The organism is Polaromonas sp. YR568 (assembly GCF_943371715.1).
GTDB lineage: Bacteria > Pseudomonadota > Gammaproteobacteria > Burkholderiales > Burkholderiaceae_C > Polaromonas.
This window is the reverse complement of record NZ_CALRVW010000022.1, coordinates 1-55749: the sequence shown is the minus strand read 5'-3', so window position 1 is coordinate 55749 and position 55749 is coordinate 1. Positions and strand designations below refer to the sequence as shown.

Here is a 55749-nt window from a genome sequence, read left to right as displayed (position 1 = left end):
GCCTGGGTCGAGGCGGTGGTGGTGCTGCCGCTGGTGCTGCCGCCCACCGTGCTTGGTTATTACCTGCTGGTGTCGCTGGGCGGCGGCTCGCCCATCGGACAGTGGGCGCGGCAGTGGTTCGGCGTCGAACTGACCTTCAACTTCCTCGGCCTGCTGATCGCCTCGCTCGTGTTCAACATTCCCTTCATGGTGCAGCCGGTGCAGCGCGCCTTCGAAGCCGTGCCGCGCAACCTGGCCGAAGCCGCCGCCGTCAGCGGCCTGGGCGGCTGGCAGACCTTTCGCCTGGTGGAGCTGCCGCTGGTCTGGCCCGGCGTGTTGTCGGCCATGGTGCTGACCTTTGTGCACACGCTGGGCGAGTTCGGCGTGGTGCTGATGGTGGGCGGCAGCATTCCGGGTGAAACCCGCACCATCGCGATTGCCATCTACGACCAGGTGCAGGGCTTCAACCTCGCGGCGGCCAACCAGATGTCGCTGGCCTTGCTGCTGCTGTCGCTGCTGGCGGTCGGTTTTTCCTTTGTCGTATCGGCCCGGCTGGTGCGTCGTCCATGAGTGCACCGGCAAGCAGGGCGCTGGTGGTCGAGGTGGAGCAGGCCCAGCCCATGGCCCTGTCAGCGCAGTTTCGCTGCGCGCCGGGCGAGATGCTGGCCCTGGTGGGGCCGTCGGGTGCGGGAAAAACATCGATGCTGCGCATCATGGCCGGACTCATGCGCCCGGCGCACGGGCGCGTGCTGGTGGGCGAGCAGGTCTGGTGCGACACCGCCGGCGGCGTGTTTGTGCCGCCGCAACAACGCCACGTCGGCCTGGTGTTCCAGAACTACGCGCTGATGCCGCATCTGAGCGCCCTGGACAACGTGGCCCTGGCGCTGCTGCACCTGCCGCGCGAGCAACGCCGCGAGCGTGCGCGACACTGGCTCGACCATGTGCGCCTGACGCCCGGCCAGCAGGCGCGCCGGCCCGCGCACCTGTCGGGCGGCGAGCAGCAGCGGGTGGCGGTGGCGCGGGCGCTGGCACGCGAGCCGGCGCTGCTGCTGCTGGACGAACCTTTTTCTGCGGTGGACCAGATGAGCCGCCATGGCCTGTACGCCCTGCTGGCGGAACTGCGGCGCGAGCTCGACATCCCCATCGTGCTGGTCACGCACGACCTCAACGAGGCGCGCCTGCTGTGCGACCAGCTGGTGGTGATCGACGCCGGGCGCGTGCTGCAGCAAGGCGCGCCGGCCAGCATCCACCGCGCGCCGCGCAACGCGCGGGTGGCCGACCTGGTGGGTATCCAGAACCGTTTTCATGGCGTGTGGCTGGGGCCGGACGACACATCGGGCGACACATCGGGCGATAGGGGCTGGGGCCTGCTGCGCTGGACCGACGGCACGCCGGGCGGCTCCAAGGATGACGGGCGCAGCACCGTGCTGCGCGTGCGCGACAAGGGCCGCCTGGAGCCGGGCCAGGCCGTGAGCTGGGTGATCCATGGCGAAGGCATTCACCTGCTCGACGCCCCCTCACAGGCGCCCGGTGACTTCTGCGCCACCGTCGCCGAGTTGCGTCACCTCGGGGAAATCACCCTGGTGACGCTGCTGCTGGAACGGACCCCCGGCGCCTTGCTGCGGCTCACCTTGTCTGGACCGCAAGCGGTGCCACTCGCGCCCGGACAACGCGCCTGTGTACGGCTCGACCTGGCGCTGGTGCATGTGATGCCGGTGCGCAACGCCGGGTAAGCGCAATCACGAGGCTGCTACGCTTCGCGTCTGGCAGACAACTGAAAGGACGCCATGTCCCCCGCTGAACTTGAAAGCTATCTGCACGCACACATTCCGCTGTCCCGGGCCATGCAGGTCAGCGTGGTGCAGGCCGCGCCGGAAGCGGTGGTGCTCAGTGCGCCGCTGGCGCCAAACATCAACCACCGCGAGACGGTGTTCGGCGGCAGTGCGTCGGCCGTCGCCATCCTGGCCGCGTGGTCGCTGCTGCACACGCGCCTGAGCGCCGAGGGCCTGGCCAGCCGGCTGGTGATCCAGCGCAACACCATGTCGTACGAGCAGCCCATCGCGGGCAGCTTCACCGCAACGGCCGCTGCGCCGGACGCTGAGGCCTGGCAGCAGTTCCTGCGCATGTTCCGGCGCAAGGGCAAGGCGCGCATCACGGTGGTGTCGGTGCTGCATTTTGCGGGCGAGGTGGCGGGGCGCCTCGAGGGCGAGTTTGTGGCGCTGGGGATGGATCAGTCGGCCTGAGCTGTTGAGTTGCCCCATGCGCGCCGACATGCCCTACCAATTGCTCGCCGACATCGTGCTCACGCTGCATGTCGCCGTCGTGGCGTTTGTGGTCGGTGGCCTGGTGCTGGTGCTGGCCGGCAACCTGCGGGGCTGGCGCTGGGTCAATGCCCTCTGGTTCCGGCTGGCGCACCTGGCGGCGATCGTGATCGTGGTGGCCGAAACCTGGCTGGGCCTGTTGTGCCCGCTGACCACGCTGGAGATGTGGTTGCGTGCCCGGGCCGGTGTGGCGGGTTATGGCGGTGGGTTCATTGAACACTGGTTGCAGCGGGTGCTCTATTACGACGCGCCGTGGTGGGTGTTTGCCGTCGGCTACTCGCTGTTCGGCCTGCTGGTGGTGGCGGCGTGGGTTCGCTTTCCACCGGAAAGCCGCCGACACAAGTAGCATCAGCTCTTCTTTTGATAGCTGCCGGCGCTTGCTGGATAAGGGTTCAGGCCGATTTTGGCGTATCACCGAAGGGCCGCCGCCCGTGGCAAGCCGCGCCTTACTTCGTGGACCCGAACACCTTCACCCAGTAGATGCCCGCGCTGCTGCTGTTGTTCACCGCAAAGGCGCTGCCCATCTCGGTGTAGTCCGGCGACATCACATTGGCGCAATGCTCGGGGCTGCTCAGCCAGTCCTGCATGGCGGCTTCGGCCTGGGTGTGGCCGGCGGCGATGTTTTCGCCAATGCGGCGCCAGCGGTAGCCGCTGCTGCTGGCGCGGTCTTCCACATGGCTGCCATCGCGGCCGACGTGGTCGAAGTAATTGTGGCGGGCCATGTCGGCGGCGTGGGCCGCGGCGGTGGCCTGCAATGTGGCGTTCAAACGTACCGGTCGCGTTGCGGCGAAAGACTCGGTGCCGCAGCGGCGTGGCTTGGCGCGGGCCTCGTTGACCAAGGCCAGCACACGCGACTGAACGTCATTGGCCTGCGCCGCACCGGGCGGCAAGAAGGGCGCGGCCACCACAATCCAGGTTTGGGCCGCATGCTGGTGAAAGCCGGCTTCGGTCAAATCGGCCTGGGTGAGCAGGCTGCATGAGGTGCCCAGGCTGGCCCGCGTCAGCAGGGTGGCGCCCGCACCGCGCAGGATGATCTGCGCGCCGCTCACCGCACGGTAGCGGGCGGCTTTCATTGCCTCGTCCAGCCTGTCACCGCTGGCCAGGCGGGCGGCGGCGGCCGACAGGGCGGCGTTCTCGCGCAGGGGGGCTGCCTTGCCGGGCTGCCCTTCGCAGCCTTGTTGCCGCACAGCGTTGATGTCGCGCAGCAGGCCCGGGTGACTGGCAAGGTCCGCCTGGGCGTGCACCTGCCCGCTGGCGGCCAGCAGGGCCAGCGCCCAGGCCGATGCGGCGCGATGCCATGTTGGATGTGTTTTAACCAGGGTGCGGACAGAGTTCATCGGCCCATGGTAGCGGGTTAGCCTTGCCCAGCGCAGCGCAGGGTTGCTTCAGGACGGCAGCGCCCCGTGTTTGTGGGCCGTGTCTGTGTCCGCCGGTGGTGGTGGCGAAAGCCTGCATGGATCGCAAGTGAGCCAGTTGCCGTTCAGTGCGCCCGGTCCCCGGGGAGATGGTCGGCCACCAGCTCGACCAGGCTGACGATGCGTGTGGACCACTGGTCAACCTCTGCGCCTTCCATGAAGTTGAGGCGGCAGCTGGCGCAGGACACCACCACCGCGTCGGCGCCGGTGGCTTCGATCTGCTGGCGCTTGATCTCCCAGGCCTTGTGCCGCAGGGGCGCGGCGCGGTTGATCAGGAAGGCGCCGGCACCGCCGCCGCAGCACCAGTTGAGTTCTGCCGTGGGCGAAGTCTCTCTGAACTCCACCCCCAGGGCCGCGATGGCCGCGCGCGGCTCGTCGATCACGCCGCCGTGCCGTGCCAGCTTGCAGGCATCGTGGTAAGTGACGACCTGGCCGGTGTCGCCGGAGCGCACCTCCAGCCGTCCGCTCCCGATTTCGCGGCCGACGAATTCCGAGGCGGCCAGCACCTCGAAGGGAAGTGGTTCGCCGCCGGGCAACCGGGCTTCCCAGCGCAGGGCCGGATAGGCGTGGCCGCACTCGGGCAGGATGACAGTGTGCGCGCCTATGGCCAGCGCCTCGTCGATCAGGCGCTGGCTGGCGGCTTTTTGCAAGGCTTCGTTGCCCGACAGCAGGCCGAAGTTGGCCGCCTCGAAGCCGGCGCTGCGCAGCGTCCAGCGCAGTCCCAGGTGGTTGAGGATGCGCGCGGTGGCTGCCAGCGCGTCCTGGTACAGCAGCACGTCGATGACCGTCGTGACCAGCATCACGTCGGCGGCGGGTTCGTCCAGGGGAATGGGGATGCCTTGTGCACGCAGGGCCTCGACTGTCTTGAGCAACTCAGCGGGGCCGACGCCGAACACCGTGCCGCGCCCGGCCTGCTCCTGCGCCACCGCCATCAGCTCCAGCGGAACCAGGCCGGCTTCGGACAAGGCTTCGCGCATGACGTTGACGCCGCGTGCGATGTTGATGCCCATGGGGCAGACCATGCTGCAGCGGCCGCATTCGGTGCACGAGTCGTACACCAGCTCCTGCCATTCCTGCAGGTCGGCGACGGTGATGTCGGGCTTGAACAGGCGATGCAGGGGCGCAAACGCCGAGGTCTCGCGCATGTGCACGCGCCGCAGCAGGTCGAGCTTGCGGGTCGGCGTGTACTTCGGGTCCTGGGTGCTCTGGTAGAAGTGGCAGGCCTCGGAGCAGTAACCGCAGTTGACGCAGGACTCCAGGTCCATGGCCAGCGCTCGGTCGGTCTTGCGGTGCATCACGGCCTTGGCCCGCGACAGCCGGGCGGCGTCGGTGAGGGGTTCCGGCTGCGCCATCTCGCCCAGGTGGCGGATCGCCTCCTGGAATTGTTTGAAAACGGCCATGTCGATCATGTGCGTACTCCGCGGCGGCCGAGAAAGCGGGCCAGTTGCATGCGGTTGGGCAGCACCAGAAAGGCGTGCATCAGTTTGCCGAAGGGAAACCACACCAGCAGCAGCTCCAGGCTCAGCAGGTGCACGGCCAGCGGGCCGCGGTACAGCGGGCTGGCGTGCGCCAGCAGGGCCGACGAGGGTTCACCCACGACGGCCATACCGGTGACCAGCGGCAGCATGGTCAGCGCCCAGGTCAGCATGTCGTCGGCGCGGGATATTTTCTTGAGCACGAGATCGGTGAGCCGGAACAGCAGGGCGATCAGCAGCGACACGATGGTGGCCGCCGCGGCGACGTACATCACCATGTCGGGCAGCGCCGGCCAGCCCAGGCCGGTCAGGCGGCGAATGAAGGCGATGTGCGGCGCGTAACCGAAGAAGACCAGGGCCAGGCCAATGTGAAAGACGTAGGGGTTGACCGTCACCAGCGTGGCGCTGGGATGAAAGCCGCGGTGTGGCGCCATGCGGAACAGGCTGGCCTTGAGTGCGTCGGTGGTGCCGAAGGCCTCGCGCGCCGGTGCCTGCCGGCCGGCGGGCGCCGGCAGGCGCCACAGCGAAACAAGCCGCCATGCCACGCCGGCGACAAAAACCGCGATGGCGATCGCGAGCAGGGGGCCGCGCGCCCAGTCGAGCAAGTCCATGGTCTGCTGCCTTTTGTTGTGGTGTTGGCTGTGAAAGCATTCAGGCTAGTCCCCTGGCTGCCGCACTGGCTTGATGCAGGTCAAGGGCGTGGCACGCGCCCGGATCAGGTTTGCCATGCTATTGAATCAATAGTTGCTGGCGCATAGCCTGATTAGGCTAGAGCCCGTTTTTGGTCTGGAAATGACTCGGCGACTGGCCCATGGCGGCCTTGAACATGGCAGAAAACGCGCTGTCGCTGGCGTAGCCGCTGGCGGCGGCCACCTGGCTGACGGACTGGCCGCGTGCCAGCAGGGGCAGGGCGTGGGCCAGCACGGCCTGCTGGCGCCACTGCCGGTAGCTCAGGCCCAGCTCATCGCGAAACAGCCGCGCCACCGTGCGTTCGCTGGCGCCTGTGTCCGCGGCCCACTCGGCAAGCGTGGCGCGTTCGGACGGCGCACGCAGCACCGCCTCGCACAGCGCGCGCAGACGCTTGTCACCGGTTTGCGCATTCGGCAGGGGAACGCCCAACGCCTGGGTGTCGGCGTGCAGGAGTTCGTCCAGCACCAGGTCGGTCAGCAACTGCTCGCGGGTCTGGCTCAGCGGGCCGGCGTCGAGTGCATGGATGGTTTCGCGCAGCAGCGGCGACACCACCATCACGCGGCAAGCGTTCCAGTTCCCCGGTGTCACGCTCGCATCGATGTAGAGCGTGCGGAATTCAGCGGCTTCCAGCACGGTGATGTGGTGCTGTGCACCCGGCGCAATCCAGACCGCGCGGGAGGGCGGCACGATGTAGGTGATTTCGTCGGCCTTGCCGCTGCTCTGTTCGGCCGTGACCTGCACGATGCCGCTGGCACAGTAAGCCAGCTGCGCCCAGGCATGGGCATGCGGCTCGAAGTGCGAGTCCACCGGCATGGAGCGCGCCCGCACGCGCACCGGGCGCCCGCGGCTGGGCGTGAAGGGGTCGGTGTCGCCGACCGGCATGAAGTGAAGACGCGGCTTGCGGGTCATGGGCTCAATGGGGGTCGGCGTGTTTTGTCTGAAATTCGCTGAAGGATGGCTTTTTGTCGCATTTCAGAAGCCGGCGCCAATACTACGATGGCGCCATGAATACATCAAGCACCCTCCCGGGCCCCGGCGTGGTTCCCCTGCGCAGCGATGCCAGCGTCATTGGCCTGGTCGGGCTGGCACACCTGATCAGCCATTTCAGCCAGCTGCTGCTGGCGCCGCTGTTTCCCTGGCTCAAGGACGAGTTCAGCGTCAGTTATGCCGAGCTCGGCTTCCTGATGACGATCTTTTTTGTCGTCTCGTGCGCGGTGCAGGCGCTGTCCGGGTTCTGGGTGGACCGCTTCGGCCCGCGGCCGATTCTGTTTGCGGGCCTGAGCCTGCTGGGCATTGCTGCCTTCGGTTATTCAATCAGCACCAGCTACTGGATGATGGCCGGCTTCGCAGTGCTGGCCGGTGTCGGCAACGGCGTGTTTCACCCGGTGGACTACACCCTGCTCAACCGCAAGGTCAGCGCACCGCGCCTGGGCCATGCCTACAGCGTGCACGGCATCACGGGCAGCCTGGGCTGGGCGCTGGCGCCGGCGCTGGTGGTGTCGCTGACGTTTGCGTACTCGTGGCGGGTGGCGCTGGCGGCGGCCGGCGTGCTGGCTTTTGCCGTGCTGGCCGTGCTGGTGCTGCACCGCGACAAGCTGACGATCAGGATCGCCCCGCCGGTCCAGGGCGCGCCGGCGGCCGACAGCTCGCTGGGCTTCCTGAAAATTCCGGCGGTGTGGATGTGTTTCGCCTTTTTCTTCTGGTACGCCATCGTGCTCAGCGTGGTGCAGGCCTTCGCGCCCGAAGCCGCGCGGCAGCTGCACAACGTTCCGCTGGGCCTGGTGGCCATGTGCCTGACGATTTACATGGTCTGCAGCGCGGGCGGCATGGTGCTGGGCGGTTTCCTCGCGTCGGACCCGGCGCGCTGCGAGCGCATCGTGGGCGCCGGCTTCGGGCTGGCGGCGGTGGTGGCGTTGTTGCTGGCCCTGGGCAGTTTTCCGGCGTGGATGGTGCCGGTGCTGTTTGGCGCGATGGGCTTTGCCTCGGGCATCGCCGGGCCGTCGCGCGACCTGCTCGTCAAACGCTCGACCCCCGACAACGCCTCGGGCCGCGTCTATGGCGTGGTCTACGCAGGCCTGGACATCGGACAGGCCGTCTCGCCGCTGATCTTCGGCGTGATGATGGACCACGGGCAGTTCCGCGGCGTGTTGCTGGGCCTGGCGTTGATGCAGGGCGTGCTGATTGCCAGCGCCTTCAATGTACGGCGGGTGCGGCGCACGGCGCTGGCGCCCGGGGCCTTTGCCGGCTAACGCGTCGTCGGCACCGGTACCGGTACCGATGCCGGTTGCAATGGCTTGAGGCCCTTGCGTGCGAGTACGTCAAACACCCGATCCGGCCGGTCGCTGACGATGCCGTCCACACCCAGATCCAGCATGCCGGCGATGTCGGAAGGTTCGTTGACTGTCCAGGCCAGCACCTGGAGTCCCAGTTCCTGCGCCTCTTTCACCTTCGCGGCGCTGAGGTCGCGGTGAAACGCCGACCAGCTGTGGCCACCTGCTGCCTTGATCATTCTGGGGACCGACCCATGGTCCCGGTAACGCAGGCCGGCGGTCCAGGCTGACGGTTCTGCCTGGCCTTCGCCGATGTTGTCAAAGTTGCGTTGCTGCATGCTGAGGTACACGGTGGGAATGTCGGGTGCCTCCTGCTGCACGGTTTTCAGGGTGCGCCAGTCGAAGGAGAGGATGGAGGTGCGTGATGCCAGCTTCGCGTCCCGAACCGCGGCCACCACGGCGCGCGCAAATACCTCGGGGCTGGACGTGAGCTCGGGCGCCAGAGGCGACACCTTGGTTTCGATCGCAAAACGCACCTGCTCGTTGCCCGACTTTTTCACCATGTCAAACAGGTCGGACAGGCGCGGAATCCGCGCGCCATCGACAGGTTGCTGTTCGGGATAAAGCCTGGCGTACGCCGTGCCCGGCTTGATCCGGCCCACGTCGTAGCGGCCCAGTTCCTCATAGCTGAGGCTGGAAATCGCCGGTCCGCGCGCCGCGAGGAAGTTGCCGTCCGGGCCGCGTGTGATGTCCGGGTTCAGCGTCGGGTCATGGCTGATCACCAGCACGTCGTCGCGCGTGATCGCGATGTCCAGCTCCAGCGTACTCACGCCCAGGCTGAGCGCCAGCGCAAAGGACGCGAGGGTGTTTTCCGGCGCCAGGGCGCGGGCGCCGCGGTGGCCCTGCACGTCGATGGCGCGCTGCGCGGGCTGGGCGAGCGCAGCGGCCGGCAGGCACAGGCCGGCCAGCAGCGCCAGCAGGACGGACCAGGTTCGGGTGGACTGGCGGTGTGAAAAACGAGGGGCGCTCATGTTGTCTCCTGGAGCAGGTCGGGGTCGGGCAGTTGCAGCGCGGTTTCAGAGGCTGTTCGGACCTTACCACTGACGAAACGGCCGGCTCAGAAAGGGCGAGCCCGCCAAGCCGAAACGCCAGGGCTGGTCCACGGCTTTGGAAATGCCTATGCGCGGACCGCTGACCACCTTGACCTTAGTCGGCGCGGGCAGCAACTCGAACGGAGGTGCATTGATGGCCAGTGCGTTGTGCGCACGCGTGATGCCCAGTGCCTGACCCACGCGGCCCGGTCCGGCGCAAAGCAGCCGCAGGTCGTCCAGCCCGCGCCGCGCCCGCATGGTGGCCAGCCCGGCCACGGGTTCGATGGCGCGTATCAGCACGCCCGCGCCGTGGCCTTCTTCGCGGCAGACGATGTTCAGGCACCAGTGGATGCCGTAGGAGCGGTACACATAGGCATGGCCGGGCGGGCCGAACATGGCGGCGTTGCGCGCGGTGGGCCCGGCAAAGCTGTGCGAGGCCGGGTCGTCGCGGTCGTAGGCTTCGGTCTCGACGATGATCCCGCCCACACCCTCCACCAGCAGGGTAGCGCCTATCAACCGGCGCGCGACCGACGGCGAGGAGGCCATGAAATCGATGGCGGGGCTGCCCATGCCTTCCTCAGTCCGCGGGCGCCGCGGCAGCGGCCACCGGCAAGCGCCGCTTCTCGCTGACCAGCACGTACAGGCCAGAGGCGATCAGCAGCGCGATGCCGAACCAGGCCAGCGCGTTCGGCACCTCGCCCCACACGCCGTAACCCAGCACCAGCGCAAACAGCAGGCCGCTGTAGCGAAAGGGCGCGACCAGCGTCATCTCGCCGTGGCGCATGCTGCTGATGATGAAGTAGTAGCCGCCGGTCAGGAACACGCTGGCAAGCGCCAGCAGCCCGAACTCGAAGACGCCGAAGGGCCGCCAGCCCTGTAGCAGCGAAGCCACGCCGGACACCACGGTGACCGCCACCGCGGTGGCCAGCGTGATCAGGATGGACGGGACGCCAGCGTGGATGCGCCGTGTCATCAGGTCGCGCGCGGCATGGAACAGCGTGCCGAGCAGGCAGACCAGCGCCCAGCTGTTGAACCCCTGGGCGCGCGGCTGGATCACCAGCAGCACGCCGAGGAAACCGGCGCCGACGGCCAGCCAGCGCGCGCCGCGCACGCGCTCGGCCATGAAGAACGCGGCAAACATCGTCATGAACAGCGGCGCCGCCAGGTTGATGGCGGTGGCGTTGGCGATGGGCAGGTGAAACAGTGAGCCGAGGTAGAGCATGGTGGCGGTCGCATCGACCAGCGCGCGGCCCGCGACCCAGCCGCGTGTGGTCTCGCGCAGGCGGGTCGTGGCGCCCAGCGCGTGGGCGACGGCCAGCACCAGCAGCACCGACATGGCACCCCGGATGAAGATCAGCTGCGCGCTGGGCATGCTCTGGCTGGCGAACTTGACGAGCGCATCGTTGGTGACGAAGCAGCCCATGGCGCCGACCATGCAGACAATGCCGCGGCGGTTGGCGGCGGCGGACGCGCTCAGTGTCATGGCGGGGTGGTCAATTCAAAAAAGTCCAGCCTGTTGCCGCGCCCAGCAGCAGGCAGAGCAGGGGAATGTAAAAGACCAGCGCGCGGCCCGTGACGGAGGATGGTTGCCCGCAAAGCAGAAGCAGTCCCAGCGTGAACAGCGCGGTCGGCTCTGGTGCCATGCCGAAGACCTCGGCCTGGGCCCACGGCCGGCCAAGGGCCAGACCCAGCAGCGGGTAGACCAGGCCGGCGGCGGCGAACAGTCCGCCCAGGCCGCGCGCGGCAACGCCCGGCTGCGGGACAGGTTGGCCGGGTCGCAGCGCCATGCCGGCCAGCAGCAGCGCCTGCACCGCAAAGGCCAGCGCCACATACTTCGCGGCCCAGTTGATGGTGGCATAACGCTCCCAGAGGAAAGCCCAACCCACCCACAACCAGGCGGCCGAGAGTGCCAGAGCGATCCTGCGAAAGGCGAGTGCGCTGCGGATGGCGCCGAGCCCGAGCGCGGCGAGGCCGCCCGCCAGCAACGGCAGCTGCAAGGGCCAGAAGTCGCGGTTGTAGAGCTCGACCAGGCGCCAGTAGGTCCTGGGCGAAAACATCAGGAAGTCCGACAGCGTGTAGGTCGACCACTCGGGCATGGCAGGCGTCGATGCTTAAAGCTTCGCCACGTGCTCGGCCATGCGCTGGCGCAGGGCGGCATCCGGCAGGCGGCCGTACGCCGCACCCATGTTCTCGCGCAGGTGGGCGGGGTTGCTGGTGGCGGGAATCGCGCAGGTGACGGCGGGGTGCGACACGATGAACTTCAATGCAAGCTGCGCCCAGCTGGTGCAGTCGATCTCGCCGGCCCAGGCCGGCAGCGGGTGGCGCTGCAACTGGCGCAGCAGCGCGCCTTCGCGAAACGGTCGGTTCACCAGCACCGCGATGCCGCGCTCGCGCGCCAGCGGCAGCAGGCGCTGCTCGGCCTCGCGGTCCAGCAGGTTGTAGCTGAGCTGGATGAAGTCGAGGCGCTGGCTGCGCATGATGGCCTCGAACTCGGCATGGCGCCGGCCTTCCGAGGTGGTGATGCCGACATAACGCAGTTGCCCGGCAGCTTTCATGGCCTGCAGCAACGGCAACTGCTTTTCCCAGGCCAGCAGGTTGTGCACCTGCAGCAGGTCGAAACGCGGGACCTGCCAGAATTTGCGTGAGGCCTCGATCTGGGCCGCGCCGTCCGAGGAGGTCCAGACCTTCTCCGCTGAAAACACTTTGGATTGCGCCTGCAGTTTTTGCAGCGACTCGCCGATCACGCCCTGCGACGAGCCGTACATGGGCGAGGAATCGATCAGCTTGCCACCGGCCGCGAAGAACTGCCGCATGACCTCGGTGCACTGGTCACGCGCGGCACGGTCGTTGCCGACATTGAAAGTGATCCAGCTGCCGAGCCCGACCACCGGGATCTGTTCGCCGGAAGAGGGGATGGGTTTGGTCAGGGGCTGAGGCCGGGCAGGATTTTGTGCCAGCGCGCCTGTCGCAACCAGGGCGGGGACAAATTGCAGAAGGTTGCGGCGTCGCATAGGCTTTACCGTATCACAGGGATGCCGCGTGGCGAGACGATCAGGCACAAACCCTCAATGGCCACCAGGCTTCAGACCGCGCTGCGATGCCTGGCGATGCAGGTGTCCAGCACCTCGGCCGAGTCGCGCTGCCACCAGTTGCCGGACGAAAAAATCTCGACCTCGCTGTAGCCGGCGAAGCCCTGGTCCTCCATCCATCCGCGGATTTTCGGAATATCGATCACGCCGTCGCCCATCATGCCGCGGTCTTCGAGCAGGTGGGTGGTCGGCGTCAGCCAGTCGCAGACGTGGAAAGCCAGCAGCCGGTCCTTGCCGGCGCGCTGGATCTGCGCTTCCAGCTTGGGGTCCCACCAGACGTGGTACACATCGACCGCCACCCCCAGCACCCCGCTACGCGACGGATCCAGCGCGTCGCAGACATCGAGGGCCTGCTCCAGGGTGTTGATGCAGGCGCGGTCGGCAGCGTACATCGGGTGCAGCGGCTCGATCGCCAGCGGCATCTTGCTGGCCTTGGCGTATTCCAGCAGCTCGGCGATGCCGTCGCTGACCTGGTGGCGCGACCGCGCAAGGTCCTTGTGGGCGGCCTGGCCGGTCAGCGCGCCGGGCAGGGCGCCGACCACCAGCATCAGGCAGGTCGCGTTCAGTTCACAGGCTTCGTCCACCGCGCGGCGGTTGTCGTCGTGCGCCGCCTTCCGGCCGGCCGCATCCACGGCGGGGAACATGCCGCCGCGGCAGTAACCCGACAGCTGGAGCCCATGGGTTTTGACAAGTTTCGAGATAGCCGGCAGGCCGGCAGCCGCCACCTGGTCGCGCCACGGCGAGATCGCCGTGATGCCGCGCTGTGCGCAGGCTTCGATGATGTCGGTCAGCGACTGTTCGACGCCGCGGCTTTTGCGGATGGTCGCGGTGTTGATGGAGAGCCAGCGGTGGTCCTGGGAAAAATCGCGCATGGACATCAATCCTCGACGCCATGCAGCGCCAGCAGCGTTTTCATGCGTTGCGTCGCCAGCTCGGGTTTCTCCAGCAGGTTGGCCGCATCGGCCAGCCGGAACAGTTCGGCAAAGTGCTGCAGTGAACGCGTGCTCTGCTGGCCGCCGACCATGGTGAAGTGGCTCTGATGACCATTGAGCCAGGCCATGAAGACCACGCCGGTTTTGTAAAAGCGCGTGGGCGCGGCAAAGATGTGGCGCGACAGCGGCACCGTGGGGCCGAGGATGGCGTGGAATTTTTCCACGTTGCCTTGTGCGAGTTCGCCGAGGGCGGCGCTGGCGGCCGGTGCAATCGCGTCGAAGATGCCCAGCAACGCATCACTCTGCCCATGAAAGCGTTCGCCGCCGAAACCGTCACCGGCGATCAGCTCGGCGTAGTTGAAGTCGTCGCCGGTGTACATGCGCACGCCGGCGGGCAGGCGCCGGCGCATGGCGATTTCCTTGTCCTTGTCTAGCAGCGAGATCTTGATGCCGTCGACCTTGTCCGGGTGCGCGGCGATGATGCCGAGCGCGGTGTCCATGGCCTGCTCAACATCGCTGCTGCCCCAGTAGCCGGCCAGCGCCGGGTCGAACATCTCGCCCAGCCAGTGCAGCACCACCGGCTGTTTCGCCTGGCTCAGGATACGGTCGTAGACGCGTTCGTAGTCGGCCGGCGACTTCGCCACGCGGGCCAGCGCGCGGCTGGCCATGACGATGAGTTTGCCGCCCAGCTTTTCAATCGCCGCCATCTGTTCTTCGTAGCCGGCAATCACCGCGTCCACGGTCTTCACGTTCTCCAGCACCAGGTGGTCGGTGCCGCAACCGGACGCGACCAGCGCGCCCGGCACGTCTTTGGCAGCTTCCAGCGAACGGCGGATCAGTTCGAGCGAGGTGGGCCAGTCCAGGCCCATGCCGCGCTGCGCGGTGTCCATGGCTTCGGCCACGCCCAGGCCCAGCGACCACAGGTGGCGGCGGTAGGCGATGGTCGCATCCCAATCCACCGCGCAGTTGATCCACGGATCGACCACGGCCAGCGGGTCGGCCACCACGTGAGCGGCCGAGTAGGCGATGCGGTTGAAGGCCACGCCTGCGGTGGGCTTCACCGGTGTGCTGCCTTGCAGCGTGTAGGGCAACAGGCCGCCCGCGGCAACCGGCAGGGTCAGGGTCAAAGCCATGAAAATTACCTCTTTAGATACAAAATATGCTTCCAGCCCTTATCTGACAGGCGCAAGCAGCTATCAAACCTGTAGCGTCGGAACGTCCACCCAGCGACGCTCTTTCCAGCTTTCGAGCGCGGCCTCGACCAGCTGCACGCCCTTGGCGCCTTCAGGTAGCGTCCATTTGTAGGGCTCGTTTTCCACCACGTGGCGGATGAAGTGTTCCCACTGGATCTTGAAGCCGTTGTCGTAGACCTGCGAGTCCGGAATCTCCTGCCACTGGTCCATGAAGCTCATGGTCTGCTTTTCGTCGGGGTTCCAGACCGGGCGCGGCGTGGCCACACGCGACTGGGCGCGGCAGGACGACAGGCCGGCGACGGCCGAGCCGTGTGTGCCGTCAACGTGGAAGGTGACTAGGTCATCGCGGCGCACGCGGGTGGCCCAGGACATGTTCATCTGCGCAATCACCGGCTCGCCGTTGTGGCCTATCAGTTCGGCCGTGGCGTAGGCCGCGTCGTCGGCGGTGGCCTGGTAGGGCTTGCCGTCTTCATCCCAGCGCTGGGGAATATGGGTTGCGCCTATGCAGGAGACCGACTTGACCTCGCCGAACAGGTTGTCCAGCACATAGCGCCAGTGGCACATCATGTCCAGGATCATGCCGCCGCCGTCTTCCTTGCGGTAGTTCCAGCTCGGGCGCTGGATGGGCTGCAGGTCGCCCTCGAACACCCAGTAGCCGAACTCCAGGCGCACCGACAGCATCTTGCCGAAGAAGCCGGCGCGGCGCAGCATGTCGAGCTTGCGCAGGCCGGGCAGGAAGAGCTTGTCCTGCACCGCGCCGTGTTTCAGGCCCGACTTCTCGGCCAGGCGGGCGATCTCGACGGCCTCGTTGAGGTTGGTGGCAATCGGTTTTTCGCAGTAGACATGTTTGCCGGCGCGGATCGCCTTGGCCAGCAGGGTGGGACGCATCTGTGTGGTGCCGGCGTCGAAGAAGATGCTGTCGTCCTTGTTCTTAAGCGCCTCGTCGAGGTCGGTGCCCCAGCGTTCGATGTTCCAGGTTTTGGCCAGGGCTTCGATTTTTTCAGCATTGCGGCCAATCAGGATGGGGTCCGGCATGACCTTGTCGCCGTTGGAGAGCAGCACGCCGCCCTGCTTGCGGATTGCGACGATGGAGCGGATCAGATGCTGGTTCATGCCCATGCGTCCGGTGACGCCGTGCATGATGATTCCTAGTCGTTGGGTGGCCATGAGGTTCCTTTGGAAAGCGGGTGGGAAATGCGGCGGCCGCACCGGGCCGGTCTGACAGGAGCCTTGGTGCCCCTGCTGACCCGCACCGGCGCGCACGGTCGCGGGGATTACTGGGGGGTCAGGCCGGCGGCCTTGACCAGCACGGCGTTGCTCTTGATTTCATCGCGGAGGTAGGCGTCGAACTGCTCGGGCTTCATGGTCCAGGCTTCGGCGCCCAGCGTGGCAAAACGTTCCTTGACTTCCGGCGTGGCCAGCGCTTTCACCACTTCGTCGTGCAGGCGGTTGACGATGTCGCGCGGTGTCTTGGCCGGGGCCATCATGCCGATCCAGAAGTTGAACTCGGAACCGGGCACGCCGGCTTCGGCGGTGGTTGGCACCTGGGGCAGGGCGCTGGCGCGTTTGGGCGAGCCGACGGCGAGGGCCACCAGCTGGCCGCTCCTGATCTGGCCGATCACCGGCGCGATCGGCGAGAAGTAGTAATCCACCCGGCCGGACATGACTTCGGTCACGGCTTCTCCTGAGCCTTTGAACGGGATGTTGGTGGCTTCGATCTTGGCAGCGAGCTTGAATTTTTCGGCGTTCAGGTGCGTCGCGCTGCCCTGGCCGGCGGAAGCGAAGTTCATGCTGCCGGGCTTGGCACGCGCGGCGGCCAGCAGTTCCTGCAGTGTCTTGATGTTTTTGGAGGGCGATATGACCAGCACGTTGGGGGTGCTGGAAATCGGCGTCACACCGGCGAAGTCGCCCAGCGTGTCAAAGGGCAGCTTGGCGAAGGTGGAGGGGCTGACCGTGTGCGAGGACGAGTGGACCATGATGGTGTAGCCGTCCGGTGCCGCTGTGGCCACGGCCTGCTGGCCGATGGTGCCGCTGGCGCCGCCGCGGTTATCGATCACCAGGGTCTGCCCCATGCTCTGGCTCATCTTGTCGGCGATGGCGCGGGCAATGATATCGGTGGTGCTGCCGGCGGCAAAGGGCACGATCACACGGATCGGCTTGTTCGGGTAGGCGCCCTGGGCACTGGCTGCCAGCGGCGAAAGCGCGGCCAGCACGGTGAGGGAAGTCAGCGAAGCCAGGGCGGCGCGGCGTGCAAAGGTCATGGTTGTCTCCTGAAGGGCATTTGGAAGAAACGGAAGTCCGGCAACACAAGCAGGCCGGAGTTTACGCTTAATTCACCATTAAGTGAATTAAGAATTGTAAAAACAACGCCCGCCACGCGTCAATGCAGCGCCGCTTCAGTTTCTAAGGACATACCCTAGGATCACCTCGCACATGTGCGAGAGGCGTTCGTGGCGCGCCTTGGGCGTCATCAGGTCGCGCCCGAAAATCGCCGAAAGCGTGTGGTTGTTGGAGAGGTAGAAATACGCCATGCCGGCAATCGACACGTAGAGCTGCACCGGGTCGATGCCGCCGCGAAACAGGCCTTCGGCGCGCCCGCGCTCCAGGATTTCGGCGAGCGTCTCGATCAGCGGCGAGTTGGTTTCCCGCGCCCGGCTGGACATTGCCAGGTGCCGGCCCTGGTGCAGGTTTTCACTATTGAGCAGTGTCAGAAATTCCGGGTGCTCGAGGTAATACTCCCAGGTGAATTCGGTCAGCCGGCGGATCGCCTGGGCCGGCGGCATGTCACGCAGATGCAGCCGGGTTTCCGCCTCGCGGATGTGGGCATAGGCCTGCTCGAGCACCGCCAGGAACAGCTCGTCCTTGCTCTTGAAGTAGTAGTAGATCAGGCGCTTGTTGACGTCGGCGCGTTCGGCGATGCGGTCCACCCGCGCACCGCCCAGGCCGTGCTGCGCAAACTCGTCGCGGGCGGCCAGCAGGATGGCCTGCTGCGATCGGTCGGCATCGCGCGAGCGCGGTTCTGCGGGTTTGGCGGTTTTGCTTTTGGGGCTTGGCATGGCGGGTAATTTAACTGTTTGGTGAATTAGTGCAAGATCCAGAGTGGATGAGGGCATTGACTGACAGCGTTGCGCCAAGCGTACCTCCATAATGAAGCAGGGATCGGCCATCCGCGCCGATGCCGACATGCAAGGAGATGCTCATGACGAATTCGGACACCCCCAAAGACGGTGACTTCACACACTGGGTTGACGAGAAGGCCGAGGCGCTGAAATTCACGCTGGGCGAAAAATTCCCCGTGCCCCCGACCGAGCTGCATTCACCTTCCGTGCATGTGGAGACCGGCCGGCAGAAGCTGGAAGAAGTGCTGCTCGAGCACGAGCAGCCGACGCCGGAGTTCCTCGAAGAATTGCGGGCGCTGGAGGAAGCACCGCCGCTGAGCGAGGAAGAGCTGGCCCGGCAGGCACTCGAAGCCGGCGGTGCCGACGGCGACAACACCACTCCCGAATAAAGCGCCCCGCTGCTGCACGGAAGCGAGCGACACGCAGTGAGCGAGCGTGGGGCCTCTTTTTCAAGCAGGGGCCGCGGGTCCGGCTTCGCCGGCCCGCAGGCGCAGCGGCCCCCTCGGGGGGCAGGGAGCTACACGAAGTGAGCGAGCGTGGGGGCTCTATTCCGGCGGCACAATATCCGCATGACACAACAACTTGCCGGCCATCTTCTTGTTCAATGCCTTGTGGCCCAGGGCGTTACCCATGCCTTCGGCGTCCCGGGTGAAAGTTACCTCGCGGTGCTCGACGGCTTTCATGCCTGTCGCGAGCAGATCAGCTTCATCACCAACCGGCAGGAGGGCGGTGCCGCTTTCATGGCCGAAGCCCACGGCAAGCTGACCGGGCGGCCCGGCATCTGCTTCGTGACGCGCGGTCCCGGCGCCACCAACGCCTCCATCGGTGTGCACACCGCCTTCCAGGATTCCACGCCGATGATCCTGTTTGTCGGCGACGTGGCCAGTGACACGCGTGATCGCGAAGCCTTCCAGGAGCTCGACTACAGCAGCTTCTTCGGACCGTCCACCAAGGGCATGGCCAAACGTGTGGAGCGCATCGACGACGCGCGCCGCATCCCCGAGTACGTGGCGCGCGCCTTTGCGACCGCGATGAACGGGCGGCCCGGCCCGGTGGTGCTGGTGCTGCCCGAGGACATGCTGACCCACATGGTGGACGCCCAGCCGCTGCCGCGTGTCGAGGCGGTCGAAGCCTGGAGCGACCCCGGCTCGCTGCGCAAGCTGCGCGAACTGCTGCTGCAGTCGCAGCGACCGCTGGTGATTGCCGGCGGCGGCGGCTGGACGCCGCAGGCCGCGCAGGCGCTGCAGCGTTTTGCCGAGAACTGGTCGCTGCCGGTCGGCAATGCCTTCCGCTTCCAGGACACCTTCGACAACCATCACCCGCTGTATGCCGGCGACGTCGGCATCGGCCTGAACCCCAAACTCGCCGCGCGTATCAAACAGGCCGACCTGATCCTGGCCATCGGTCCGCGCCTGGGTGAGATGACCACCGGCGGCTACACGCTGATCGAGGCGCCGCGGCCGAAGCAGAAGCTGGTGCACATCCATGCCAGCGCCGAGGAGCTCAACCGCGTGTTCCAGGCCGACCTCGCCATCAACGCCACCATGAACGCGGCGGCACGCTCGCTGGAGGTGTTGACCGCGCCTGTGTCCGTACCCTGGCAGGCCTGGGCCGAGTCCGCCAACGCGGATTACCTGACCAACATCGACCCGTCCAACGGCGGCGTGGTGCTGCCCGGCGGCATCGACATGCCGGCCATCGTCGCCACGCTGAAGAAACTGCTGCCGGAAGACGCCGTGCTGACCAACGGCGCCGGCAATTTTGCCAGCTGGGTGCACCGCTTCTTCCCGCACCACGGTCTCGTCAAGGGCCTGAAAACGCAGCTCGCACCGACCGTGGGCGCCATGGGGTACGGCGTACCAGCCGGCATCGCCGCCAACATCGTGTCGGGCCGCACCGCCTTCACCATCGCCGGTGACGGCGACTTCCTGATGAACGGCCAGGAGCTGGCCACGGCGGTGCAGCACGGCGCCAAAAGCATCATCGTGCTGCTCAACAACGGCATGTACGGCACCATCCGCATGCACCAGGAGCGCGAGTACCCGCAGCATGTGAGCGGCTCGCAGCTGCAGAACCCCGACTTCTGCGCACTGGCGCGCGCCTACGGCTACAGCGCCACACGCATCACGCGCACCGACGAGTTCGAAGCCGCGCTGCGCCAGGCGCTGCAGGGCAAGGAAGGCGCGCTGATCGAGATCATGCTGGACCCCGAGGTCATCAGCACGCGCGGCACCTTGAGCGGAATCACCAGCGCGGCGCTACAGAAAAAGTAGCAGGATGCGAAGGATCCATAGGGGCTGGGGCCGCTTTTCATTCTGAAACAGGCATAAAAAAAGGGCCACTTGCGTGGCCCTTTCTACGGGGTCCTGTCCCGCGCGAACGCGGGGCAAGCCCTTGGCGTCGAGTTACTTGACGTGCTTGCCGATCAGGCCAGCCATCTCGAACATCGACACTTGCGCCTTGCCGAAAACGGCACGCAATTTTTCGTCGGCGTTGACCATGCGCTTGTTGATCTTGTCCTGCAGACCCTTGGCCTTGATGTAGACCCAGAGCTTGCGCACGATCTCGGTGCGGGGCAGCGCAGCAGCGCCAACCACAGCCGACAAGGCGGGGCTCAGTGTCAGTGGCTTCATGAACGCTGCGTTGGGCGTACGCTTTTTGGCGGGCGCTTTTTTCGCAGGTGCTTTTTTCGCCACTACTTTTTTTGCAGGAGCTTTCTTCGCCACTACTTTTTTGGCCGGGGCCGCTTTTTTGGCAGCGACTTTCTTGGCCGGAGCTGCTTTTTTCGCAGCTACTTTCTTTGCCGGTGCAGCTTTTTTTGCGGCTGCTTTTTTTGCCGGTGCTTTTTTTGCAGTTGCCATGATTGATTTTCCTTCTAGAAGTTGATAAATCACCAATGCAGATAACTACTCTTCACTGGCAAGGGGGATGCTACTGGAGAAAACAGCGGTTTCATAGGGAAAACGCAATTTTTTTGGGTCTGGATGTTGCAGATTTACTTCGACAGGATCGAAATCACTGCACCCGGGGCGATGCAGCGAGCGCGCAATGCCGCGCTGCGGCATGGCTCACAGGCGGCAATGCAGGCAGCAAAGACTGCGCTGCCGACAGCGGGACGTGCTCACCCAGCACCGGAGGAAGCCGGCTTAACACCGCGCCAGCACACAGCATTTGCGTCATAACGTCTCTGGCTGCAAGGTATGCTTGCTGCAGTTTTCCTTCCGCATTCGCCGGCACCCGCACCCTGAAAGGACACCGCCCATGACCAGCCCCTCGACCACTGCGCCCTTTGCCACCTGCGATTTGTGCGACGCTCATAAAAACGACAGCTCGGGGCGATTTCGCGTCCTGCCCCCGGTGTTCCGGCCGTTCGGCGGTGTTTCCCGCTTCTGCGGGCCGGTCGTCACCCTCAAGTGTTTTGAAGACAATTCGCTGGTCAAGGCCGCGGTCGATGGCAGCGGTCTGGTGGAAACACCCGCCGGCCGCGTGCCCGCCGTGCTGGTGGTTGACGGCGGCGCCTCGCTGCGCCGCGCGCTGCTGGGTGGCAACCTCGGGGCCGCCGCGGCCCGCAATGGCTGGGCTGGCGTGGTGATCGACGGCTGTGTGCGCGATGTGGCCGAGCTCGCGCAGTGCCAGGTCGGCATACGCGCACTCGCCGCCATGCCGCTGCCCACGGAAAAACGCAACGAGGGCCAGCGCGGTTTGGCGGTGCAGATCCAGGGCGTGTGGGTGTATCCCGGCGACTGGCTGTATGCCGACGAAGACGGCATCGTCGTGATGCCGGCGCCGCTGCAGGCCTGATCAACCGGATTTTCAGCCCGGCAGTTTCAGGCCCAGTCGGCTGAAATGCGCCGCGCCGTCGGTCGTGACCTGCACCACGCGCGAGTGTTTCTTGCGCGTGATCCAGCCCTGCTGCGTGAAGTGGCCGGCCAGCGCCGCACCGAGCGCGCCACCCAGGTGGTCCCGCCGTTCCGACCAGTCCAGACAGGTGCAGGCGAACTGCCGGCGCCTGCTGCGCAGTTCGGGCAGGTCCAGGCCGAGGGCTTGCAGGGCCTTTTCGCCGCTTGCCGTCACCAGCAGCTGGCGGGCATCACCGGGGTCGCCTGCCAGCCAGCGCTTGCGCAGCAGCAGCGCCAGCAGGCCGGTGCCCAGGCTGCCGGCGAGGTGGTCGTAGCAGAAGCGGGCATGGCGTATCGGCTCATTCACCGCCGGAGACTTCTCGCCTTTGCGTTTTGGCGCCACGCGCATCAGCGACTCGACCAGCTGCGCCACCTCGGCGGAGGCAAAGCGGAAATACTTGTGGCGGCCCTGCGCGGTGGCGGCCAGCAGGCCGTCATCGAGCAGGCGCTGCAGGTGGGTGGTGGCCGTGCCCGGCGCGATGCCCGCACCCAGCGCGAGCTCCTTGGCCGTCAGCGCGCGGCCTTCCATCAGCAACACCAGCATGCGGATGCGGCTGGCGTCGCCGATGGTGGCGGCGAGGCGGGTGATGTCGGGTTCCACGGGCATGGTTCGATGATAGCCAAACTGTTGGCGCTGGACAAAGGGCGCGCCGCTGGGGACACTGGGTCCATGTCTTCTCCCCGTGATGTCCCTCTTGATGGCCCCCGCGATGCCGTGGAGGCGGTGACCCACCCCGATCCTTTTCCCTTCTACCGCCGCCTGCGCGAGGAGCGCCCGCTGTTTTTCGACACGCATCTCGGCCTCTGGGTAGCCAGCAGCCATGCCGCCGTCAGTGAGGCGCTGGTCCATCCGGCCCTGCGTGTGCGCCCGCCGGCCGAGCCGGTGCCGCGGGCGCTGCAGGGCCGGGCCACCGGCGAGGTTTTCGCGCAGCTGGTGCGCATGACGGACGGTGCCTTCCATGCCGCTCACAAGCCAGAGGTGGAGCAGGCCGTGCGACGCTGGACACTGGCCGACGTGGCTTGCGCCGCCAAAGACGCGGCGCGCGACCTGCGGCCGCGCCTGCCCGCCAATGCGTTCATCGCCGCGTTGCCGGTGCAGACTATGGCGCGGCTGCTCGCTGCACCTGCTGGCGAACGCGAGTCCACCTGCCGCTGGGTCGCGCAGTTCACGCAGGGCATTGCCGCCGGCGCCGATGCTCAGGCCTTGGAGCGGGCCGACGCGGCGGCCGCGGCCCTGATGGACCAGGGCCGGGCGTTGGGACTGTCGGAGGTGCAGGCGGCGAACCGTATCGCCTTCATGCAGCAGGCCCTCGACGCGGGCAGCGGCCTGCTCGGCCATGTCGCGCTGCAGCTTGCGCAGGACCCGCAGCAGGCCGCGGCGGCCGACGCATCACCGGACACCATGCGCGCCCTGGTGCGCGAGGTCGAGCGCTGGGCCGCGCCCATCCAGAACACCCGGCGCTTCGCGGCCGAAGCGCTGAAACTGCTGGGTCAGCCGATAGCGGCGGGCCAGGCCCTGCTGCTGGTGCTGGCCAGCGCCAACCGCGACGAAGCTTTCAACACGCAGCCCGACCGTCTGGATGTCCACCGTGAAGGCGGGCGGACCATGGGTTTCGGCGCCGGACCCCATGCCTGCCCCGGCGCTGTGATTGCTATTGAAATGGTAGCTGCCTGCGCTTCATGGATGCGGGCTGCAGGCCAGTTTGATCACTATTTCGAGCGTTGCACCGGGTTCCGGCCGCTGCCCAATGCGCGCATTCCTGTTTTCGGGCAATGAAGGAGAAGTCACATGGTGTCGGTTATTTTTGAAGTCTGGCCTGACCCGGCGCACCGCGAGGGTTACCTGAACTGGGCCGCCGAACTCAAGGCCGAGCTGTTGCAGATGGACGGTTTCATCTCGATCGAGCGTTTCCAGAGCCTGAGCGAGCCCGACAAGCTGCTCTCGCTGCAGTTCTGGCGCGACGAGTCCTGCCTGCAGGCTTGGCGCAACCTGGAGGCGCACCGTGCCGCGCAGGCCGCGGGCCGGTCCACCATGTTCAGGGATTACCGCCTGCGCATCGCCGAGGTGATCCGCGACTACGGGCTGAAGGAACGGGACGAGGCGCCGGCCGATTCACGCCGGGCGCATGGCTGAGGCCTTGCAGGGCTGACCGGTCTAGAGGCTCGTCAGGCCCTTCCAGAGCATGTAGGCGGCCAGCACATAGAGGATGCTGGCAAAAACGCGCTTGAGCTTGCTCACCGGCAGCTTGTGCGCGAGTCTGGCGCCCAGCGGCGCTGTGAAGAAGCTGCACAGCGCAATCACCACCAGCGCCGGCAGCCAGATGTAGCCGAAGGAGGCGGGCGGCAGGCCCTGCACCGACTGCCCGCTGATCACGTAACCGAGCACATTGGCCACGGCGATCGGAAAACCCAGCGCGGCGGAGGTGGCCACCGCATTGTGGATGGCGACATTGCACCAGGTCATGAACGGCACGCTGATGAAGCCGCCGCCCGCGCCCACCAGCCCCGAGAGAAAACCGATGCCGCCGCCGGCCGCAAACTGGCCGGCCGCACCCGGCATCTGGCGCGTCGGCTTGGGCTTCTTGTCCAGAAACATCTGCGTGGCCGAGAAGCTCACGAAGAGGCCGAAGAAAATCGCCAGGTAAGAACCCTTGAGCAGGGCAAACACGCCCAGGCTGCCGATGATGCTGCCGACCACGATGCCGGGGGCCAGGCGCCGGACGATGTCCCAGCGCACCGCGCCGCGCTTGTGATGGGCACGCACGCTGGAGATCGAGGTGAAGATGATGGTGGCCATCGAGGTGGCGATCGCCATCTTGACGGCCAGGTCCGGCGCCACGCCGCGCTGCGCCATGATGATGGTGATGAAAGGCACCATCAGCATGCCGCCGCCTATGCCCAGCAGGCCCGCGAGAAAGCCGGTGCCGACGCCCAGCAGGGCAAGTTCAAGAATGAGCAGGGGTTCGAAGGTCATGCGGCGTAAGGGCAGGCTGCTCGCCGGGGCAAGCGGGTTGGACGGAGAGGGCGGCGGGGGTGGTGCGGGCTGAAAAGAAGGTGTCTGCGAATACCACCGGACCGTCATCCTGAACCAGGGTTCAGGTGGGCGAGGGCAGTCAGGTTTCGGGTTCGTCTAACGCGAGACGATCACGCCTGCCTGACAATTTACCAAGCCCGTGCTCTAAGAGCATTGGTACAAGGAAATATAAAGCCCGGTGTGTACCGCAGACGGTTTGATTGTAGGCGTTTGGAGCGCGCCGCGCTGGCCTGGGGGCCGCTTTAGAGCAGGCGGCCGTCCACGCCCAGCGCGTTGTCCAGGCGCTGCAGCAAGGCTGCCAGTTGTGGCTGCGCTGCGGCTTCGGCCGCCGACACGGCGCCGTTGGACCTGGCGGGAGCGGCGGCCGGCGCCGGGGTGCTGTGCGCCGCCTTCAGCGCATTGGCCTCCAGCTCGGACAACTCGAAAGCCAGGTTGAGCGCCGCCAGCACGGCAATGCGGTCACGCGCCTTGATTTTTCCGGCGTCGCGGATCTTGCACATGGCCGCGTCGACTTTTTCCACCGCGTCGAGCAGCCTGGCCTCGCCGCCTTCGGGGCAGCCGAGCAGGTAGCTCTGGCCCATGATCTGTACGTCGAGCTGCTTCATGAATCTGATCCCACGGGTGTCCTGCCATGGGCAGGACCGGCCGCCGACATCGGCGCGGACGAATCCGGCAGGCGTTCGAGCAGGGCGTCGACACGGGCGCGGGCGGCGCTCAGGCGCGAGCGCAGCGAATCGCGTTCCTGCGTGAGTTCGTGCACCTGCTCGGTGAGCAGGGCATTGGTGCGCTGCAACTCCTCGTAGCGCAAGAGGAGCCGCTCGACGCGTTCGGCAATCTGGTCGATGTGGGTGGGGTTCGACATGGCAGCGCCAATTGTAGGGTTTGCACAGTTTTGGCGCGTAGAATCTTGCCTGTTGGTGCTCGCGGTGTGGTTCACACGCTGCAGTTCAACGGGAAGCAGGAGGGAATCAAGGCCATCCGCACCGGGTCAGCCCGGGCCGATTGCGCCGAGATTTTTAACCTGCGCTGCCCCCGCAACGGTAAACGGACGAATGTCGCTCCCCTGATTCAGACTCGGGGCACATTCAGCTTTCATCATCAGCCACTGAGCGTTCTGAACACGCGCTTGGGAAGGCGATGAGAGCAGTTCCGTCAGCCCGGATACCGGCCAACAAGGTGAACGCGCGCGTCTTTTTTGGCCCGGGCGTTTGTAACGCTCATGCACTGGCGGGGAAGCCGGTGAGGGCCTTTTGTTGAATGTTTCTTCTCATGAAAACCTGTGTATTACATGCACGCTCCGCCACGCTTTTGCTGGTGGTCGCTGCCGCATGGCCTGCTTTTTCCCAGCCCGCTTCATCCCCGCAACTGCGGGAAACCGTGGTCACCGCGACCCGTACGGCGCAACCACTGTCCGACCTGCTCGCCGACGTGACGGTGGTCGACCGCGACACCATCGAACGCAGCGGCGCCACCGGGCTGGCCGATGTGCTGGCGCGTTTGCCGGGCGTCGAGTTTCAGCGCAACGGCGGACCCGGCACCACCACCGGCGTGTTCCTGCGCGGTTCGGAGTCGCGTTTCACGGCGGTGTACATCGACGGTGTGCGCATTGATTCGCAGGCCACCGGTGGCGCGGCCTGGGAGAGCATCCCGGTCGGTCAGATCGATCGCATTGAAGTCCTGCGCGGGCCGGCCGCGGCGGTGTATGGCTCCGACGCACTCGGCGGCGTCGTGCAGATCTTCACGAAACGCGGGGAGGGCCCGTTTGCGCCTTTCGTCGGCATCGGGTTTGGTTCGCACGGGACGCGCAAGGCCGACGCCGGCTTCAGCGGCTCCCAGGGGGCCTTCGACTATTCGCTCGGACTGGTCGATGAACGCAGCGACGGCTTCAATTCGCGCACGGCGGCCGGACAGAACCCGGACCTCGACGGTTACCGCAGCCGCTCGGCCAACGTCAAGCTCGGCTTCCAGCTCAATCGCGCGCACCGGCTGGAGGCCTCCGTGCTGACCAACGACGCCAACTCCCAGTACGACAGCGCCAGCACGCGCGACGACCGCAACCTGCGCGAGCTGAACACACTGGGCCTGAACTGGCAGGCACGCTGGACCGAGGCCTACAGCACCCGGCTGAGCATTTCCGATTCGCGCGACCGTTACCAGACCACGCCCTCACCCTATCTGACGGTGACCGACCTGCGCAGCTACCTGCTGCACAACGAGCTGCGCCTGGGCACCCATCTGTTCACGGCGGCGCTGGAGCGCAAGGAAGACCACCTGCAGAACGCGCCGATAGACCGTGGTCGTTCGCAGGACGCGCTGGCACTGGGTTACGGCTGGAAAAGCGGGCCGCACGCGGTCCAGCTCAATGTCCGGCACGATGACGACAGCGAGTTCGGCGCGAAGAACACCGGCAGCGTCGGCTACGGATTTGCCATCACGCCGCAGTGGCGCGTCACCGCATCGACCGCCACGGCTTTCCGCGCGCCCACGCTGTACCACCGCTTCAGCATCTACGGCGTCGCTACGCTGCAGCCTGAAAGCAGCCGCAACAAGGAGATCGGCCTGCGTTACGAAGACGGCGGCAGCAGCTTTGGCATCGTGGCCTACCAGAACAAGGTGTCCAACCTGATCACGTTCACCACCGGCTCCGGCCCCTGTACCAACGGCCGTGCGCCGGTGGCGTTGGCTAACCGGGCCTGTTACAGCAATACCGCGCAGGCAGAGTATTCGGGGGTCACCTTGACGGGCGGCTACAGGTTCGGCAACACCCGTCTGTCGGCATCGCTCGATCTGCAGAACCCGCGTGATCTCGGCACCGGCCGGACCCTGCCGCGGCGCGCCCGCCAGCATGCCGTGCTGGCGGCCGACACGCGTGTCGGCCCCTGGTCGCTGGGCGCCGAAGCGCAGCTCTCGGGACGCCGCAACGACAGTGCCAGCAATACCGTGGTGCTGGGCGGCTACGGCCTGATCAACCTGAGCGCGAGCACCCTGGTGGCCCGCGACTGGACCTTTCTGGCCCGTGTCGATAATCTGGCCGACAAATCCTATGAGCTGGCCCAGACCTACGCCACGGGAGGCCGTACGCTGTACGTCGGGCTGAAATGGGCCCCGCTGTAAACCACGCCAAGGGCCACCCCATGACCAAAGCCACCCGCTGTCCCGCCGTGCTGATTGCCGCCCCTGCTTCCGGCCAGGGCAAGACCACGGTCGCCTGCGCACTGGCGCGTCTGCACACGCGCCAGGGCCGGCGTGTGCGGGTCTTCAAGTGCGGACCGGATTTTCTGGACCCCTACTGGCTGGCCCTGGCCAGCGGCGCGCCGGTGCACCAGCTCGACCTGTGGATGACCGGCGAGGACGACTGCGCCCGGCGCCTGCAAGCCGCCGCGCAGGAGGCCGACCTCATCATTGTTGAAGGCGTGATGGGGCTGTTCGACGGGCAGCCGAGCGCGGCCGATCTGGCGCAGCGTTTCGGCCTGCCGGTGCTGGCCGTCATCGACGCCGGTGCCATGGCCGGCACCTTCGGCGCGCTGGCCTGGGGCCTGCAGCATTACCGGGACGGCCTGCGCTTTGCCGGCGTGCTGGCCAACCGCGTGGCCTCCGACAGCCATGCGCTGATGCTCGAGGACAGCGTGCGCGAGCCGGCGCACTGGCTGGGCGCCCTGATGCGCAGCAGCGCCATGACCTTGCCCGAGCGGCACCTGGGCCTGGTGATGTCCGAGGAACTGGGCGACGCCATGCAGCGGCTGGACGCGGCGGCCGATGCGCTGGCCACCACCCCGCTGGGCCGGATGGGTGCGGACGACCTGCAGGGCTGGGCGGTCCCGTTCCAGACGCCGGCTGCCGCGGGGCTGGCCGCCGGGGCCCTGGCAGGACGCACGGTGGCCGTGGCGCGTGACGCCGCCTTCTGTTTCATTTATGCCGCCAATCTCGATTGCCTGCGCGAGCTCGGTGCACGGCTGGTGTTTTTTTCGCCGCTGGCCGACGTTGCCTTGCCGGACTGCGACGCGCTCTGGCTGCCCGGCGGTTACCCCGAACTGCATGCGCAGACCCTGGCGGCCAATCGCGCCATGAAGGACAGCCTGGCTGCCCATGTGCAGGCCGGCAAGCCGGTCTGGGCCGAGTGCGGCGGCATGATGGCGCTGTTTGAAGAGCTTCACACCGTCGATGGCGAGCGCCACCCGATGTGGGGCGTGCTGCCCGGCAGCGTCAGCATGCAAAAACGCCTGGCCGCGCTGGGCCCGCAACAGCTGGCGCTGGCCGGCGGCACCCTGCGCGGCCACACCTTTCACTATTCGACCTGCAGCACGCCGCTGCAACCCGCTACCCGCACCGAAGCGGCGCCCGGGCGCACCCTGCGCGGCGAGGGCGAGGCGCTCTATGTCGCGGGCTCGGTGCAGGCCAGTTATTTCCACGCCTGGTTCGCGTCCAGCCCGGCGGCGACGGCCCGGCTTTTTTCAGCGGAGCCGCAGCCATGACCGCTGCCTACGGCCCCCAGCGCATCGTCTGCCTGACCGAAGAAACCACCGAGTGGCTGTACCTGCTCGGCGAGGAAAGCCGCATCGTCGGCATCTCCGGCTACACCGTGCGCCCGCCGCGCGCGCGCGCCGAGAAGCCCCGCGTCAGCGCTTTTCTGAGCGCCAAGATTGACAAGATCCTGGAGCTCCAACCCGACTGCGTGTTCGGCTTCTCGGACCTGCAGGCCGACATCGCAGCCGAGCTGATCCGCAAGGGCGTGCAGGTCACGGTGTTCAACCAGCGCAGCATCGCGGAAATTTTCTCGATGATGTACCAGGTGGCGGCGATGGTCGGGCAGGGTGAGCGCGGCCTGCAACTGATGCAGGTGATGCAGGACAGGCTGGCCGCCATTGCCCAGGCCGCAGCCGGCCTGAAGCGGCGGCCCCGCGTGTTTTTTGAAGAGTGGGACGAGCCGCACATCAGCGCCATCGCCTGGGTGTCCGAGCTGCTCGGCGTGGCCGGCGGCGACGACTGTTTTCCCGAACTGGCCCGCATGCCCATGGGCAAGGGCCGCATCATTGCCGACGGCGGCGAGATCGTCCGGCGCAACCCCGACATCATCATCGGCTCCTGGTGCGGCAAGAAGTTCCGGCCCGAAAAAGTCGCGGCGCGGCCGGGTTGGGAAAACGTCAACGCCGTCCAAAACGGCCAGCTGTTCGAGATCAAGTCGGCCGACATCCTGCAACCCGGGCCGGCCGCGCTGACCGACGGGGTGGAGCAACTGCACCGCATCGTTCTGGAATGGAGCGCGGCCCATGGTTGAGCTGTCCCTGGTGCGCAGCGAATTGATTCTGGGCGGCCAGCGCAGCGGCAAGTCGGGCCGCGCCGAAAGGCTGGCGCAGGCCTGGCTTGCGCAATCAACCGCGCACCGTGCGGTGCTGATCGCCACCGGCCAGCCGTGGGACGACGAGATGCGTCAACGCATCGCGCGCCACCAGCAGGACCGGGCCGAGCGTGTGCCCGGCATGGCCACGGTCGAGGAGCCGCTGCAGCTTGCGCAGGCCATCACGGAACACGGTAGCGCGCAGACCCTGGTGGTGGTGGACTGCCTGACGCTGTGGCTCACCAACTGGCTCATGCCGGCCGACATTTCAGAGAAAAAAATGGCTGCAGCCCAATACCCACAAGCGCAGACAGCTATGCTTTTGGAAGCAATCGAAAGTTGCCCCGGACCGCTGGTGCTGGTCGGCAACGAGATCGGGCTGGGCGTGATTCCGCTCGGGCGCGAGGTGCGTGCCTTTGTGGACGCGCTGGGCCGGCTCAACCAGGAGCTGGCGCAGGCCTGCGAGCGCGTGACACTGATGGCTGCCGGTTTGCCGCTGACGCTCAAGGGCACACCATGAAACAGGGGCTGCTGTTTCTGCTGCTGGCGGCTTGCGCCGCCCTGATACCCGCGCACGCCCTGCAACTGACCGACGACCGCGGTGTCAGCGTGCGTTTTGCGCAAAGTCCGCAGCGCATCGTCAGCCTGCTGCCTTCGCTGACGGAAAGTGTCTGCGCGATGGACCAGTGCCAGCGCCTGGTCGGCGTGGACCGTTATTCGAACTACCCGGCCAGCGTGCGCAGTCTGCCGGTGCTGGGCGGCGGGCTGGACCCCAACATCGAAGGCATCGTGGCGCTGCGGCCCGACGTGGTTCTGCTGGCCACCTCTTCACGCGCCAGCCAGCGCCTCGAATCGCTGGGCATCAAGGTGGTGGCGCTCGAACCCAGGACCCATGCCGACGTCCGCCGCGTGCTCGGCAAAATTGGCGTGCTGCTCGACATTCCCGAGGCGCAGGGCGTGGATCGCCTGTGGCGCGTCATCGACGCCAGCATCTCGGCGGCAGCGCAGTCGCTGTCGCCCCGGGCCAGGCGCGCGCGGGTGTATTTTGAAGTCAGCCGCGGTCCTTATGCCGCCGGTGAGTCCTCCTTCATCGGCGAGACACTCACGCGCCTGGGTGTGAAAAACGTGGTGCCGGCGTCGTTGGGCCCCTTCCCGCGGCTCAACCCCGAGTTCGTGGTGCGCGCCAATCCCGACGTGATCATGGTCGGCAACCGCAGCATGCAGGCCATGGCCTCGTATCCCGGCTGGGCCGGCATCAAGGCGGTGAAGGAGCAGCGCATCTGCGCGTTCGGCGTGGTGGAGTCCGACGTGGTGGTGCGGCCCGGCCCGCGCATGGCCGAGGCGGCCCGCCTGATGGCCCGTTGCCTCGAAGACAAGGCGCCGGCCGCACCATGAGTCCGCGTTTTCCCAACCAGCACCGCGTGGCTCTGCTGCTGGCCGGGGGCCTGCTGCTGGCCAGTGCGCTGCTGCTGCTGCTGGGCGTGAGTGTCGGCAGCACGGGTTTTGAAAGCGTGCGCAACATGTGGCAGGACGCGCAGGCCCTGCAGATCGTGCGCGAAATCCGCCTGCCGCGCACCGTGGGCGCCTGGCTGGCCGGCGCCTTGCTGGGCCTGGCGGGCGCGGTGGCCCAAGGCCTGTTTCGCAACCCGCTGGCCGACCCCTACCTGCTGGGCAGCGCCTCGGGCGCTTCGCTGGGTGTGGCGCTGGCCATGGCGCTGTTTGGCGTCTCGCCGCTGGCCACTCACTGGCTGGCGCGCCTCGGGCTCACCGGTGCGGCTTTTGTCGGCGCGGTGCTGGCCGTGCTGCTGACGCTGCTGCTGGCCAAGGGCGTGCAGCACACGCTGCGCCTGCTGCTGGCCGGCGTGATCGTCGGCGTGGTGCTGGGTGCCATCACCTCGCTGATCCTGCTGCTAACGCCCGACATCATGCAGGCCATGCAGTCCTTCATGCTGGGCAGCACGGCCTTTGTCGGCTGGACCGCCTGCGCCGTGATGGCGGCGGTGCTCGTCTTCAGCGTGCTGGCCGCCTGGATGATGAGCCATGTGCTCGACGGCCTGGCGCTGGGCGAAGCCACCGCGCAAAGCCTGGGCCTGCGCCTGCCGCAGATGCGGGTGGCGCTGGTGGCGGTGCTGGCGCTGGCCACCGGCACCGCGGTGGCGCAAACCGGGCTGATCGCCTTTGTCGGCCTGGCCGCGCCGCACCTGGTGCGTTCGGTCGTCAAGACCACCCACGGCCGGCTGATTGTGCTGGCCAGCCTGATGGGCGCGGTGTTGCTCACCGCCGCCGACAACCTGGCGCGCTGGCTGGTGGCGCCGCAGGAGCTGCCGGTGGGCGTGCTGACGGCGGTGCTGGGTGGCGGTTACCTGCTCTGGCTGATGCACCGGCACACCGGGCGGGGAGCGGGGCTGTGATGCCAGACGCCGCTCCAGTTGTTATGGATTCAGCGGCTATTGGCGCCCGCTCCATCCGGGCCAGTCTCGGACATGTCGAGGTCTTGCACGACATCTCACTGGCGCTGCCGGTCGCGCGCTGGACCAGCATCGTCGGCCCCAACGGCGCCGGCAAGTCGACTTTGCTCAAGGTCCTCGCGGGCCTGCTGCCGCACCGTGGCGAGGTGGCCTTGCTGGGCCAGCCGCTGGCCAGCCTGCGCGGCCGCCAGCGGGCGCAGCAGCTGTCCTGGCTGGGCCAGAACGAAAGTTCGGCCGATGACCTGACCGCCTACGACGTGGCCATGCTGGGCCGCCTGCCGCACCAGGCCTGGCTGGCCGCGCCCAGCGCCGCCGACCATGTCGCCGTCGAGCGCGCGCTGCGGGCCACGCAGGCCTGGGACTGGCGCGCGCGCCCGCTCGGCCAGCTCTCGGGCGGCGAGCGCCAGCGCGTGCTGCTCGCGCGTGCGCTGGCGGTCGAGGCGCAGGTGCTGCTGATGGACGAACCGCTGGCCAACCTCGATCCGCCGCACCAGACCGACTGGCTGCTGATGGTGCGCGCCCTGGTGGCCCAAGGGAAAACCGTGGTCAGTGTTCTGCATGAAATTTCGTTTGCGCTGCAGGCCGATGAGCTGGTGCTGATGGACCAGGGCCGCATTGTTCACCAGGGCGCCTGCGCCGACGCGGCCACGCACCGCGCACTCGAAGCAGTGTTCGACCACCGCATTGCTGTGCATCCGCTTGCCGGCCAGTGGCTGGCCGTGCCGAAGATATAACCAAGAGAAGACCGTCCATGCACATCGAAACTCCCCCGACCGACAAGCCCTACGACAAGCCCGAGGGCGAACGCCGCGGCCTGCTGATCGTCAACACCGGCGACGGCAAGGGCAAAAGCACGGCGGCGTTTGGCCTGGCACTGCGCGCGCACGGCCGCCACCATGTGCACGGCAAGGCCGTAAAGATTTTCCAGTTCATGAAAGTGCCGAGCGCGCGTTTCGGCGAGCACCGCATGTTCGAACAGCTGGGCATTCCCATCGAAGGCCTGGGCGACGGCTTCAGCTGGAAAAGCCAGGACCTGGAACACTCGGCCCAGCTGGCGCGCGATGGCTGGGAAAAAGCCAAGGCCGCCATTCTGAGCGGCGAGAACTTCATGGTGGTGCTGGACGAGCTGACCTACCCGCTGATCTACGGCTGGATGCCGCTGGACGATGTGCTGCAGACGCTGACGGACCGGCCGAAGGACGTGCATGTGGTCATCACCGGCCGGCGCTGCCCGCCTGAAATCATCGCGCTGGCCGACACCGTGACCGAGATGACGCTGGTCAAACACGCCTTCAAGGCCGGCATTCCGGCGCAGCGCGGCATCGAAGACTGACGATGCCCGTCAATCTACTGCGCAACCCAATCTCGCACTTGCGGTCCTCACCGTACGCTTGTACGGCTCCGGTCCTCAGCGCGACCCTGGGCTGCTCGCTACGATTTCCCGGCATCTTCGACTCCGCTGGCTGATGTTGCTGGTCTTGTCCCCCCTCTTGCAGAATGTGACGGCCCTGGTCGCGCTGGCCAGCTGCCTGCTGCTTGCCCTGGGGCTGGCGCTGGCCATCGACTGGCGCTGGGGCGAGCCGCGCGCGGCCTGGCACCCGGTGGTGGCCATGGGGCGTTACCTCGAGGCGTGCGGACGTATTGTTTCTTCCTTGCCGCCGGCGCCGGCCTTTGTGTCCGGCGCCCTGGCCTGGTGGCTGGGCGTGGTGGTGGTGGGTGCACTGGCCGGGGGGCTGCAGGTGCTGGCCCTCGCGCAGCTGGGCCGACTTGTCGCGGCGCCCAGCCCGCACACCGTACTGGCCGCCTTGCTGGTGCTGCTGTTGATGGGCTGGGTGCTCAAGACCCTGCTGTCGTGGCGCATGCTGCATGACGAAGCCGGCGCGGTCGAGGCGGCGCTGCGGCAGTCGCTGGCCGCCGGACGCGAGCGCCTGTCCTGGCTGGTCAGCCGCAACACCGCGCTGCTCAGCGAAAGCGAGGTGCGTGAAAGCGCGATCGAATCCCTCGCCGAAAACCTCAACGACTCGGTGGTGGCGCCCATCTTCTGGTTTGTGCTGTTCGGCCTGCCCGGTGCCGCCATCTACCGTTTCGCCAACACCGCCGACGCGATGTGGGGCTACCGCGGCACGCACCGCGGCCAGCACTGGGAGTGGGCCGGCAAGTGGGCGGCGCGTGCCGACGATGTGTTGTCCTGGCTGCCGGCGCGCCTGACAGCCGGGCTGCTGGCCGGGGTGGCGCGTGGCCTGCCGCCGGCGGCGTTGCGCTGGGAAGCCGCCAAAACGCCGTCGCCCAACAGCGGCTGGCCGATGGCGGCCATGGCGCTGGCCCTCGGGGTCAGCCTGCGCAAGCCGGGCATCTACACGCTCAACGCCGCGGGGCGGCCACCGTTGCCCGAGGACACGGCCCTGGCCCAGCGTTATGCATCGAAAACGGTGTTTGCGCTTGTGTTGTCTGCGAAGACAGCTATCTTTCTGATAGCGATCGGCCTGGGCTGGGGACTGACCCCATGAGCCACGGCGCGCCGGCGGGCACGCGGGTGCATGGCGGCCCCGACGCTGCCGGTGTGCCGCTGGTTGATTTTTCCACCAACAGCCATGCCGGCGGACCCTGTCCGGCCGCACTGGCCGCGGTGCAGCAGGCCGACGCCGGCCGCTACCCCGATGCCGGGTATGCCGCCCTGCGCCGGCAGCTCGCCGCCTTCCACGGGGTGGATGCGCAACGTGTGTTGCTGGCCGGCAGCGCCAGCGAGTTCATCTTCCGCATCACCGCGCTGGCGCTGCAGCGTGGCGCCACGGCGGTCAGCTTGCCGCCGCACAGCTACGGCGACTACGCGCAGGCGGCGCAGGCGTGGAAGCTGCCGCTGGTGGCGCAGCCGGCGCTGGCGCAACTGCGCTGGGCCTGTGACCCGTCGAGTCCGCTGGGGGCGGCGCATCCGGCGTTAAATCATCTGGCCGAGCCGTCGGCGCTGTGTGTGCTCGACCGCGCGTACGAGCCGCTGCGGCTGGAAGGCGCCCTCGCGCTGTCTGAAGAGGCGCTGCAAGCCTTCTGGCAACTCTGGACACCAAACAAGGCGCTGGGCCTGACCGGCGTGCGCGCCGCCTATGTGATTGCACCACCCGATGCAGGCGATGTCGTGCAGCAGCTCGACGCGCTGGCGCCGTCTTGGCCGGTGGGTGCACACGGCGTGGCCATGCTGCAGGCCTGGACCACGCCCGAGGTGCAGGACTGGCTGGCCGCCAGCTTGGGGCCGCTGCGTGAATGGAAAGCCAGGCAGATCGCGCTGTGTGAAGCGATGGGCTGGACCTGCCTGCCCAGTGCCGCGAATTTTTTCTGTGCGCGGCCGCTGCTGCCGCACGGCATGAGCCTGGCGCAGCTGCTGGCCGAGCTGCGAGGGCAGGGCATCAAGCTGCGCGACACCACGTCCTTCGGTTTGCCGGGGCAGGTACGGCTGGGCGTGCTGGCGCCGGCGGCACAGGACGCGCTGCACAATGCGTGGCAACACATCATCAGGAAAGCAACATGAGCGCCAAAAGCGTGATGGTTCTGGGTACCACCAGCGGTGCCGGCAAAAGCTGGCTGACCACCGCGCTGTGCCGCTATTACGCGAACCAGGGCCTCAAGGTCGCGCCCTTCAAGGCGCAGAACATGAGCAACAACGCCAGGGTGGTGGCTGGCGGCGAAATCGGCAGCGCCCAATATTTTCAATCGCTGGCGGCAAAGGCTGTACCTGAAGTCCGCATGAACCCGCTGCTGCTCAAGCCCGAGAAAGACACGCACAGCCAGGTGGTCCTGATGGGCCAAGTCAACGCCGAACTCTCGCGCATGGCCTGGCGCGGCCGCAGCGCCTCGGTCTGGCCGGTGCTTGCGCAGGCCCTCGACGAACTGCTGGAAGAAAACGACGTCGTCGTGATCGAAGGCGCGGGTTCGCCGGCCGAGATCAACCTCAAGGACAGCGACATCGTCAACATGCGCGTCGCGCAACACGCCAACGCGGCCTGCCTGCTGGTCACCGACATCGACCGCGGCGGCGCCTTTGCGCACCTCTACGGCACCTGGGCGATGCTCGACGCAGCGGAACGCGGACTGATCAGGGGGTTTGTGCTCAACAAGTTCCGCGGCGACGCCAGCCTGCTCGCCCCCGGCCCGCAGATGCTGCAGGACCTGACCGGTGTGCCCACGGTGGCGACCTTGCCGATGTGGTGGCAACACGGCCTGCCCGAAGAAGACGGTGTTTTCGACGACAGAAGCCAGGCCACCGGCCGCGTGACCCGAACCGTCGCAGTGGTGGCCTACCCACGCATCAGCAACCTCGACGAATTCCAGCCGCTCAAGAATGTGCCGGGTATTCACCTGAAGTGGGTGCGCAGCTCGGGCGAGCTGGCGGGTCTTGCGGCCTCCGATTGGATCATCCTGCCCGGCTCCAAACACACGAGTGGCGACCTGGCCTGGCTGCGCGCGCAGGGGCTGGACAGCGCGATTGCCGCGCACGCCGGGCGCGGCGGGGCGGTGCTCGGCATTTGCGGCGGACTGCAGATGCTGGGCGAAGCGCTGATCGACCCGCACGGCATCGACGGCAACGGGCCCGGCCTGGGACTGCTGCCGGTGGTCACGCTGTTTGAAGCCGACAAGACCGTGCAGCACCGTCAGGCGCGTTTTGCATCGGTCGGTGGTCCGTGGGCGGCCTTGTCGGGTGTGGACGTGCAGGGCTACGAAATCCACCACGGGCAGACCGCGCCGCACAGCGCCATGGCCGCGGCCGGCGATGTGGCGCACGCCGTGCTGCCCGGCGGGCTGGCCTGGCAAAACGGCAGCGGCAATGTGTTGGGCGTCTACCTGCACGGCCTGTTTGAAGACCCGGCCGTGTTGCACGCGCTGTTCGGTGCCAGCACGCCGACGCTGGAATCGGTGTTTGAGGGCCTGGCCGACTACATCGGGCGGCATTTCGACGCAGGCGTGCTGGACGCCTTGATCGCACCCGCGCCCGGCCGCGCCGCCTGACAGACCGCTGCGCGGCTTATAGTGGCGGTGCGCCGCCTTTCGCGCTCCGGCGGCATGAAGGCTTCCGCGTTTTCCAATAAGCATTCAAAGGGTAACCGTGTTCACTGTGGTGCTGGCCAATATTGCGGTCGTGTCGATCGCCGTGATCATTCACTACGAATGCCTGCTGCGTCTGACCCTGCTGCTGGCCCGGGTGAAGATCCGGCACCGCCTGCGCATCCTGCTGGGGGTCGGTGGTGCGCTGATGGCCCATGCGGTGGAGGTCTGGGTGTTTGCCTTCGCCTACTATTTCATGCACCACGCCCAGTCCTGGGGCGGCCTGACGGGCAGCTTCAACGGCAGCCTGATGGACTGTGTATATTTTTCGTTCACGACCTTCACCACGCTGGGTTTCGGCGACATCCAGCCCACCGGTGACCTGCGCTTCCTGACGGGCATCGAGTCCTTGACCGGCCTGGTGCTGATCACCTGGACGGCGTCCTTTCTTTTTGTCGAGATGCAGAAGTTCTGGAACTCCAAGTAGTTCCCGAAGGCGCGCCGCCAGGGCGCTATACGGCTGCGCGCCATCCCTGCGGGTGCTGGCTACAATACTGTCTATCCATACAGCCCTGCAGCCTGATCCAGACCGCCTTCCATGACGACGACCATCGACAAGGACCAGCCCTACGTTGTCGCCGTGCGTGCGCTGTGTGAATTCACGGCCAAGCTGGGCGACCTCGATGTGCGCTTCACGCCTTCACCGTCGGCCCTCGAAGGCATGGCGGGCCACCGCATGGTGGCGATGCGGCGGCCGGCACACTACCAGACCGAAGTCAGCCTGAGCGGGGTCTACAAGGACTTGCTGGTGCGTGGCCGCGCCGACGGTTACGACCCCGAACTCGGCCAGCTCGAAGAAGTCAAGACTTTCCGCGGTGAGCTGGAGGCCATGCGCGCCAACCACCGGCATCTGCACTGGGCGCAGCTCAAGGTCTACGGCCACCTGCTTTGCCAGAATGAGGGCCTGTCCCAGGTCAAGCTGGCGCTGGTGTATTTCAACATCGCCACGCAGGACGAAACCCTGCTGACCGAAACCTTCAGCGCCGCCGAGCTGGAAGGGTTCTTTGAAGAACAGTGCGAGCATTTCCTCGACTGGGCCCGCCAGGAAATGGCCCACCGCGACGCGCGCAACGAGGGGCTGCAGACCCTGGCGTTTCCGCACGAGAGCTTTCGCCCTGGCCAGCGCGACCTCGCCGAAGCCGTCTACAAGTCGGCCAGCAGCGGCCGTTGCCTGATGGCGCAGGCGCCCACCGGCATCGGCAAAACCGTGGGCACGCTGTTTCCGCTGCTCAAGGCCTGCCCGACGCAGCAGCTCGACAAGGTGTTTTTCCTTGCGGCCAAGACGCCGGGCCGCCAGCTGGCGCTGGACGCCGTGGCCCGCATCCAGCGCAGCGCGCCGGGGCTGCCGCTGCGTGTGCTGGAACTGGTGGCCAAGGGCAAGGCCTGCGAACACCCGGACAAGGCCTGCCACGGCGATGCCTGCCCGCTGGCGCAGGGTTTTTACGACCGCCTGCCGGCCGCGCGGCGTGCTGCCGTGGCTGTGGCCGGCCCGCTCGACAAGGGCGCGCTGCGCGAGGTGGCGCTCGCGCACGGGGTCTGCCCGTATTACCTGGGCCAGGACCTGCTGCACTGGAGCGATGTGGTCATCGGCGACTACAACTACTACTTCGACATCAACGCCATGCTGTACGCGCAGACGCTGGCCAACCAGTGGCGTGTCAGCGTGCTGGTCGACGAGGCGCACAACCTGGTCGAGCGCGCGCGCAAGATGTATTCGGCCGAGCTGGACCCGGCCCGTCTGGCGCTGGCGCGGCAGGGTGCGCCGGTGGCCATCAAACGCGTGCTGGACCGCCTCCAGCGCAGCTGGTACGAGCTGCACCAGGACCAGGCCGAGGCCTACCAGGTGTACGACGAGGTGCCGCAGGCCTTTCGCGGCGCACTGCAGCAGACGGCCAGCGCCATCCTGGACCACCTGGCCGATCACCCGGCCGGCATCGACGGCAGGCTGCAGGACTTTTTCTTCGAGGTGCTGCATTTTTCGCGCATGGCCGAGCTGCTTGATACCCATTCGCTGTTCGACATCACCGATGTCGCGGGCAGTGGGGGCGGCGCCGTGTTGTGCCTGCGAAACGTCGTGCCGGCGGGTTTTCTGTCGCAGCGGTTTGCGGCGGCACGTTCGGCGGCGCTGTTCTCTGCCACCCTGAGCCCGGCGCACTACTACGGCCACATGCTGGGCCTGCCCGAGGACACGGTCTGGATCGATGTGGCCTCGCCGTTCCGGGCTGAACAGCTGTCGGTGCAGGTGGTGGACGACGTGTCCACGCGTTTCCAGCATCGCGGGCATTCGCTGTCACCCATGGTCGACCTGATGGCCCGGCAATACGCGGCGGCCCCCGGCAACTACCTGAGTTTTGTCAGCAGCTTCGACTACCTGCAGCAACTGGCCGATCTGTTCAAGGCGCGCTACCCGGCCATTCCGGTGTGGGAGCAGTCGCGCAGCATGGAGGAAGGCGCCAAGCGCGGCTTTCTCGAACGCTTCACGACCGAGACGCGTGGCATCGGTTTTGCCGTGCTCGGGGGCGCGTTTGCCGAGGGCATCGACCTGCCGGGCAAGCGCCTGATCGGCGCCTTCATCGCCACGCTGGGGCTGCCGCAGATCAATCCCGTGACGGAGCAGATCCGCCACCGCATGGAGGCAAGCTTCGGCAGGGGTTACGACTACACCTACCTGTACCCAGGCCTGCAAAAGGTGGTGCAGGCCGCGGGCCGGGTGATACGCACCGAGTCCGACCAGGGCGTGGTCTACCTGATTGACGACCGCTACGCACAGCCGCAGGTGCGGGCGCTGTTTCCGGGCTGGTGGAAGGTGGAACGCCTGCAGGCGCGCTTGCCGCGGGCGGCTGCGCAGCCTCAAGGGCTACCTTCGACGGACCTTGTTTGAGCGTTGCTGGTTTGCCAGCGACGGTAACAAGGGCGGGGAGGGTGTTGCGGATGCTGTCGTTCCCCCTCTTGTCATCCCGGACTTGATCCGGGATCCATGCTGGAGGACCACCACCGTTTGGGCTGAGCTTGTGCAAGCTTGCGCTTCAGCGGGTCTTCAAGCAAGCCGGGTCTCGCCCCGGCGGGCGAGGCACTTTTCTTTGCGTCGCCAAAGAAAAGTACCCAAAAGAAAGGCGACCCGATGGTCTGGGTCCCTCCGCTTCGCTGCGGGCAGCCTGCGGTGCTCGCCGAAAGCGGGGTCGAGCTCGAACTCGCTTCGCTCAGACAATCGCTCGTCCTGATCCGCTTTCGGCTGCGCTCCTCGGCCCAGCCCGACGGGTGGGAGAAACGAATGCGGATGCGGGGAGACATGACGCGCGCAGCGCGTCATGTCGGAGAACGTGGCCGTGATGTGTGCACGCGAGCGCAGCACACACGGCCAAATGAAGTCCCCCTCCATCGCCCAGCGGAGCGAGGGCAGGGGATAGGGGTGGGAGTGGGGAGTTGCGCCTACTGTCCAAGGCGAGCCGCAGACGCAGCGACTACCGAAAAATGCTACAAATTAAATAGCTGTCAGCGCCCGCCAGATAAGGGAAAAAGCCGAATTCGCCTCATGCTTGCGCGCCAGAACCGGTGCACAACCCCAGTCACTGCGCCTGAAATCCGCTGGCCTTGATGATGCGTGTCCAGGTCTGGGTGTAGGCGTGTTCACGCGCTGCGAGTTGTTGCGGTGGCATGTAGCCCACGCTCAGGCCCATGGCTGTGAGCCTGTCGCGCACGTCGGGCATCGCGATGACCTTGGCCACGGCTTCGGCAAAGCGGTCGATGGTGGCCCGGGGCGTACCAGCCGGCGCGAAGATGCCGTAGTAGGGAACGTCTTCAAACCCGGCCAGGCCCAGCTCGGCAAAGGTCGGCACATCGGGCAGGGCGGCCTGGCGCTTGCCGCCGAGCACGGCCACGACGCGGATCTTGCCGGCCTTGTGGTTCTCGATGAAGTCGGGAACCGAGCCGACGCCGGCACCGATCTGGTTGCCCAGCATGTCAGCCATCATGGGGGCGCTGCCCCGGTACGGGGCGGCCTGCAGGTCGAGCGCGTACTTCTGGCCGATCAGCTTGACCAGGAACTCGGGCACCGAGGCGGGTGCGGGCACACCCACGTTGCCCTTGTTGCCCTGCGTGCGCACCCAGGCCACGTACTCGTTCATGGAGGTCGCGGGCGTGCCGCCCGACACGGCGAAGGCGTTCACGAACGTGGCGAAGCCGGCCACCGCGACAAAATCCTTGGCCGGGTCGAAGCCGGGGTTTTTGGTCACCAGCGGCAGGATGGAAATGGTGTGGTCGTGCGATAGGAAAAAGGTCGTGCCGTCCGCCGGCGCCGCCTTCAGGGCCTGGGCCGCAATCTGTCCGCCCGCACCCGCGCGATTCTCGACAATCACGTTGCTGCCCAGCTGGTCCTTGAGTTTGTCGGCCAGCGTGCGGGCAATCACGTCGGTGCCGCCGCCAGCCGGAAAACCGACCAGCAGCCGGATGGTGCCGGTCTGGGCCTGCGCGATGCTCGCGAGCAGAAGGGCGCCGACGGCGACGGAGTTGCGCAGTGTGTTCAGGATACACCGGCTTGTTGAGCTGACCATGGAAGACTCCGGTTCGGGGTGAAAACAAAGGTGGGTATTTTGACGCAATAACGGTGCCAGCCGCGGTCAGGAACCTGGCGCGGTTCCGGGGCGGGCCGCAAGCCGCGGTGCGGCTGCCGGGCCGTCAGGTCACGAAGGTGCGCACGAAGTCGAGCGACGACACGACTCCCCGGATGACATTGCCCTCGGCCACCACCACGTGGTGAATGTGGCCCTCTGTCATCAGCCTGGCCACCTCGCCGAGTGTGGCGTCCGGGCGCACGGTGACCGGCTTGTAGGTGCACAGCTGCCACGCGCTGACCTTGGGGGCGGTTTTGCCCTCGGCATGCGCGCGCAGCAGGTCGGCGCTGCTGATCACGCCCATCACCACGCCGCTGGCGTCGACCACCGGCACCCACGACAGACCCCTGGCCACCAGTTTCGCCTCGACGGCCTGCAGCGTGTCGTCGGGACCGACCTGGGTCACCTCGTGGTGCATCAATGACGAAATGGTCTGGCTCATGTCGGGCTCCTGGTTGCAGTGGATAGGGTGGTTGGTGTGGAAGAGGGCTGCGCTGCACTGCGCGGTGCACGCCCCAGCCGCGCTTCCACGGCCAGCACGTCGACCGTGATTTTCAGCAGCGTATCGGGCGTGACACTCATGGCGTCGATGCCGAGCTCCACCAGGTATTGCGCGATCTCCGGATAGTCCGAGGGCGCCTGGCCGCAGATGCCCACGTGGCGCTGGTTGCGGTGCGCGCCTTCAATGGTCTGGCGGATCATCTCCTTGACGCCGGGATCGCGTTCGTCGAAGTCAAAGGCCACGATGTCCGAATCGCGGTCCACACCCAGCACGAGCTGGGTCAGGTCGTTGGAGCCGATGGAAAAGCCGTCGAACAGGCGGGCAAAGGCATCGATCTGGATCACGTTGTTGGGGATCTCGCACATCACGTAGACCTCCAGGCCGTTGACACCGCGTGTCAGCCCGTGTGTTGCCATGGCTTTCAAAACGCGTTCACCTTCCTCGACACGCCGGCAAAACGGGATCATCAGCTTGACGTTGACCAGGCCCATCTCGTCGCGCACGCGTTTCATCGCCGCGCACTCGAGCGCGAAACCCTCGGCATAGGCCGGGTGTGCGTAGCGCGAGGCGCCGCGAAAACCGATCATGGGGTTGGCCTCGTCCGGCTCGAACCAGCGCCCGCCGAGCAGGCTGGCGTATTCGTTGGTCTTGAAGTCGGACATGCGCACGATGACCGGCCTGGGGTAGAAGGCGGCAGCAATCATCGCCACGCCTTCGGACAGCTGGCGCACGAAGTAATCGGCCGGCTTCGCATACGAACGTGTGAGGCGGGCGATCTCCTCGCGCACCGCCGCGTCTTCGACTTTTTCCGGGTGCACCAGCGCCATCGGGTGCGCGCGTATGTGTTCGGCAACGATGAACTCCATGCGCGCCAGGCCCACGCCGTCGTTGGGCAGCAGCGCGGTCTGGAAGGCCGTGTCGGGGTTGGCGATGTTGACCATCAGGTGCGTCTGCGGCCGTGCCAGGCCGGCCACGTCGATGCTGCGCTTCGTGAACGGCAGCAGGCCCGCGTAAACCCGGCCCTGGCTGCCTTCGGCGCAGGACACGGTGATCTCGTCGCCGGTGCGGATGGCGGTGGTGGCATGGCCGCAGCCGACCACGGCCGGAATGCCCATCTCGCGCGCCACGATGGCCGCATGGCAGGTGCGCCCGCCGCGGTTGGTCACGACGGCAGACGCGATCTTCAGCACCGTGCCCCAGTCCGGCATGGTGGTGTCCGCCACCAGCACCTCGCCGGGCTGGAACTGGTTGAGTTCGCTGATGTCGTTGATCACGCGCGCCCGCCCCGTCGCGATCGCGCCGCCCACCGCGCGGCCGCTGATGCAGGGCTTGCCCTTCGCATCCAACCGCCAGGTGTCCACCGTGCCGAGCGGCTTGCGCGAGGCCACGGTTTCGGGCCGGGCCTGGACGATGTAGAGTTTGCCGTCGATGCCGTCCCTGGCCCATTCGATGTCCATGGGGGTCGGGTGTCCCGACTTGCGGCTGTAGTGCGCCTCGATGCGGATGGAGGCCTCGGCCAGCTCCAGCACATCGTCGTCGCTGATGCAGTAACGCGCCTGGTCCTCCGGTGGCGTTGGCATGTTGCGCGTGGTCTCGCGGCCGGCGGCCTTGGCATACACCATGCGGATTTCCTTGCCGCCCAGCTTGCGCCTGAGCACCGCGCGATGGCCCTGTTTCAGCGTGGGCTTGAACACGTAGAACTCGTCCGGATCGACCGTGCCCTGAACCACGTTCTCGCCCAGGCCCCAGGCACCGGTGATGAACACGACGTCGGGAAAACCGGTCTCGGTGTCCAGGGTGAAAATCACACCGCTGGCTCCGCAATCGGACCGTACCATCTTCATCACGCCGACCGACTGCAGGACCTTGAAGTGATCGATGCCATGCTCGACCCGGTAGGCGATGGCCCTGTCCTTGAACAGGCTGGCAAAACACTGGTGAACCGCGTCGAGCAGGCGCGCCAGTCCCGAGACGTTCAGAAATGTCTCGTGCTGGCCGGCAAACGACGCATCGGGCAGGTCCTCGGCCGTGGCCGAGCTGCGCACCGCCAGGGTCAGGCTCTCGCCGTATTCGGCTTGCAGGCGCGCATACGACGCGGCAATTTCGGCGACCAGGTCCGCGGGCAGCGGGGCGGCCTGAACGATCTCGCGCGCGCGCGCCGCGCGCCGCGCCAAGTCATCGACATTCTTGACGTCCAGGCCGTCGAGCGCCTCATGCAGGCCGGGCCAGGCGCCTGCATGGTCGAGCAGGTAGCGGTAGGCCTGCGCCGTCACCGCAAAGCCGTTGGGCACCCGCACGCCCTGCGCGCCGAGCTCGCGCACCATTTCGCCCAGCGAGGCATTCTTGCCGCCTACCAGGGGGACATCGGCGATGCCCAGCTCCGAGAACCAGCGGATGTAGGGTGTGGTTGGTGTGGTCATATCCCGGGCGCGCGCGCCGTCTCCTGTGCCTGTTTTTCGCCTACGGAAGCGCTGAATAAGTCCTTGCGGAGGCGCGGCAGCTGGATCGGGATGGGATGCAAGGCGGATTTCGCAGCCAATAGCTGGCTATTGGCAAGAAATTCAACGCCGCAGACCGCCCGAGCCCGGCTGATCGCGCGCCGCAGGGGACCTGTTCAGCGCTTCCCTACGGTAGACGCCGGTCGGCGCTGCCGCCTTGCGCCAGATCAAGCGCCGGCCGGTGTGACGATCACTTCCCTGGCAAGGCGTTCCACATCGGCTGGCTGGCACAGCGCGGTGCCAGCCGACAACAGGGCGGCTGCGGCAGACCCCATGGCATAGCGAAAGGCCTGGGCCAGATCGGTCTGCCGGCTCAGTGCCCAGACCAGGCCGCCGACAAAACTGTCGCCCGCGCCTATGGTGCTTTCAACATGAACCGGCACGGCGCTGGCCCGCAGCGCCTGCTCGGCCGTGACGAGCAAGGCACCTTCCTCGCCGAGCGACAGCGCCACGATCTGCGCCTGCCCGGCGCTGATGATGGTGCGGGCCGCGGCCAGCCGCTGCGTGTCGGTCTCCAGCGGCAGGCCGGTGAGCTCGCGCAACTCGCGCAGGCTGGGCTTGATCAGGTACACGCCTTCGGCGAGCGCCGCTGCGAGTGCCGGGCCCGAGCTGTCCAGCACCACGCGGCTGCCGCGCGAACGCGCCAGCCGCGTGAGCTGCGCATAGAAGTCGGCCGGCACGCCGGGTGGCAGGCTGCCGCTGGCCACCACATAGGGCGGTGGCACCGCGAGCGCGCTGACTACATCGAGGCAGGCCTGCCACTCGGTCGGGGTCAAGGCAGGGCCGGGCAGGACAAAACGGAAGTCCCGACCGCTGGCCGTTTCGTGGACATGAAAACTCTCGCGCGTCTCGCCCGCAATGGCCAGGCACTGGCTGGACACCTGCTCCTGGTCCAGCAACTGGCGCAGCCTTTGCCCGTTCATGCCGCCGGCCGGGTACAGCGCCAGGCAATGGCTGCCGAGTCGCTGCAGGACGCGGGCCACATTGATGCCGCCGCCCCCGGGATGGTATTGCGCGGCGGCGCAGCGCAGCTTGTGTGTGTCGGTGACCTTGTCCGTGGAGGTTGACACGTCCAGGGCGGGGTTCATGGTCACGGTCAGGATGTCGGGGGTGCGCATTGCCGCCACTGTACTCCGGCGGGGCCAGGCCCCCGCCACCGACCTCAGGCCCGCAACTGCTGCGCCATCAGCACCGCCACGTGAATCGCCTCGCGTTGTGCGCCGTCGCGGATCTGGTGCCGGCAGCTGGTGCCGTCGGCGACCACGATGGCGTCGGGTTGCTGGCGCACCGCGGGCAGCAGGCTCAGCTCGGCCATCTGCATCGACACCTCGTAATGGCTGGTTTCATAGCCGAAGCTGCCAGCCATGCCGCAGCAGCTCGATTCGATCAGCTCGGGCTTGGCACCAGGGATCAGCTTGAGCACATCGATGATGGGGCTGACCGCGCCGAACGCTTTCTGGTGGCAATGGCCGTGCAGCAGGATGGCGCGCTCGATCGGCTGCAGTCTGGTTTTGAGCTGGTCGAGCTTGCCGGTCGCGGCCTCGCGCGCCAGAAATTCCTCGAACAGCAGGGCCTGGTCGCTGATGGTTTGCGCCGCCTCGCCCAGACCCATCACCAGCATCTCGTCGCGCATCGTCAGCAGGCAGGACGGCTCCAGCCCAACGATGGCGATGCCGCGTTCGGCAAAGGGCAGCAGCGCGGCGACCAGCTCTTTGGCCTTGGCCTTCGCCGCATCGACCATGCCGCTGGCCAGGTAGGTCCGACCGCAGCACAGGTGTTTTCCGTCTGCTACCTTTTTAATAGCTACATGCGCCGTGTAGCCGGCGGCTTGCAGCACTTTCAATGCTGAAGCTGCATTGTCCGACTCGAAGTGGCCATTGAAGGTGTCGACAAACAGCACCACCGGCTTGCTGGCAGCCAGCACCTCCTCGCGTGTGGCGCTTACCGGGGGGCGGATGAAAAAAGTCTGCCTTTTCCATTGCGGCAGGGTGCGCTTGGCCGAAAGGCCGGTGAACTTCTCGCTGAGCGCGGCCAGGCCGGGAATTTTGTCGCGCAGGTTCAGCAGCGGCGCCAGGCGGCTGGCCCAGTGCGCGTAGTCGGGCAGGCGCGCGACCAGCTTGTCCTTGAGTGTGTAGCCGTGTTTCGCCTTGTAGTGGTGCAAAAACTCCACTTTCATTTTGGCCATGTCCACGCCGGTCGGGCAGTCGCGCTTGCAGCCCTTGCAGCCCACGCACAGGTCCAGCGCGTCCTTGACGGTGTCGCTGGTGAAGGCATCGGCCGCATTCATGCCTTCGAGTTGTCCCGACAGCGCCAGGCGCAGGGTGTTGGCGCGGCCGCGCGTCAGGTGTTGTTCGTCGCGTGTGACGCGGTAGCTGGGGCACATGGTGCCCGCGTCAAACTTGCGGCAGTGGCCGTTGTTGTTGCACATCTCCACGGCCTTGGCAAACCCCTGGGCCGGGTCGCCGCCGCTGCCCGGTGCGCTGGTCAGCTCGGTGACCGGGTCGTTCTGCACGTCCCAGGCGCGCCAGTCGAGCGCGGTCTGGATGGGGATGACCTTGTAGCCGGGGGCAAAACGCATCAGCCGCGTGTCGTCCATCTTCGGCGGGTTGACCATGCGGCCCGGGCTCAGCAGGTTGATCGGGTCCATGGCCTGCTTGATGGCCGCAAACGCCGCGTTGATCTGCGGGCCGAACTGCCACTGGATCCACTCGCCGCGGCACAGGCCGTCGCCGTGTTCGCCACTGTAGGCGCCCTTGAACTTGCGCACCAGCTCGGACGCTTCCTCGGCAATCGCGCGCATCTTGGGCGCACCCTCGCGCCGCATGTCGAGGATGGGCCGCACATGCAGCGTGCCGACCGAGGCGTGGGCGTACCAGGTGCCCTTGCTGCCGTATTTGCGGAAAACCTCGGTGAGCGCGTCGGTGTATTCGGCCAGATGCTCCAGCGGCACGGCGCAGTCCTCGATGAAGCTGACCGGCTTGCCGTCGCCCTTGAGGCTCATCATGATGTTCAGGCCGGCCTTGCGCACCTCCCAGAGGTTTTTCTGCGGGGCGTCGTCCACCATCTCGACCACCGAATCGGGCAGCAGCAGATCGCCCATCAGTTCGCCCAGGCGTTTCAGGTGGGGCAGCAGGTCGGCCTTGCTGGCGCCCGAAAACTCGACCAGCAAGATGGCCGCGGGCTGGCCGATCAGTGCGCTGCGAATGGTGGGCGCAAAGGCCGGATTCTGCAGCGACAGCTCGATCATCGTGCGGTCCACCAGCTCGACGGCCGTCAGGCTGCCGTCGCCGAGTTTGACGATGTGCTGCGCGGCATCCATGGCGCGGTAAAAGGTCGGGAAATTCACCACGCCCAGCACCTTGGCCCTGGGCAGTTCGGCCAGTTTCAGTGTCAGTGATTTGGTCAGCGCCAGCGTGCCTTCGCTGCCGATCAGCAGGTGCGACAGGTTCACCGAGCCGTCGCGGGTGTAGGGGCGCTCGCTCTGCGGGTCGAAGATGTCCAGGTTGTAGCCGCCGACGCGGCGCATGACCTTGGGCCACATCCGCTTGATGGCCGGGTGCAGTTCCTCGGCCAGCGAACGAACGTGGTTGCCCAGTTCACGCGCCTTGCCGCTGCTGGCGGCGTAGGGCCCCAGCTGCAACAACTGGCTGTCCGAGGTCCAGGCCTGGGCGCCCAGGACGTTGTGCACCATGTTGCCGTAGGCAATGCTGCGGCTGCCGCAGGAATTGTTGCCGGCCATGCCGCCCAGCGTGGCCTGCGCGCTGGTGGAGACATCGACCGGGTACCAGAGGCCGTGTTTTTTCAGGGTGGCGTTCAGGTGGTCCAGCACGATGCCGGGTTCGACCTCGGCGGTGCGTTTGTCCACGTCCACATCGATGATGTTGCGGATGTGTTTCGCATGGTCGATGACCAGCCCTGCGCCCACGGTCTGGCCGCACTGGCTGGTGCCGCCGCCGCGCGGAACGATGGGCACACCCATGTCGCGGCAGATGTCGAGCGCCGTCTTGACGTCAGGCGCGCTGCGCGGCACAAACACGCCGACCGGTATCACCTGGTAAATCGACGCATCGGTGGCGTAGCGGCCCCGGTCTGCGGCGGAAAAAAGCACCTCGCCACGGGTTTCACTGGCGAGCCGGGCGGCCAGTCGGCCGGCCACTTCGTTGCTGATGCGGGCGACGTTGTCGTAAGTATGTGCCGCAGTTTCCTGCGTGACTTTCAGGGGCAAGGGAGCGTTCATAGGGCGTTCATGGGGCTGTCATGCCTTGGCAGGTGTCTGGCGTGCCGATTGGGCCGCGCGCAGCTGTTCGATGACCACGCTGAGCTTGTTGCCCAGGTGGCTGGCCAGCACGGTACGCATGGCGACCGGGTCGCGCGCACTGAGCGCTTCAATCATCAGCTCATGTTCTTTCACGGCGGCGCGCCATTTGTCGCCGTCCTGGTTGGAGCGAAAGCGCAGAGCCTGCAGGCGCGCATTGACCTGCTGGTAGGTAGCCGTCAGTACCGGATTTTTGGCCGCGGCATTGATGGCCGCATGAATGGCGGCATTGAGCCGGTAGTAGGCGGGCAGGTCGCGGCGGGTGTAGGCGGCCATCATCTCGTAATGCATGGCCTTGATCTCGGCCAGCTCGCCATCGGTGATGCGCCTGGCCGCCAGTTCGCCCGACTGCGCTTCCAGGCCGGCCATGACTTCGAAGGTGTGGAGCACGTCGTCTTCAGTCAACTCCACCGCAATCGCGCCGCGATTGGGCAGCAGTTCCACCAAGCCCTCGGCGGCCAGCATCTTGATGGCTTCGCGCAGCGGCGTCCGTGACACATTGAGCACTTCCGCGAGCTCACGCTCGTTGAGCTTGGCGCCTGGGGGAATGCGGTTTTCGACCAGCATCTGGCGCAGGCGGTGCGCCACCTGCTCATGCAGGGCGGCACGGGGGATGGCAATGATGTCAGCAGTCATGGGTAAATTTTGTATGCAAAAAGAAGGCGTGTCAAATTGAAATATAGGGATAAAGCGGTTGACAAATGAATTTTGTATGCAAAAAATGATGGTTATTCATGGAGTCCCCGAAATATGCTGACGCTTGACTTTCACCCCACCGGCCGCCACTTCCTGCAGATTCCCGGGCCTTCGCCCGTGCCGGACCGCATTTTGCGCGCGATGAGCCTGCCCACCATCGACCACCGCGGCCCCGAGTTCGGCGCGCTGGGCCTGAAGGTGCTGGCCGACATCAAGAAGATTTTCCAGACCAGGCAGCCGGTCATCATTTACCCGGCCTCGGGCACCGGTGCCTGGGAAGCCGCGCTGGTCAATACCCTGAGCGCCGGCGACCATGTGCTGATGTACGAAACCGGCCACTTTGCAGCCTTGTGGCAAAAGCTGGCCACGCGCATCGGCCTGAAAACCGAGGTGATGACCGACCCCGGCGCCGAAGTCTGGCGTCACGGCGTGCGCGCCGACCTGATCGAGGAGCGCCTCAAGTCCGACAGCCAGCACAGCATCAAGGCGGTCTGCGTGGTGCACAACGAAACCTCCACCGGTGTGACCAGCAACATCGCCGCCGTGCGCAAGGCCATCGATGCTGCGAAGCATCCCGCGCTGCTGCTGGTGGACACCATCTCTGGCCTGGCCTCGGCCGAGTACAAACACGACGAGTGGGGCGTGGACGTCAGCATCAGCGGTTCGCAAAAAGGCCTGATGCTGCCACCCGGCATCAGCTTCAATGCGGTGTCCGTCAAGGCGCTGGAAGCCAGCAAGAGCGCCAAACTGCCGAAAGCCTTCTGGGCCTGGGACGAGATCATCGAGATGAACAAGACCGGCTACTGGCCGTCCACGCCCAACACCAACCTGCTTTACGGCCTGAACGAAGCCTGCGACATGCTGCTCGAGCATGGCCTGGACGTGGTGTTTGCGCGGCACCAGCGCTGGGCCGAGGGCGTGCGCGCCGCGGTCAAGGCCTGGGGCCTGCAAATCCAGTGTACCGATGCCGCCGTGTATTCGCCCATCCTGACCGGCGTGATGACACCCGAAGGCGTGGACGCCGATGCGGTGCGCAAGATCATTTACGAACGTTTCGACTGTTCGCTGGGCACCGGCCTGGGCAAGGTCAAGGGCAAGATGTTCCGCATCGGCCATCTCGGCGACTGCAACGACCTGACGCTGATGGCCGCGCTGTCGGGCTGCGAGATGGGCCTGAAACTCGCCGGCGTCAAGCTCGCCGGCTCCGGTGTCCAGGCGGCCATGGACCATTTTTCCAGCCATGCCGCGGTGGTGCCGCTGCGCAAGGCGGCCTGACCGGCGCCCCCAACCGTTTTCCTTTCCTGTCTTTCCTGCCTTTTCTGCTTTCCCGCGCATCCGCTTCCTTCTGACGATTTCAATAACTATCCACTGGAGACAAACCATGCAACGCAGAACCCTTGTCACTGCCGGCGCCGCAGCCCTGGCCTTTCCCTCCCTGATCCTGGCGCAGAACCTGCCCTCCGGGCCGGTGCGCATCATCGTCGGCTTCGCGCCCGGCGGTGGCACCGACATTCTCGCGCGCGTGATCGGCCAGAAGCTCGGTGAGATGTGGAAAACGCAGGTCATTGTCGAGAACAAGGCCGGCGCCTCGGGCACCATCGCCGCCGACTACGTGGCCAAGCAACCCGGTGACGGTGCCACCTTGCTGATGGCCCACATCAACAGCCAGGCCATCACGCCGGCGCTGCAGAAGGTGAACTACGACGCGGCGAAGGACTTCCAGCCGGTGGTGCTGGTCGGCGTCACGCCCAACCTGCTGATCTGCAATGAGAACCAGCCGGCCAAGACCGTGAAGGACCTGGTCGAGCTGTGCCGCGCCAACCCCGGCAAGATCAGCTTCGGCTCGGCCGGCACCGGCAGCGCGCAGCACCTGGCGCTGGAGATGTTCATGCTGGCCGCCAAGGTCAAGGCGATCCACGTGCCGTACAAGGGCTCCGGCCCGATGCTCACCGACCTGATAGGCGGCACCATCCAGTACAGCTTCGACACCATGACGGCCGCCACGCCGCATGTCAAAAGCGGCAAGGCGATTGCGATTGCGCAGACGCGCCAGCAGCGCGTGCCTGCTTACGCCAACGTGCCGACCATGGCCGAGTCGGGCTTCCCGGGCTTCGAGGCCACCACCTGGTACGGGCTGGCCGGCCCCGCAAAGATGCCGCTGGCCATGGCCAAACGCATGAACGAGGACATCAACAAGGTCATGCTGATGCCCGACGTGATGGAAAAGCTGGCCGCCTCGGGCGCCCAGGACGGCGGCGGCTCGACCGAGAAGTTCGGCGATTTCATGCGCGCCGAGCAGATCAAGTGGGCCAAGATCATCAAGGATGGCGGCGTCAAGGCCGACGCCTGAGCCATGTCGGGGGCGGCGGGGCGCGCAGGGCGTCCCGCGCGCCTTGCTGTCCTGCCGGCCCGCCTGCCGGCATTTCCATTCCCCCTCCCATCCCGAGGGGAGGTATTGCCTTTTCGCAAGCCGCGCAACAGCCATCAACAAGGACTACTGAGTGAAAGAAGCGTCAACCAACGAACAGGCGAACAAGGCGGCGCGGCCGCTGCCGCTGGCCGGTGTCCGCGTGCTGGACATCAGCCAGGTGATGGCCGGCCCCTACGCCTGCATGCTGCTGGCGGACATGGGCGCCGACGTGATCAAGATCGAGCCGCCGGGCAGCGGCGACCAGACACGCGGCGCCATGGGCTTCAAGATGAAGGGGCCCGATTCACTGGGTTTCCTGAACATGAACCGCAACAAACGCAGCGTTGCGCTCAACCTCAAGTCCGAGGCTGGCCGCAAGGTGTTGCTAGAGTTGGCGAAGGATGCCGACATCCTGCTGGAGAACTACCGACCCGGGGCAATGAAGCGCCTGGGCCTGGGCTACGAGGTGCTCAAGGAAGTCAACCCGCGCCTGGTCTACACCAGCATCTCGGGCTTCGGCCAGACCGGCCCCTGGTCCGACCGGCCGGGGTTCGACCTGATGGCGCAGGCCATGTCGGGCGTGATGAGTGTCACCGGCTATCCCGGCGGGCCGCCGGTGAAGGCCGGTGTGCCGGTGGCCGACATCGGCTGCGCGCTGTTTGCGGTCTATGCCACGCTGTCGGCCTTCATCGGCGCAAAAACCAGCGGCCAGGGCCAGCATGTCGATGCCTCGCTGTTCGACTCCGCGCTGGCGTTTTCGGTCTGGGACATCTGTGACTACTGGGGGACGGGCAAGGAGCCCGAACCGCTGGGCACCTCGAACAAGATGACCGCGCCGTACCAGGCGATGGCCTGTTCGGACGGCTACTTCGTGATGGGCGCCAACAACCAGAAGCTCTGGCTGCAGCTGTGCAAGCTCATGGGCCGTGAAGAGCTGCTGGCCGACGAGCGCTTTTCCACCATCTCGCTGCGCCTGGCCAACCGCCATGCGCTGGAGGTGGAGCTGGAAAAGTCCTTTCGCCTGCAGCCCAAGGATTACTGGGTCAGCACTTTTCTCGAGGCCGGCATCCCTGCCGGGCCCATCCTGACCTATCCCGAGGCCTTTGACAGCGACCATGCCAAGGCGCGCGAGATGCGCATGGAGATTGACCATCCCGCCGAAGGCAAGGTGCCCAACATAGGTTTTGCGGTGAAGATGTCCGGCACGCCCCAGCAGGTGCGCCGCCATCCGCCGCGCCTGGGCGAACACACGGCCGAGGTGTTGGCCGAACTCGGCATCAGCGACGAGGAACAGGCCGCGCTTGGCGAGCAGGGGGCCTTCGCAGCATGAGTGAGTCCAACCCCCAAGGCAGCGTGCACCTGGCCATCAACGCCGGCGTGGCCTCGGTGCTGTTCGACCGCCCCGCGGCACGCAATGCCATGACCTGGTCCATGTACGAGCGGCTCAACCAGATATGTGAGCAGCTTACGGCCGATACCTCGGTGCGCGTGGTGACCTTTCGCGGTGCCGGCGGCCAGGCCTTTGTGGCCGGCACCGACATCGAGCAGTTCACGACTTTCAGCAACGGCGAGGACGGCGTGGTCTACGAGCAGCAGATTGACGAATGCATCGCCCGGCTGGAGTCGCTGCCCATGCCCACCGTCGCTGCGATCCAGGGCTGGACCATAGGCGGCGGCCTGGCGATTGCGACAGCCTGCGACTTCCGCATCGCCACACCCGGATCAAGGTTCGGCGTGCCGATTGCCCGAACCCTGGGCAACTGCCTGTCGGTGGCGAATCTGGCGCGGCTCAGCGCCGTGTTCGGCATTCCCCGCGTCAAACGCATGCTGATGCTGGCCGACATCGTGATGGCCGACGAAGCGCTGGCTTGCGGTTTTCTCACGCAGATCAGCGAGGCCGGCGAGATCGACGCGGTGCTGGCGAGCTTGTGCGAACGCCTGGCGGCACTGGCGCCGGTGACCCAGCGCGTCAGCAAGGAAGGCCTGCGCCGGCTGGTCAGCCATGCGCTGCCGTCCGACGAGGATCTCATTCGCCGCTGTTACGGCAGCGACGATTTTCGCGAGGGTGTGTCGGCGTTTGTGGCGAAAAGAAGCCCGGTCTGGAAGGGGTCCTAGCAAGTTCTCAGGCGCCATCGCGGTAATGCGCGCACAGCGTCTCGATCAGCGACTCGGCGTAACGCGGCAGCGCATCGCGCTTGCGCACCAGGATGTAACGCTCGCGCACGCTCCAGGACTCCAGCAGTTCCACCAGCGCGATGCCCATGGCCTCCTGGTTGCGCCGCGCGGCCGATTCCGGAACAATGCCGACGCCCACGCCCGCACCTATCATGCGGCACATCGCGTCAAAGCTCGAGAGCTGGATGCGCAGTTTCAGCGGCTTGCCCAGGCGCTCGACCACCTGCGCCAGGAAAGTCTGCAGCGTGCTGCCCGACTGCATGCCCACTGCGTCTTCGTCCAGGGTGTCGGCAAAGGCAATTTTCTTCCGGCGCGCAAAGCGGTGGTTTTTCGCCGTGGCCAGCACCAGCCGGTCGGTGCTGAAGTGAATCGCTTCCAGTCCCAGCGTGTCGACCTGGCCGGCCACGATGCCGATGTCGGCGCGGCCGTCGAGCACACCGCGCGCAATCTCGGGATTGGGCTTTTCCTGCAGGTCGATGTTGATCTTCGGGTTGTCCGCCAGAAAGCCCGGCAGGATCTCCGGCAAAAAGTCCGTCACCGCGGTGGTGTTGGCAAACACCCGCAAATGCCCGCGCAGGCCGCCGCCGTATTCCTGCAGGTCGGTGCGCAGTTGCTCGGCTTGCCGCAGCACCCCGCGTGCATGGAACAAAAAAGCTTCGCCAGGCGGGGTCAGGCGCACACCGCGTGCCTCGCGGTAGAGCAGGCTCAGGCCCGATTGCGCCTCGAGTGACTTGATGCGCGCGCTCGCCGCCGCCAGTGAGAGGTGCTGACGTTCGGCGGCGCGGGTCATGTTGCCCTCGTCGGCGGTCGCCACAAAAAGGCGCAGGTCCGTCAGGTCGAATTGCATGGCAGCATGCTACCGCAAGTCCTTCAAGCCTTCCGTTTGGACGAAGCCTTGCAACAGCCGCCTCCCAAGAGAAATAGTAAATCAGGAGGCTCAGGAAGGAATCCAAGGCTTCGGAATAAACGAAGACTGGCTGTTGAAATGGCTGATTGCGTTGTGGCCCGTCCTGCGCCACCATGTCAACCCATGTCAACCCATGTCAACCCATGTCAACCCATGTCAACCCATGTCAACCCATGTCAACCCATGTCAACCCATGTCAACCCATGTCAACCCATGTCAACCCATGTCAACCCAT

Annotated in this window: 53 protein-coding genes and 1 riboswitch (1 of these 54 only partly in view); of the genes, 27 read left to right on the top strand and 26 right to left on the bottom strand. The window is 66.5% G+C overall.

From position 1 onward, the window contains the following. The 4 genes in view from modB to AAG813_RS15210 are tightly spaced (at most 54 nt apart) and all read left to right on the top strand, a layout consistent with a single transcriptional unit that may run on beyond the window. Positions 1 to 549, top strand: partial view of a molybdate ABC transporter permease subunit gene (modB, locus tag AAG813_RS15225; protein WP_341916525.1) — the 3' portion only. The gene continues 117 nt to the left of window position 1, outside the view; only the last 549 of its 666 coding nucleotides appear in the window; its start codon lies off the left edge, out of view; its stop codon occupies positions 547 to 549. Continuing rightward, positions 546 to 1712: an ABC transporter ATP-binding protein gene (locus AAG813_RS15220; RefSeq protein WP_341916524.1), complete on the top strand. Its 1167-nt coding sequence runs from the start codon at positions 546 to 548 to the stop codon at positions 1710 to 1712. The genes modB and AAG813_RS15220 overlap by 4 nt, the downstream gene beginning before the upstream one ends. A 54-nt stretch (positions 1713 to 1766) precedes the next feature. Continuing rightward, positions 1767 to 2222, top strand: coding sequence for a YiiD C-terminal domain-containing protein (locus AAG813_RS15215; protein ID WP_341916523.1), 456 nt, complete (start codon positions 1767 to 1769; stop codon positions 2220 to 2222). Between the two features lie 16 nt (positions 2223 to 2238). Further along, positions 2239 to 2646, top strand: a complete 408-nt coding sequence (locus tag AAG813_RS15210) for a DUF2784 domain-containing protein (protein ID WP_341916522.1) — start codon at positions 2239 to 2241, stop codon at positions 2644 to 2646. A 100-nt stretch (positions 2647 to 2746) separates the two neighbouring features. On the opposite strand, the gene AAG813_RS15205 is transcribed toward AAG813_RS15210, so the two are convergent. The 4 genes from AAG813_RS15205 to AAG813_RS15190 form a co-directional block, all read right to left on the bottom strand. After that, complete coding sequence (locus AAG813_RS15205; protein ID WP_341916521.1) at positions 2747 to 3637, bottom strand: CAP domain-containing protein; 891 nt, start codon at positions 3635 to 3637, stop codon at positions 2747 to 2749. Between the two features lie 143 nt (positions 3638 to 3780). Continuing rightward, positions 3781 to 5124, bottom strand: coding sequence for a (Fe-S)-binding protein (locus AAG813_RS15200; protein ID WP_341916520.1), 1344 nt, complete (start codon positions 5122 to 5124; stop codon positions 3781 to 3783). Next, positions 5121 to 5801, bottom strand: coding sequence for a hypothetical protein (locus AAG813_RS15195; RefSeq protein WP_341916519.1), 681 nt, complete (start codon positions 5799 to 5801; stop codon positions 5121 to 5123). The genes AAG813_RS15200 and AAG813_RS15195 overlap by 4 nt, the downstream gene beginning before the upstream one ends. Positions 5802 to 5958: 157 nt before the next feature. Then, positions 5959 to 6789, bottom strand: coding sequence for a helix-turn-helix transcriptional regulator (locus AAG813_RS15190; RefSeq protein WP_341916518.1), 831 nt, complete (start codon positions 6787 to 6789; stop codon positions 5959 to 5961). A gap of 95 nt (positions 6790 to 6884) precedes the next feature. On the opposite strand from AAG813_RS15190, the gene AAG813_RS15185 reads away from it, so the two are divergent. Further along, a complete protein-coding gene (locus AAG813_RS15185) occupies positions 6885 to 8129 on the top strand; it encodes an MFS transporter (protein ID WP_341916517.1) in 1245 nt (414 codons plus the stop codon). Here AAG813_RS15185 and AAG813_RS15180 read toward each other — a convergent pair. The 10 genes from AAG813_RS15180 to AAG813_RS15135 form a co-directional block, all read right to left on the bottom strand. After that, positions 8126 to 9181: a glycerophosphodiester phosphodiesterase gene (locus tag AAG813_RS15180; RefSeq protein WP_341916516.1), complete on the bottom strand. Its 1056-nt coding sequence runs from the start codon at positions 9179 to 9181 to the stop codon at positions 8126 to 8128. The two genes, AAG813_RS15185 and AAG813_RS15180, sit on opposite strands and share 4 nt — an antisense overlap. Positions 9182 to 9244: 63 nt before the next feature. Then, a complete protein-coding gene (locus AAG813_RS15175; RefSeq protein ID WP_341916515.1) occupies positions 9245 to 9811 on the bottom strand; it encodes a DNA-3-methyladenine glycosylase in 567 nt (188 codons plus the stop codon). A 7-nt stretch (positions 9812 to 9818) separates the two neighbouring features. Further along, positions 9819 to 10724: a DMT family transporter gene (locus AAG813_RS15170; protein WP_341916514.1), complete on the bottom strand. Its 906-nt coding sequence runs from the start codon at positions 10722 to 10724 to the stop codon at positions 9819 to 9821. A 10-nt stretch (positions 10725 to 10734) separates the two neighbouring features. Continuing rightward, a complete protein-coding gene (locus AAG813_RS15165) occupies positions 10735 to 11337 on the bottom strand; it encodes a DUF6064 family protein (protein ID WP_341916513.1) in 603 nt (200 codons plus the stop codon). Positions 11338 to 11352: 15 nt separating this feature from the next. Further along, entirely contained in the window at positions 11353 to 12252 is a 900-nt protein-coding gene (locus AAG813_RS15160; protein ID WP_341916512.1) for an aldo/keto reductase, read from the bottom strand. 71 nt (positions 12253 to 12323) lie between these two features. Continuing rightward, a complete protein-coding gene (locus AAG813_RS15155; protein WP_341916511.1) occupies positions 12324 to 13202 on the bottom strand; it encodes a sugar phosphate isomerase/epimerase family protein in 879 nt (292 codons plus the stop codon). A gap of 5 nt (positions 13203 to 13207) precedes the next feature. Next, positions 13208 to 14395: a dihydrodipicolinate synthase family protein gene (locus tag AAG813_RS15150; RefSeq protein WP_341916510.1), complete on the bottom strand. Its 1188-nt coding sequence runs from the start codon at positions 14393 to 14395 to the stop codon at positions 13208 to 13210. Positions 14396 to 14458: 63 nt separating this feature from the next. Continuing rightward, on the bottom strand, positions 14459 to 15622 hold the full coding sequence (locus tag AAG813_RS15145) for a Gfo/Idh/MocA family oxidoreductase (protein ID WP_341916509.1): 1164 nt from the start codon (positions 15620 to 15622) through the stop codon (positions 14459 to 14461). A 107-nt stretch (positions 15623 to 15729) separates the two neighbouring features. Next, positions 15730 to 16716, bottom strand: a complete 987-nt coding sequence (locus AAG813_RS15140) for a tripartite tricarboxylate transporter substrate binding protein (RefSeq protein ID WP_341916508.1) — start codon at positions 16714 to 16716, stop codon at positions 15730 to 15732. A gap of 135 nt (positions 16717 to 16851) precedes the next feature. Beyond that, positions 16852 to 17511, bottom strand: a complete 660-nt coding sequence (locus AAG813_RS15135) for a TetR family transcriptional regulator (protein ID WP_341916507.1) — start codon at positions 17509 to 17511, stop codon at positions 16852 to 16854. 143 nt (positions 17512 to 17654) lie between these two features. Between AAG813_RS15135 and AAG813_RS15130 the strand changes: the two genes are divergently transcribed. Beyond that, positions 17655 to 17963: a hypothetical protein gene (locus AAG813_RS15130; protein ID WP_300512493.1), complete on the top strand. Its 309-nt coding sequence runs from the start codon at positions 17655 to 17657 to the stop codon at positions 17961 to 17963. 180 nt (positions 17964 to 18143) lie between these two features. Beyond that, on the top strand, positions 18144 to 19847 hold the full coding sequence (locus tag AAG813_RS15125) for a thiamine pyrophosphate-binding protein (protein ID WP_341916506.1): 1704 nt from the start codon (positions 18144 to 18146) through the stop codon (positions 19845 to 19847). A gap of 132 nt (positions 19848 to 19979) precedes the next feature. Here the strand turns inward: AAG813_RS15125 and AAG813_RS15120 are convergent, their stop codons facing one another. Then, the gene (locus tag AAG813_RS15120; RefSeq protein WP_096696313.1) at positions 19980 to 20435 is read right to left on the bottom strand and encodes an SWIB/MDM2 domain-containing protein; all 456 of its coding nucleotides are present in this window, start codon (positions 20433 to 20435) and stop codon (positions 19980 to 19982) included. Between the two features lie 400 nt (positions 20436 to 20835). Here AAG813_RS15120 and rraA point away from each other — a divergent pair, with 400 nt between their 5' ends. Next, positions 20836 to 21375, top strand: coding sequence for a ribonuclease E activity regulator RraA (rraA, locus tag AAG813_RS15115; protein WP_341916505.1), 540 nt, complete (start codon positions 20836 to 20838; stop codon positions 21373 to 21375). A 12-nt stretch (positions 21376 to 21387) separates the two neighbouring features. Here the strand turns inward: rraA and AAG813_RS15110 are convergent, their stop codons facing one another. Further along, positions 21388 to 22080 (bottom strand): winged helix-turn-helix domain-containing protein, encoded by a 693-nt coding sequence (locus AAG813_RS15110; protein ID WP_341916504.1) that lies wholly within the window; start codon positions 22078 to 22080, stop codon positions 21388 to 21390. Between the two features lie 63 nt (positions 22081 to 22143). On the opposite strand from AAG813_RS15110, the gene AAG813_RS15105 reads away from it, so the two are divergent. Both AAG813_RS15105 and AAG813_RS15100 read left to right on the top strand, forming a co-directional pair. Beyond that, positions 22144 to 23250, top strand: coding sequence for a cytochrome P450 (locus AAG813_RS15105; protein WP_341916503.1), 1107 nt, complete (start codon positions 22144 to 22146; stop codon positions 23248 to 23250). 12 nt (positions 23251 to 23262) lie between these two features. Continuing rightward, positions 23263 to 23607: an antibiotic biosynthesis monooxygenase gene (locus AAG813_RS15100; RefSeq protein WP_341916502.1), complete on the top strand. Its 345-nt coding sequence runs from the start codon at positions 23263 to 23265 to the stop codon at positions 23605 to 23607. Positions 23608 to 23628: 21 nt separating this feature from the next. Here AAG813_RS15100 and AAG813_RS15095 read toward each other — a convergent pair whose 3' ends face one another. The 3 genes from AAG813_RS15095 to AAG813_RS15085 form a co-directional block, all read right to left on the bottom strand. After that, positions 23629 to 24447: a sulfite exporter TauE/SafE family protein gene (locus AAG813_RS15095; protein WP_341916501.1), complete on the bottom strand. Its 819-nt coding sequence runs from the start codon at positions 24445 to 24447 to the stop codon at positions 23629 to 23631. Positions 24448 to 24749: 302 nt separating this feature from the next. Then, positions 24750 to 25112, bottom strand: coding sequence for a cell division protein ZapA (locus AAG813_RS15090; RefSeq protein ID WP_341916500.1), 363 nt, complete (start codon positions 25110 to 25112; stop codon positions 24750 to 24752). Continuing rightward, positions 25109 to 25369, bottom strand: coding sequence for a cell division protein ZapB (locus tag AAG813_RS15085; RefSeq protein WP_096669070.1), 261 nt, complete (start codon positions 25367 to 25369; stop codon positions 25109 to 25111). The genes AAG813_RS15090 and AAG813_RS15085 overlap by 4 nt, the downstream gene beginning before the upstream one ends. Positions 25370 to 25405: 36 nt before the next feature. Then, positions 25406 to 25695, top strand: a riboswitch (cobalamin riboswitch). An 81-nt stretch (positions 25696 to 25776) separates the two neighbouring features. Here AAG813_RS15085 and AAG813_RS15080 point away from each other — a divergent pair. The 13 genes from AAG813_RS15080 to AAG813_RS15020 all read left to right on the top strand — a co-directional run bounded on the left by AAG813_RS15080 (position 25777) and on the right by AAG813_RS15020 (position 40282). Continuing rightward, positions 25777 to 27621 carry a TonB-dependent receptor gene (locus tag AAG813_RS15080; RefSeq protein ID WP_341916499.1) on the top strand — a complete coding sequence of 615 codons (1845 nt, stop codon included), beginning with the start codon at positions 25777 to 25779 and terminating at the stop codon, positions 27619 to 27621. Between the two features lie 20 nt (positions 27622 to 27641). Further along, positions 27642 to 28979, top strand: a complete 1338-nt coding sequence (locus tag AAG813_RS15075; RefSeq protein WP_341916498.1) for a cobyrinate a,c-diamide synthase — start codon at positions 27642 to 27644, stop codon at positions 28977 to 28979. Further along, entirely contained in the window at positions 28976 to 29782 is an 807-nt protein-coding gene (locus AAG813_RS15070) for a cobalamin-binding protein (protein WP_341916497.1), read from the top strand. The genes AAG813_RS15075 and AAG813_RS15070 overlap by 4 nt, the downstream gene beginning before the upstream one ends. Beyond that, the gene (gene cobU / locus AAG813_RS15065) at positions 29775 to 30362 is read left to right on the top strand and encodes a bifunctional adenosylcobinamide kinase/adenosylcobinamide-phosphate guanylyltransferase (protein ID WP_341916496.1); all 588 of its coding nucleotides are present in this window, start codon (positions 29775 to 29777) and stop codon (positions 30360 to 30362) included. The genes AAG813_RS15070 and cobU overlap by 8 nt, the downstream gene beginning before the upstream one ends. After that, a complete protein-coding gene (locus tag AAG813_RS15060; RefSeq protein ID WP_341916495.1) occupies positions 30359 to 31237 on the top strand; it encodes a helical backbone metal receptor in 879 nt (292 codons plus the stop codon). The genes cobU and AAG813_RS15060 overlap by 4 nt, the downstream gene beginning before the upstream one ends. Further along, on the top strand, positions 31234 to 32253 hold the full coding sequence (locus AAG813_RS15055) for an iron ABC transporter permease (RefSeq protein WP_341916494.1): 1020 nt from the start codon (positions 31234 to 31236) through the stop codon (positions 32251 to 32253). Before AAG813_RS15060 ends, AAG813_RS15055 begins: the two co-directional genes overlap by 4 nt. Positions 32254 to 32276: 23 nt before the next feature. Further along, on the top strand, positions 32277 to 33044 hold the full coding sequence (locus tag AAG813_RS15050; RefSeq protein WP_341916493.1) for an ABC transporter ATP-binding protein: 768 nt from the start codon (positions 32277 to 32279) through the stop codon (positions 33042 to 33044). Positions 33045 to 33061: 17 nt separating this feature from the next. After that, positions 33062 to 33643, top strand: a complete 582-nt coding sequence (gene cobO / locus AAG813_RS15045) for a cob(I)yrinic acid a,c-diamide adenosyltransferase (RefSeq protein WP_341916492.1) — start codon at positions 33062 to 33064, stop codon at positions 33641 to 33643. A gap of 145 nt (positions 33644 to 33788) precedes the next feature. Further along, entirely contained in the window at positions 33789 to 34817 is a 1029-nt protein-coding gene (gene cbiB / locus AAG813_RS15040; protein ID WP_341916491.1) for an adenosylcobinamide-phosphate synthase CbiB, read from the top strand. After that, positions 34814 to 35830 (top strand): aminotransferase class I/II-fold pyridoxal phosphate-dependent enzyme, encoded by a 1017-nt coding sequence (locus tag AAG813_RS15035; RefSeq protein WP_341916490.1) that lies wholly within the window; start codon positions 34814 to 34816, stop codon positions 35828 to 35830. Before cbiB ends, AAG813_RS15035 begins: the two co-directional genes overlap by 4 nt. Continuing rightward, positions 35827 to 37305, top strand: coding sequence for a cobyric acid synthase (locus AAG813_RS15030; RefSeq protein WP_341916489.1), 1479 nt, complete (start codon positions 35827 to 35829; stop codon positions 37303 to 37305). Before AAG813_RS15035 ends, AAG813_RS15030 begins: the two co-directional genes overlap by 4 nt. Before the next feature lie 97 nt (positions 37306 to 37402). Then, positions 37403 to 37828, top strand: a complete 426-nt coding sequence (locus AAG813_RS15025; protein ID WP_341916488.1) for a potassium channel family protein — start codon at positions 37403 to 37405, stop codon at positions 37826 to 37828. Positions 37829 to 37939: 111 nt separating this feature from the next. Then, positions 37940 to 40282 carry an ATP-dependent DNA helicase gene (locus tag AAG813_RS15020; protein ID WP_341916487.1) on the top strand — a complete coding sequence of 781 codons (2343 nt, stop codon included), beginning with the start codon at positions 37940 to 37942 and terminating at the stop codon, positions 40280 to 40282. Positions 40283 to 40967: 685 nt separating this feature from the next. On the opposite strand, the gene AAG813_RS15015 is transcribed toward AAG813_RS15020, so the two are convergent. The 6 genes from AAG813_RS15015 to AAG813_RS14990 form a co-directional block, all read right to left on the bottom strand. Further along, positions 40968 to 41951 carry a Bug family tripartite tricarboxylate transporter substrate binding protein gene (locus AAG813_RS15015; protein ID WP_341916486.1) on the bottom strand — a complete coding sequence of 328 codons (984 nt, stop codon included), beginning with the start codon at positions 41949 to 41951 and terminating at the stop codon, positions 40968 to 40970. Positions 41952 to 42075: 124 nt separating this feature from the next. Then, positions 42076 to 42453 (bottom strand): CBS domain-containing protein, encoded by a 378-nt coding sequence (locus AAG813_RS15010; RefSeq protein WP_341916485.1) that lies wholly within the window; start codon positions 42451 to 42453, stop codon positions 42076 to 42078. Continuing rightward, on the bottom strand, positions 42450 to 44933 hold the full coding sequence (ppsA, locus tag AAG813_RS15005) for a phosphoenolpyruvate synthase (protein WP_341916484.1): 2484 nt from the start codon (positions 44931 to 44933) through the stop codon (positions 42450 to 42452). Before ppsA ends, AAG813_RS15010 begins: the two co-directional genes overlap by 4 nt. Before the next feature lie 245 nt (positions 44934 to 45178). Then, positions 45179 to 46129 (bottom strand): 1-phosphofructokinase family hexose kinase, encoded by a 951-nt coding sequence (locus tag AAG813_RS15000; protein ID WP_341916483.1) that lies wholly within the window; start codon positions 46127 to 46129, stop codon positions 45179 to 45181. A gap of 44 nt (positions 46130 to 46173) precedes the next feature. Then, positions 46174 to 49248: an FAD-linked oxidase C-terminal domain-containing protein gene (locus tag AAG813_RS14995; protein WP_341916482.1), complete on the bottom strand. Its 3075-nt coding sequence runs from the start codon at positions 49246 to 49248 to the stop codon at positions 46174 to 46176. A gap of 18 nt (positions 49249 to 49266) precedes the next feature. After that, on the bottom strand, positions 49267 to 49962 hold the full coding sequence (locus tag AAG813_RS14990) for a GntR family transcriptional regulator (protein WP_341916481.1): 696 nt from the start codon (positions 49960 to 49962) through the stop codon (positions 49267 to 49269). Positions 49963 to 50076: 114 nt separating this feature from the next. Here AAG813_RS14990 and AAG813_RS14985 point away from each other — a divergent pair, with 114 nt between their 5' ends. From AAG813_RS14985 to AAG813_RS14970, 4 genes are all read left to right on the top strand, one after another. Beyond that, entirely contained in the window at positions 50077 to 51297 is a 1221-nt protein-coding gene (locus tag AAG813_RS14985; protein WP_341916480.1) for an aminotransferase class V-fold PLP-dependent enzyme, read from the top strand. A gap of 106 nt (positions 51298 to 51403) precedes the next feature. Beyond that, positions 51404 to 52372, top strand: coding sequence for a tripartite tricarboxylate transporter substrate binding protein (locus AAG813_RS14980; RefSeq protein ID WP_341916479.1), 969 nt, complete (start codon positions 51404 to 51406; stop codon positions 52370 to 52372). Positions 52373 to 52523: 151 nt separating this feature from the next. Beyond that, on the top strand, positions 52524 to 53762 hold the full coding sequence (locus tag AAG813_RS14975) for a CoA transferase (RefSeq protein WP_341916478.1): 1239 nt from the start codon (positions 52524 to 52526) through the stop codon (positions 53760 to 53762). Further along, positions 53759 to 54547, top strand: a complete 789-nt coding sequence (locus AAG813_RS14970) for an enoyl-CoA hydratase/isomerase family protein (RefSeq protein ID WP_341916477.1) — start codon at positions 53759 to 53761, stop codon at positions 54545 to 54547. Before AAG813_RS14975 ends, AAG813_RS14970 begins: the two co-directional genes overlap by 4 nt. 7 nt (positions 54548 to 54554) lie before the next feature. Here AAG813_RS14970 and AAG813_RS14965 read toward each other — a convergent pair whose 3' ends face one another. Further along, complete coding sequence (locus AAG813_RS14965) at positions 54555 to 55454, bottom strand: LysR family transcriptional regulator (protein ID WP_341916476.1); 900 nt, start codon at positions 55452 to 55454, stop codon at positions 54555 to 54557. Between the last annotated feature and the right edge of the window lie 295 nt (positions 55455 to 55749).

Coding starts and splice junctions, on each gene's coding strand:
- AAG813_RS15220 (WP_341916524.1), top strand. CDS start 546: ATGAGTGCACCGGCAAGCAGGGCGCTGGTGGTCGAGGTGGAGCAGGCC.
- AAG813_RS15215 (WP_341916523.1), top strand. CDS start 1,767: ATGTCCCCCGCTGAACTTGAAAGCTATCTGCACGCACACATTCCGCTG.
- AAG813_RS15210 (WP_341916522.1), top strand. CDS start 2,239: ATGCGCGCCGACATGCCCTACCAATTGCTCGCCGACATCGTGCTCACG.
- AAG813_RS15205 (WP_341916521.1), bottom strand. CDS start 3,637: ATGAACTCTGTCCGCACCCTGGTTAAAACACATCCAACATGGCATCGC.
- AAG813_RS15200 (WP_341916520.1), bottom strand. CDS start 5,124: ATGATCGACATGGCCGTTTTCAAACAATTCCAGGAGGCGATCCGCCAC.
- AAG813_RS15195 (WP_341916519.1), bottom strand. CDS start 5,801: ATGGACTTGCTCGACTGGGCGCGCGGCCCCCTGCTCGCGATCGCCATC.
- AAG813_RS15190 (WP_341916518.1), bottom strand. CDS start 6,789: ATGACCCGCAAGCCGCGTCTTCACTTCATGCCGGTCGGCGACACCGAC.
- AAG813_RS15185 (WP_341916517.1), top strand. CDS start 6,885: ATGAATACATCAAGCACCCTCCCGGGCCCCGGCGTGGTTCCCCTGCGC.
- AAG813_RS15180 (WP_341916516.1), bottom strand. CDS start 9,181: ATGAGCGCCCCTCGTTTTTCACACCGCCAGTCCACCCGAACCTGGTCC.
- AAG813_RS15175 (WP_341916515.1), bottom strand. CDS start 9,811: ATGGGCAGCCCCGCCATCGATTTCATGGCCTCCTCGCCGTCGGTCGCG.
- AAG813_RS15170 (WP_341916514.1), bottom strand. CDS start 10,724: ATGACACTGAGCGCGTCCGCCGCCGCCAACCGCCGCGGCATTGTCTGC.
- AAG813_RS15165 (WP_341916513.1), bottom strand. CDS start 11,337: ATGCCCGAGTGGTCGACCTACACGCTGTCGGACTTCCTGATGTTTTCG.
- AAG813_RS15160 (WP_341916512.1), bottom strand. CDS start 12,252: ATGCGACGCCGCAACCTTCTGCAATTTGTCCCCGCCCTGGTTGCGACA.
- AAG813_RS15155 (WP_341916511.1), bottom strand. CDS start 13,202: ATGCGCGATTTTTCCCAGGACCACCGCTGGCTCTCCATCAACACCGCG.
- AAG813_RS15150 (WP_341916510.1), bottom strand. CDS start 14,395: ATGGCTTTGACCCTGACCCTGCCGGTTGCCGCGGGCGGCCTGTTGCCC.
- AAG813_RS15145 (WP_341916509.1), bottom strand. CDS start 15,622: ATGGCCACCCAACGACTAGGAATCATCATGCACGGCGTCACCGGACGC.
- AAG813_RS15140 (WP_341916508.1), bottom strand. CDS start 16,716: ATGACCTTTGCACGCCGCGCCGCCCTGGCTTCGCTGACTTCCCTCACC.
- AAG813_RS15135 (WP_341916507.1), bottom strand. CDS start 17,511: ATGCCAAGCCCCAAAAGCAAAACCGCCAAACCCGCAGAACCGCGCTCG.
- AAG813_RS15130 (WP_300512493.1), top strand. CDS start 17,655: ATGACGAATTCGGACACCCCCAAAGACGGTGACTTCACACACTGGGTT.
- AAG813_RS15125 (WP_341916506.1), top strand. CDS start 18,144: ATGACACAACAACTTGCCGGCCATCTTCTTGTTCAATGCCTTGTGGCC.
- AAG813_RS15120 (WP_096696313.1), bottom strand. CDS start 20,435: ATGGCAACTGCAAAAAAAGCACCGGCAAAAAAAGCAGCCGCAAAAAAA.
- rraA (WP_341916505.1), top strand. CDS start 20,836: ATGACCAGCCCCTCGACCACTGCGCCCTTTGCCACCTGCGATTTGTGC.
- AAG813_RS15110 (WP_341916504.1), bottom strand. CDS start 22,080: ATGCCCGTGGAACCCGACATCACCCGCCTCGCCGCCACCATCGGCGAC.
- AAG813_RS15105 (WP_341916503.1), top strand. CDS start 22,144: ATGTCTTCTCCCCGTGATGTCCCTCTTGATGGCCCCCGCGATGCCGTG.
- AAG813_RS15100 (WP_341916502.1), top strand. CDS start 23,263: ATGGTGTCGGTTATTTTTGAAGTCTGGCCTGACCCGGCGCACCGCGAG.
- AAG813_RS15095 (WP_341916501.1), bottom strand. CDS start 24,447: ATGACCTTCGAACCCCTGCTCATTCTTGAACTTGCCCTGCTGGGCGTC.
- AAG813_RS15090 (WP_341916500.1), bottom strand. CDS start 25,112: ATGAAGCAGCTCGACGTACAGATCATGGGCCAGAGCTACCTGCTCGGC.
- AAG813_RS15085 (WP_096669070.1), bottom strand. CDS start 25,369: ATGTCGAACCCCACCCACATCGACCAGATTGCCGAACGCGTCGAGCGG.
- AAG813_RS15080 (WP_341916499.1), top strand. CDS start 25,777: ATGAAAACCTGTGTATTACATGCACGCTCCGCCACGCTTTTGCTGGTG.
- AAG813_RS15075 (WP_341916498.1), top strand. CDS start 27,642: ATGACCAAAGCCACCCGCTGTCCCGCCGTGCTGATTGCCGCCCCTGCT.
- AAG813_RS15070 (WP_341916497.1), top strand. CDS start 28,976: ATGACCGCTGCCTACGGCCCCCAGCGCATCGTCTGCCTGACCGAAGAA.
- cobU (WP_341916496.1), top strand. CDS start 29,775: ATGGTTGAGCTGTCCCTGGTGCGCAGCGAATTGATTCTGGGCGGCCAG.
- AAG813_RS15060 (WP_341916495.1), top strand. CDS start 30,359: ATGAAACAGGGGCTGCTGTTTCTGCTGCTGGCGGCTTGCGCCGCCCTG.
- AAG813_RS15055 (WP_341916494.1), top strand. CDS start 31,234: ATGAGTCCGCGTTTTCCCAACCAGCACCGCGTGGCTCTGCTGCTGGCC.
- AAG813_RS15050 (WP_341916493.1), top strand. CDS start 32,277: ATGGATTCAGCGGCTATTGGCGCCCGCTCCATCCGGGCCAGTCTCGGA.
- cobO (WP_341916492.1), top strand. CDS start 33,062: ATGCACATCGAAACTCCCCCGACCGACAAGCCCTACGACAAGCCCGAG.
- AAG813_RS15035 (WP_341916490.1), top strand. CDS start 34,814: ATGAGCCACGGCGCGCCGGCGGGCACGCGGGTGCATGGCGGCCCCGAC.
- AAG813_RS15030 (WP_341916489.1), top strand. CDS start 35,827: ATGAGCGCCAAAAGCGTGATGGTTCTGGGTACCACCAGCGGTGCCGGC.
- AAG813_RS15020 (WP_341916487.1), top strand. CDS start 37,940: ATGACGACGACCATCGACAAGGACCAGCCCTACGTTGTCGCCGTGCGT.
- AAG813_RS15015 (WP_341916486.1), bottom strand. CDS start 41,951: ATGGTCAGCTCAACAAGCCGGTGTATCCTGAACACACTGCGCAACTCC.
- AAG813_RS15010 (WP_341916485.1), bottom strand. CDS start 42,453: ATGAGCCAGACCATTTCGTCATTGATGCACCACGAGGTGACCCAGGTC.
- ppsA (WP_341916484.1), bottom strand. CDS start 44,933: ATGACCACACCAACCACACCCTACATCCGCTGGTTCTCGGAGCTGGGC.
- AAG813_RS15000 (WP_341916483.1), bottom strand. CDS start 46,129: ATGCGCACCCCCGACATCCTGACCGTGACCATGAACCCCGCCCTGGAC.
- AAG813_RS14995 (WP_341916482.1), bottom strand. CDS start 49,248: ATGAACGCTCCCTTGCCCCTGAAAGTCACGCAGGAAACTGCGGCACAT.
- AAG813_RS14990 (WP_341916481.1), bottom strand. CDS start 49,962: ATGACTGCTGACATCATTGCCATCCCCCGTGCCGCCCTGCATGAGCAG.
- AAG813_RS14985 (WP_341916480.1), top strand. CDS start 50,077: ATGCTGACGCTTGACTTTCACCCCACCGGCCGCCACTTCCTGCAGATT.
- AAG813_RS14980 (WP_341916479.1), top strand. CDS start 51,404: ATGCAACGCAGAACCCTTGTCACTGCCGGCGCCGCAGCCCTGGCCTTT.
- AAG813_RS14970 (WP_341916477.1), top strand. CDS start 53,759: ATGAGTGAGTCCAACCCCCAAGGCAGCGTGCACCTGGCCATCAACGCC.
- AAG813_RS14965 (WP_341916476.1), bottom strand. CDS start 55,454: ATGCAATTCGACCTGACGGACCTGCGCCTTTTTGTGGCGACCGCCGAC.